The following is a 54577-nucleotide window of genomic DNA, read 5'->3' as shown; positions in this document are numbered from 1 at the left end:
ATGTCGCCATGTCATGCCGGCACTTTATCGCAAGCACCTGAACGAATGAGCCTTGTCGCCATCGGCCTCAACCACCAGACCGCGCCCGTCGAACTGCGCGAACGGGTGGCCTTTGCCGACGATCGGCTGGGCCACGCGCTGGCGGACCTGCGCGCCCTGCCCGGCGTGCGCGAGGTCGCGCTGCTGTCGACCTGCAATCGCACCGAACTCTATGCCGTGGCCGACGATGACGGCCGCGCGCTGGTGAACTGGCTGGCCACCCACCCCGAGGACCCGATGGGCGATGCCGGTTCGCTGGAGGCCTATCTGTACCGGCACGCCGACGCCGATGCCGCGCGCCATCTGTTCCGCGTCGCCACGGGCCTTGATTCGATGGTGTTGGGCGAGCCGCAGATCCTGGGCCAGGTGAAGCAGGCCTGGTCCATGGCGCGCGGCGCGGGCACGCTTGGCGGCCAGCTCGACCGCCTGTTCCAGCACGCCTTCGTCACTGCCAAGCGCGCGCGCACCGAGACCCGCATCGGCACCAGTCCGGTATCGATGGCGTCGATGGCGGTGCGCCTGGCGCAGGACAGCTTCGCCCGGCCGGAGGATTCGGCCGTCCTGCTGGTCGGCGCCGGAGAAACCATCGAACTCGCGGCGCGCCACCTGGCCGCGGCCAGGGTCAAGCGACTGATGGTGGCCAACCGCACCTATCGCCACGCCGAGGAGCTGGCGCAGCGGCATGGCGGCGTCGCCCTGCCACTGGAAGAGCTCGAGCACCACCTGCACCTCGCCGACATCGTGTTTTCCGCCACGGCCAGCCGCGAACCGGTCATCGACCGCGCCGCCGTGGAGTCGGCCATGCTCGCGCGGCGCCATCGCCCGATGCTGCTGCTCGATCTTGCCGTGCCGCGCGACATCGATCCGGATGTCGGCGGCCTGCGCGATGTCTACCTGTATACCGTCGACGATCTCGAGCGGGCGGTCGAGGACAACCGCCGCAACCGCCGCGAGGCCGCCGACGCCGCTGAATCGATCATCGACCTGCAGGTGGCGAGCTACGCGCAGATGCAGGCCGCCGGCGCGCGCAGCGGTCCTATACGCCGCCTGCGGGCCCACGGCGAAGCGGCACGCACCGAGGTCCTGGAGCGCGCGCGCCAGCAGCTGGCCGCCGGCCAGTCACCGGAGGCGACGCTGGAATTCCTCGCGCATACGCTCACCAACCGCCTGCTGCACCCGCCGACAGCGGCGCTGCGCGAGGCCGCCGCTGCCGGCGATACCGCCATGCTGGACGCGGTCGAACGCATGCTCCCGCCGGCCCCTGCGGGACCCGGGCACACCGCCAGCACCGGCAACGACGATGCTGCCGACCCTGCGCCGTAAGCTCGAGGCCCTGGCCGAACGTCGCGACGAACTCGAGCGGCTGCTCGCCGAGCCCTCGGTCGCTGCCGACCAGTCGAAATTCCGCGCCCTGTCGCGCGAATTCGCCGGCCTCGACCCGCTCGCTGCCGCGCTCGCCGACGAAGGCCGCGCGCGCGCCGACCTCGAGGCCGCCGAGGCGATGCGCGCCGATCCGGAGCTGCGCGAGCTGGCCGAAGACGAAATCGAGGCGGCGAGCGCGCGTCTGGCCCAACTCGACGACGTGCTGATGGCCCTGCTGGTGCCGCGCGACAGTCGCGACGACGGTGGCATCTACCTCGAAGTCCGCGCCGGCACTGGCGGCGACGAGGCCGCGATCTTCGCCGGCGACCTGCTGCGCATGTACACCCGCTATGCCGAACGCCAGGGGTGGCGGGTCGAGATCGAATCCGCCAGCAGCGGCGAGCACGGCGGCTTCCGCGAGGTCGTGGCCCGCGTCGAAGGCGCCGGCGCGTACGCGCGCCTGAAATTCGAATCAGGGACCCATCGCGTGCAGCGGGTGCCGGAAACCGAGTCCCAGGGCCGCATCCACACCTCGGCGGCGACGGTCGCGATCATCCCGGTCGAGGAAGACGGCGAGCCGATCGAGATCAACCCCGCCGACCTGCGCGTCGATACCTTCCGCTCGTCGGGCGCCGGCGGCCAGCACGTCAACAAGACCGACTCCGCGATCCGCATCACCCACCTGCCCTCCGGCGTGGTGGTGGAGTCACAGACCGAGCGCTCGCAGCACGCCAACCGCGACAAGGCGATGAAGCGCCTGCGCGCGATGCTGGCCGAGGCCGAGGCGGAGCGCCGCGCCGCCGCCACTGCCGCCAGCCGCAAGCTGCAGGTCGGCAGCGGCGACCGCAGCCAGCGCATCCGCACCTACAGCTACCCACAGGGCCGGATCACCGACCACCGCGTCGAGGGCCTGACCCTCTACGACCTGCCCAACGTGATGGACGGCGCGCTCGATGCGCTGGTGGACCGCCTCACCCGCGAGCACCAGGTGGACGAACTGGCGCGCCTGTCGGAGCAGGCCTCGTGAACCCCGGGGTTCCCGCATGAACGCGATGCGGGACCCCCGCGACGAAGCGCGACGCGCAGTGGCGGCCGCCCCCGGCAATCCCATCGCCTGGGTCGTGCTGGCCGACGCCGAACTGGACGCCGGCGATGGCGCCAGCGGCGAGGCCGCCGCCCGGCGCGCGCTGGCGCTGGCACCAGGGCATCCCGAAGCGCTTGCACGCCTGGGCCGCGCGCAGTGGCTGCGCGGCCAGCACCGCGCGGCCGCGGACAGCCTCGGCCAGGCCGCCCGCGCGGCTCCCCGACACCCCGGCATCGCGCTGTGGCTGGGCCATGTGCTCGAAGATATCGGCGAGGCGGAAGCTGCGGCAGACGCCTATGCCCGCGCCCATGCCCTTGCGCCAGGCTCGGCACAGATCGCGGCCTATCTCCTTGCCTGGCGCAGGCGGCTCTGCGACTGGCGCGGTCTGGACGCGCTGTCGGCCCAGGTGCGCGCTGCGGTGGCCCAGGGCGAGGCGGCGGTGGAGCCGTTCGCTTTCCTCAGCGAAGACGGCGACGCCCTGGAGCAGCTCCGCTGCGCGCGCCTCAACGCCATCGGCGTCGCGCGCGCGGTCCGCCCGCTGCCGCCACGCGGGCCCGCCGGCGACGGTCCGCTGCGCATCGGCCTGCTGTCCAACGGCTTCGGCGCCCACCCCACCGGCCTGCTCACGGTCGCCTTCCTGGAAGCGCTGCGCACCGAGCCCGGACTCGAGGTCCATCTGTTCGCGCTCAATGCCGGCGACGGCAGCCTGGTCCGCCAGCGACTCGAAGCCGCCACCACGCTGCATGACGTGTCCGCCCACCCGCACGCGGCGGTGGCCATGCGCATCCGCGAGACCGGCATCGACGTCCTCCACGACCTGCGCGGCTGGGGCGGCGGCGGCACCCCCGCGGTGCTCGCGATGCGGCCCGCACCCGTGCAGGTCAACTGGCTGGCCTACCCCGGCACGTCGGGCGCGCCCTGGATCGACTACGTGCTGGCCGACGGCTTCGTGCTGCCGCAGGCCCTCGAGGCGGGGTTTTCCGAAGCCGTCGCGCGGCTGCCGCGCTGCTTCCAGCCCTCCGATACGCGTCGCGCACCGGCAGCGCCGCCTGCGCGCGCCGAATGCGGGCTTCCCGACACCGGCGTGGTGTTCTGCTGCTTCAACAACAGCTACAAGACCAATCCGGCCAGCTTCATGCGTGCGATGGCCGTACTGCGCGGCGTACCCGGCAGCACGCTGTGGCTGCTCTCCGGTCCCGGAGGTGGCGACGAGCGCCTGCGCGCCGCCGCGACCTCGGCTGGCGTCGACCCGGCGCGCCTGGTCTTCATGGCCAAGCAGCCCCACGCGGCCTACCTGGCGCGGCTGCAGCTCGCCGACCTCTTCCTCGACAGCAATCCCTACAACGCCCACACCACCGCCTCCGACGCGCTCTGGGCCGGCTGCCCGGTGCTGACGCGCCCCGGGCGCACCTTCGCCGCGCGCGTGGCCGGCAGCCTCAACCACCACCTCGGTCTTGGTGAACTCAACGTCGCCGACGACCGCGCCTTCGTCGAGCTCGCCATCGCACTGGGCAGTGACCCGGCCCGGCTCCACGATGTCCGCCTCCGCCTGCAGCAGCTTCGCGCCTCGTCGGGACTGTTCGACATGCCCGGCTTCGCGCGCGACTTCGCGGCCATGGCCAGGGCCATGGCCGACCGCCACCGCAGCGGCCTGATGCCGGCCCCCATCCAACTGCAGGAGGCGTCTTCGTGACCCGTGAATTCCGTGGCAAGGATTACAAGCGCGAGATCAAGGCGCTGCAGCTCGAGCTCGTGGCGATGGCACGCTGGGCGCGCCATCACGGCGAGCGCATCGTGGTCCTGCTCGAGGGTCGCGACACCGCGGGCAAGGGGGGCACGGTCAGGGCCATCACCGAGCACCTGGACACTCGCCAGTACCGCGTGGTCGCGCTGCCCAAGCCGAGCGAACGCGAGCAGGGAGAGTGGTACTTCCAGCGCTACGTCCCGCACCTGCCGAGCGCCGGCGAGATCGTGCTGTTCGACCGCAGCTGGTACAACCGTGCCGGCGTCGAACAGGTGATGGGCTTCGCCAGCAAGGACCAGGTCGACGCCTTCCTGCTGCAGGCGCCGGTATTCGAGAAGCTGCTCGTCGACGACGGCATCCGCCTTTTCAAGTACTGGCTGTGCTGCGACCAGGAGCAGCAGGAGGAGCGCTTCGCCGAACGCCGCGAGGATCCGCTCAAGGCCTGGAAGCTGTCACCCATCGATCTCGAGGCGCGGCTGCGCTACGACGACTACACCCGGGCGCGTGAAGCGATGCTGGTCGCCACGCACACCCCGCACGCGCCATGGAGCCTGGTCGACTTCAACCACCAGAAGTCGGGGCGGCTGGCCCTGATCCGCAACCTGCTCGACCGCCTGCCCGACGTGACCGTGCCCGAGGTCCATCCCGAGTTCCCGCCGCTGCCGCAGCAGCCGCTCGAAGAGTGCTACGGCATGCTGGAACCGATCCCGCCCTACGCCGTCGACGGCGACTGAAGACCCTGCGGACGACTGGATACCCGGGTCGGAGGGGAGCGCGGGTCAGCTGGCCTGGCCGGGTGCCGGGCCGCCGGCGGCTTCGATCGCCTGCTCCAGGTCCGCGGCCGTCACCGGGCCGAGGAATGTCTTCACCAGGCGCCCGTCGGGCGCGACCAGGCAGGTGAGCGGCAGGCCGCGCGGAGTCGGGAAGTCGCGTGGCGGGTCATAGGTGTCGATGATCGCCACCGGATACACCACCGGACGCTTCTGCAGGAACGCGCGCAGGGTCTCCGGGTCGGTGTCCTCGTAGGCCAGGCCGATGACCTCGACGTGCTCGCGCATGGCGTCCAGCGCGGACAGTTCCGGCATTTCCTTGATGCAGGGCGCGCACCAGGTGGCCCAGAAATTCACCACCACCCAGCGCCCGCGGCGCTCGGAAAGGTCGTAGCTGGCGCCATCGAGGGTGGCCACGACCAGGGACGGATACTCGGCGCCACCGGCATCCGGGACCGGGTCCGTCCCTTCAGCCGTGAGTCCGGGCGCAGCGTCCGCGTCGTCGTGTGCCCCGCTGCGCACATCGCCCTGCCCCGCATCGGGCGCCGTGGCCGGAGCTGCCTTCTCCAGGGCGCCCGGCCCCGGCGCATCGTCGCGCTGGCAGGCGACAAGGAGTGCAAGGGCGAGGCCGGCGGCAAGGGCGTGGCGCAGTGGCATGTCGGTCATCCGGGCGGTTGGTCGAGGCAGTCGCCGACGCGGCGACGGAGCAGGTCGCGCAGCGGCAGCCGCAGCTGGTCGATGGTGGCGATCACCGCGGCGCCGCGGGCGTCATCGGCACCGGGAAGGTGCGCCTCGGCGATCGGGATGCGCAGCTGGCCGGCTTCGTAAAGTTCGGCCAGGCTGAGGTCGTCGAGGTCGCGGGCCAGGAGCCATTCGCCACCTTCCGCCCGGCGCACCACGCGGATCGATTCCAGCTGTCCCAGCGTCTCCTGCACCAGTGCGTCGGTGAGCACCGGCTCGCAGTCGAGGATCCCGTCGCTGTGCAGCCCCCTGCCCTCCGCGCGCGCCTCGCGCAGGCGGGCGAGCAGGCGCAGCATGGCGTAGATCTCGTAGCCCTGCGGCAAGCGCATGTGCGCCGGCTGGTAGCGGAACGCCGAGACCGACGACGCGAACGAGGCGCCCAGCAGCACGCTCACCCAGCCGAAGTACAGCCACAGCAGGAAGATCGGCACGAAGGCCACCGCGCCATAGATGTTCTGGTAGCCGTTGAAGCTTCCAAGGTAGATGCCGATCAGGCGACGGCCGGCCTCGAGCAGCAGCACCGCCACCACCGCGCCTGCGAAGGCGTGCCGCCACTGCACGGTGCGGTGCGGCACCACGCGATAGATCATGGCAAACGCCAGCAGTTCGATGACCACCGGCGCGGCGCCCAGCAGGGTGGCCTGCAGCCATTGCCCGGCGCCGGTGCTGAACACCTCCAGCGCGAAGATCCGGCCCAGCACCGACAGGCTGGCCGCGGCCACCAGCGCGCCCAGGGTCAGCACCGTCCAGTACACCAGGAAGCGGGAGAATTTCGGCCGCGCGGAGTGCACGCGCCAGATCCGGTTGAAGGCCGACTCGATCCCGAACAGCGTCACCAGCACCGAGACCACCAGGGCGATCACGCCCACGGCGGTGAGCTTGCCGGTGTTCCCGGAGAACGACAGCAGCCAGTCGCGGATGCCCTCGGCCGAGCTGGGTACGAAGTTGGCGAAGATGAAGCCGGTCAACAGATCGCGCCATTCCTCGAACACCGGGAACGCCGACAGCACGCCGAACACCACCATCGACAGCGGCACCAGGGCGAAGGTGGTGGTGAACGACAGCGCACCCGCAGCCTCGAACAGGCGATCGTCGAGGAACCGCCGCCAGAGGAAACGGGCGAAGGTCGTGGCGCGCGCGCGGTCGCGCAGGCGCTCGCCCCAGCGGTTGAGCGAATCCAGTGGCTCCATCGCCGCGAGGTTAACCGATCGCGCGGCAAGCGGCGCCGCGCGCCCGCCTGCGGCTATGCTTGCCGGCCCCGGAGGAGAACCCATGGCCGAGATCCTGGTCCTGTACTACAGCCGCGGCGGCTCGGTGGCCGCGCTCGCACGCCAGGTGGCGCGCGGCATCGGCGAGGTCGAGGGCATGTCCGCGCGCCTGCGCACCGTGCCGCCGGTGGCCCCGGTCACCGTGGTCGCGACCGCGCCGGTGCCCGAGGAGGGCGCACCCTATGTCGAAAGCAGCGATCTCGACGCGTGCGCCGGGCTGCTGCTCGGCAGCCCCACCCGCTTCGGCAACATGGCCGCGCCGATGAAGCATTTCATCGACAGCCTCGGCAGCGAGTGGGCCAGCGGCACCCTGGTCGGCAAACCGGCAGCGGTGTTCACCTCCACCGCCACCATGCACGGCGGCCAGGAGTCGACCCTGCTGACGATGATGCTGCCGCTGCTGCACCACGGCTGCGTGATCGCGGGCATCCCGTTCACCGAGCCCGGGCTGTCAGCGACGCGCACCGGCGGCACGCCCTACGGCGCCAGCCACGTCGCCGGCGGCGACAACGATCCCACGCCCAGCGACGAAGAGGCGCGACTGGCACGTGCGCTGGGGCGGCGGATCGCCAGTCTCGCGGCGAGGCTTTCCTGATGGCGTTGCCGCTATCCCGGGTCACCCTTTCGATCCTGCTGCTGGCCCTGTCTGCGCTGTTTGCCGCCTGGTTCGCGGATGACACACGCTATCTGCAGGCGCTCGTGGTGTTCACGCTGCCGCCCCTGCTGCTCGGCATCGGCGTGCTGGCACGCCGGCGCACGGCCCCGTTCTGGGCCGGGGTGCTGGCGCTGGGCTGGTTCTGCCACGGCGTGATGCTGGCCTGGGAGCGGTCCGTCGACCGCGCCTGGGCGCTGGGCGAAGTGCTGCTTGCACTCGGCATCGTGTTTGCCGCGAACTGGCCCGGGCTGCGCGCGCGCTTCGGCGGGCCGGGCCGGGGGAAAGGAACAGCAGCCGAAGGCTCCGGTAGCGGGCGGCCCGACGCGAACGACTAGAATGCGCAGCCCGCCGGTCGGCCGGCGCGCTGCGCCAGCCACGGCCGCATGCCTTTGAGGAACACGCGATGGAAGAACTGCTGATCGTCACCACCGGCGGCACGATCGACAAGGTCTATTTCGACGACAAGTCGGACTTCCAGGTCGGCGAGCCGCAGATCGGGCGGATCCTCGAAGAGCTTGGCGTGGCGTTCCGCTTCCGGGTGATCCCGATCATCCGCAAGGACTCGCTGCACATCGACGACGCCGACCGCGAGCTGCTGCGCGCCACCATCGCGGCGCAACAGGCGCGCCACGTGCTGGTCACCCACGGTACCGACACCATGGTCGAGACCGCGAAGGCGCTGTCCCCGCTCGAGGACAGGACCATCGTCCTCACCGGCGCGCTGAACCCGGCGCGCTTCCGCGGCTCGGACGCGGAGTTCAACATCGGCACCGCCGTGGGCGCCGTGCAATCGCTGCAGGCCGGCGTCTACATCGCCATGAACGGACGCATCTGGGATCCGCTCACCGTGCGCAAGAACGTCGCCGCCAACCGCTTCGAGGCCGCCTGACCCGGCCGATCAGGGTCGCGGCGGCATGGGCCGGGTGCGCGGCGGCCCATCGGACGGTGGCCGGCCCGGCGGCTGTGGCGTCCACCGCACCCGCGTCTGCAGGCCCAGCTCACCCATGAAGGCCAGGCCCAGGCGGGCGATGATAGTGGCATGCACCGCATCGCCGCCAAGGTTCTCGAGGGTGTCGTCCGGCGTGTGCAGGAGCGGGAAGAACGGGCCCTCGTCATACATCGCCGCGGGGAACCCGGCCTGCGTCCATGACGCGTGGTCGGAGCAGGCATAGCCGCAGCTCGAGTCGCTGCGGGTATGGCCCAGCGGCGCGAGGTAAACGTCGAACAGGTCTTTGAGGAACTGCACCAGCTGCGGGTGCGAGTTGTCCGTCATGACCCGGATGTCGCTGGTCGAGCCGGGTGCGCGGTAGTTGGTCATGTCCATCTGCAGCACGCCGACCACGTTGCGACCCTCGGCCGCGAAGCGCTGGGCAATGGCACGCGAACCGCGCAGCCCGACTTCCTCCGCCGAGTAGCCCATGAACATCACCGTGCGCCGGGGCCGGTAGCCCTCGGCCATGGCAATGCGCAGCACCTCGGTGAGGGTGGCGATTCCCGAGGCGTCGTCGTCGGCGCCCGGCGCATCCATGCCGTTGCCCGAGCCGACGTAGGAAATCGAGTCCAGGTGGCCGCCCAGGACCACGATCTCGTCGGCGAGGTCGGTGCCCCGGATGGTGAGGATGACCGAAGGCTGGCCCGCGCAGTTGCTGCAGCCGGTGAACAGCTCGGCGCTGACATCGCTGCGTCCGGCAGCCAGTGCCAGCCACTGGTCGCGGATCCACAGCGGGGCGGCATGGCCGTGCGCGCTGGCGTAGTAGCGATTGGGCCAGGCTGTGGACAGGTGCTGGATGGTGGCCCTGATCGCCGGCTCCGACACCTGCGGCAGCCAGCCTTCAACCATGCGCTGCTGGTCGATCGTGTACTCCGGCAGCGCCGCCCGGAGGCCGCGCAACGCGGTGTCCGACGCCACGAAGGCCTCGGCTTCGGCACGCGTCGCAAACGCGAAGAAACCGCCGCAGCGGCGCTCGACCTCGTGCACGTGCCGGCTCAGGTCGGCGACCTGGTGCTCGCGCAGCGTGGCCAACACCAGCGGCCGCCCAAGGGCATCACGCCGCGCGGCGACCTGCCCGCTGAAGTCGCGCAGCGCGGCCTCGAAGGTGCCGCGCTCGGCAACCACGTGCACCGGCGTCATCGGATCGAAGGCCGACGCTCCATGCTCGTGCGCCAGCGCAGCACTGCCCGCAAGCAGCATGCCGGCGATCGCGGTCGCCTTTGCCAGAATCCCCGTCTTCATGGTCCTTCCCCGGCCCGTTTCCGTGGCCGCGATCATTGCACGTCGAGCGCTGCGCTCGCGGCCGCCGGCAATGGCGGCGGAAAAAAGGCGGACGGGATCAACCCGTCCGCCACCACTCGGACCCGCTCTGCTCAGTACGTGCCGACCACCGACACGCCCGAATACGCGCTGTAGCCGCGCACCAGCACGTGCCACGTGCCTGCCGCCGGACTGTTGAAGGTGCAGGTCTCGGCATTGCCCGCCCGGTACGGCCTGCAGCTGTAGGTCGATGTGGTCGGCGCCGAACCCTGGCGCACGTACAGGTCGACGTCACCGCTGCCGCCAGACGTCTGCACCCGCAGTTGGCTGCGGCCCGCCGGCACCTCGATCGTGTAGCGGCGCTCGCTGTTCGCCGCGCCCGACAGGCCGGTCACCGGCACGCCGTTCTGCAGCTGGCTGCCACCGCCACCGCCGCCACCGGCGCTGTAGCTGCCGCTGAGGGTGACGCCCGAGAACGCCGAATACCCGCGCAGCATCACGTGGTAGGTGCCGGCCTGCGGCGCGGCGAAACTGCAGCTCTCGGCGTTGCCGGACCGATAGGGACGGCAGTCATAGGTCGACGTGGTCGGCTGCGAACCCCGGCGCACGTAGAGGTCAAGGTCTCCGCTGCCGCCGCTGGTGGCGATGTTGAGGTTGGTGGCGCCGGCGGGAACGGTGATCGTCCAGTATTGCGTGCTGCCGGAGCCGCCGGAAATACCGGTCACCGGCGTGCCGTTTGCAAGCTCGTTGCCGCCCGGATCGCCAGGGTCGCCCGGGTCTCCACCGCCGCCACCACCGGCCGCATCCACCGCCGCCTTGGCGTTGACGATGCCGGCGCCGATCGGCTGCGACGGCGTCGACGGGAACGCCCGCGCCGTGCTCTTGATCAGGGCCTCGACCTGGGCCGGGGTCTTGGCCGGGTTGGAGACCGACTGGATGAGGGCGACCACGCCGGCCACGTGCGGAGCCGCCATCGAGGTGCCGTTGTAGCTTGCATAGCTCTCGCTGCCCGGGCCCTGGCTGCCGGTATTGAGCGTGGAATAGATGTTGGAGCCCGGCGCCGCGATGTCGACGGTCGCCCCGTAGTTGGAGAAGCTCGAGCGCGCACCCGTGCTGGTGATCGAACCCACCGCGATGACGTTGCTGCAGTTGGCCGGCGAGAAACCCGAGGTATTGGCGTTGCTGTTGCCCGCCGCGATCACGATGGTCGAGCCGCGGCCGACGGCACCGTTGATTGCGCTCTGCATGGCGCTGCCGCAGCTGCCCGAGCCGCCCAGGCTCAGGTTGATGGCTTCCGCCGGATTGGCATTGGCGGGCACGCCGCTGACCGAGCCACCCGAGGCCCAGATCACCGCATCGGCGATGTCGGAGTCGTAGCCGCCGCCGCGGCCGAGCACGCGCACCGGCACGATCTTCGCACCGTACGCGGTGCCGGCCACGCCCTTGGCGTTGTTTGTCACCGCCGCAACCGTGCCGGCGACGTGGGTGCCGTGCCAGCTGGAGGCGTAGCCGCCGGAGTAGTCGCCGGGGTCGCTGGCGTCGGCGTCGCGCCCGTTGCCATCGCCGCCGACCGAGGCCGTGGAGATGAAGTCGTAGCCGGGCAGCACGTTGGCGTTGAGGTCGCTGTGGTTGGTGATGCCGGTGTCGAGCACAGCGACCACTGTGCCGGCGCCGCTGGTCGTGTCCCAGGCCTGGGTGGCGCGGATGCCGCCGGAGCCGGTGCCGTAGCCCCACTGCTGGCTGAAGTTGGTGTCGTTGGGGGTCATGACCAGTTTGTTGAGCTTGTCGACCTCGACGTATTCGACGTTGGGATTGGCCGCGACCTGGCGCATCAGGGTCTCGGCCTCGACGCGGTCGAGCTTGCGGCTGGTGGTGATGACCTCGGCGCCCACGGCCATGCGGCGCTCGTGGCGCAGCACAAGCGGCTGGCCCCGTGCGCCGGCGGGCAGGGTGCCGGCAGCAGACCTGAGTGCGGCATCGCGTTGCTTCGCGCTGGCCTGCTCGGGGCTGCCGTCGACATACTTGATGATGAAGCGGTCGTGCTGTTCCGAAGCCTGCAGGCCACTGAGATTGATGCGCTCTGCTGCAATCGCAGGCGCGGCGGCCAGAGAGGCCAGGGCCACGGTGGTTGCAAGCGCGAGGGCGTGCAAGCGCGCGCGGCGGAGCTTTTCGTCGGTCATGAGTGGGTTTTCCCGGAGCGGAAGCCGTGCCGCACTTGGCGGCGTGGAGGCCGGCGGCACCGTTCCGGGAATCCCCTCCCCGTTTCTGGCAGCCGCCGGACGCGAAGCGGACTGACACTTTTCGTCCGCAAAGTGACGCTAAGCGACACCCCACTGCCGCGCAAGGGGCAACACGACGCACTTGGCAGCGCCATGCGGGCTACACGTCACAGTTCAGGCATTCCGTTGTGGAAACAGGAAAGACGGGCCTTGCGCCCGCCGTCCGGATCAGAACATTCCGGTTTCCAGGCGCGCGGCCTCGGACATCATGTGCCGGGTCCACGGCGGGTCGAACACCAGCTCGACGTCGGCCTCGACCACGGTCGGGATCATTTCCAGCTTGCTGCGGACGTCGTCCACGAGGATGTCGCCCATGCCGCATCCGGGGGCGGTCAGGGTCATGCTCACCTCGACCAGGCGCTGGCCGTCGTCGCGATGGGTGACCCTGGCCTCGTAGACCAGGCCGAGATCGACGATGTTGATCGGGATCTCCGGATCGAAGCAGGTGCGCATCTGCGACCACACCAGACGCTCGACCTCGGCATCGTCGGCGCCTTCTTCCAGCTCCAGCGGCTGCGGCGGCTCCTTGCCGATGGCGTCTGCGTCCTCGCCGGCGATGCGGAACAGGTTGCCCTCGACGAAGATCGTGAAACTGCCGCCGAGTGCCTGGGTGATGTAGCCCACGCTGCCGGCGGGCAGAGTGACCTCGTCGCCCTGGGGAACGAGCACTGCGGCGCAGTCGCGCTCCAGGCGGACGGGTTCACTGTTGCGGGAATACATGTGGGTGCTCGCGACGTTCCGGTGCGGGTCCACCATTCTACCGCTGCGCGGAGCGCTATCCTGTACCGCCCTGCAAGGCGCTCTGTTCCATGCCCCCATCCCGATCCCGGCCCGCAACGGCGCTGGCACTGGCGCTGGCCGGAAGCATCGGCATCGCAGCCGCCTGGATCCTCGTTGCCCAGGCCACTGGACGCCAATGCAGCTGGATGGCGGTGGTCGCGGCGGTGGACGCCGCGCTGCTGCTGCGGATGGGCCGGCACCGCCCCGGCCTTGCCCGCGCGCTCTCGGGCGTGCTGGCCACAACGCTGGCGATCGCCCTGGCGAACTGGGGGATCATCGCCACCGAGGTCGGGCGCATGCTCGGCCTGGCGCCCTGGGCATCAATGGGCAAGCTCGGCGTCGAGCACGCCTGGCTGCTGGCACGAATGGCCAACGATGCGGTCGCGCTGGCCTGGCTGGCGGCGGGGCTGGTGGTGGCCGCAGTCGCAAGCCGCTGACCGGGCTTACAGGCCGCAGCGTGCACGGTCCACGCTCGCCGCTGCGTTCCCGGGCCCGGTGCCGATCCCGGGCCCCCATCGACGCCGGACTTCGGGTCGCCGCTTCCTCAGTGGCCGCCGTCGAGCGCCTTGAGCTCGCTGACCAGGGCGCTGGCCATCTCCGAACCGTCGCCGTAAAGCATGCGCGCGTTATCCGCATAGAACAGCGCGTTTTCGATGCCCGCGAAGCCCCTGCCCTTGCCGCGCTTGATCACGATGGTGTTCTTGGAATCGACCACGTCGAGGATCGGCATGCCGTAGATCGGGCTGGCCGGATCGGTCTTCGCCACCGGATTGACCACGTCGTTGGCGCCGATCACCAGGCTGACGTCCGTGTTCTTGAACTCGGGATTGATGTCGTCCATGTCCGTGATCAGGTCATACGGCACGCCGGCCTCGGCCAGCAGCACGTTCATGTGGCCCGGCATGCGCCCCGCGACCGGGTGGATGGCGAACTTCACCTTCACCCCGCGTTCGATCAGGCGCTGGCTCAGCTCCCAGATCTTGTGCTGCGCCTGGGCCACGGCCATGCCGTAGCCGGGCACGATCACCACGCGTTCGGCGTAGGCCATCATCGCGGCCACGTCGGCGGCCTCGATCGGCTTCTGGCTGCCGCTGATCTCCGCCGCCTCGCCGGTGGCACCGAAGTTCGAGAACAGCACGCTGCCGATCGAGCGGTTCATGGCCTTGGCCATCAGCCGCGTCAGCAGCATGCCGGCGGCACCGACCATGGTGCCGGCGATGATCAGCGCCTCGTTGCCGAGCACATAGCCCTCGAAGGCCACCGCCAGTCCGGTCAGCGCGTTGTACAGCGAAATCACCACCGGCATGTCGGCGCCGCCGATGGGCAGCGTCATCAGCACGCCCAGCGCCAGCGCGGCGACGAAGAACGCCACCACCAGCGGCACGCCCAGCGAATGCACCAGCATGCCGCCAAGCACCAGCGCGGCGACGAACACCGCGGCGTTGAACAGCTGCATGCCCGGGAAGCTGTAGCGCTTGTCCATGCGCCCGTCGAGCTTGGCCCAGGCGATGATCGAACCCGTCAGCGCCACCGAGCCGATCAGCGCGCCCAGCACCGCCAGCACCGGCACGACCACCCCGGGCGCCTGGCCCGCGTCCGTCCAGCGCAGGAGCTCGACCGCGCCGATCGCCGCCGCCGAGCCACCGCCGAGGCCGTTGTACATGGCGACCATCTGCGGCATGTCGGTGATCGCGACCTTCTTGCCCGAGACCCAGGCCAGCACCGTGCCCAGCAGCAGGGCCACCACGATCAGCGCCACGTTCTGCAGCCCGGGGATGAAGAAGGTGACCAGGGTCGCAAGCACCATGCCGACGCCGGCCCACTGGATGCCGCTGCGCGCGGTGCGCGGCGAGGCCATGCGCTGCATTCCCAGCAGGAACAGCGTGGCGGCAGCCAGGTAGCTGGCCTTGATCACCAGCAGCAGGATCTCCTGGCTGCTCATGCGCCGCCCCCCTTGTCGCCGGCCTTGGCTTTTCCGCTGGGCTTGAACATCTCAAGCATGCGCTCGGTGACGACGTAGCCACCGGCGGCGTTGCCGGCGCCCATCACCACGGCGACGAATCCGATCGCCTTTTCCAGCGTGGTGTCGGCGTGTCCCAGCACTACCATCGCGCCGATCAGCACGATGCCGTGGATGAAGTTGGAACCCGACATCAGCGGCGTGTGCAGGATCACCGGCACGCGCGAAATGATCACATGCCCGGCAATCGCCGCCAGCATGAAGATGTACAGCGCCACGAATCCATCGGCCACGCGTGCTCTCCCCGGAACTGCCCGTGCCGATCATAACCGCCCGGGACGCCGCCGCCACCGCCGCTGTCAACCAGGGGCCGCGACGTGCGTTGTCAATGCCGATCCCATTGGATGCAGGTGGATGGACGGCAGCGTGCAAGCACATCGCAGCGGCACCGGGGTGGCTATGCTGGACGGCATGCCTGCCGATGCCGCCGCCACGGCCGTCGTGCCGCCCGTCGGGGCGGCCGGCGATGCCGAGACCCTCGAGGGCTTCCTCGACGGCATCGCCGCGCGCGCCTTCCGCTTTGCCGAAGCCGGCCTGCGCCACCGCGAGGACGCGATGGACGCGCTGCAGGACGCCATGATCAGGATGCTGGGCTACCGCGACCGCCCGGCGCAGGAATGGACGCCGCTGTTCTGGACCATCCTGCGCAGCCGGATCGTCGACACCCAGCGCCGGCGCACGCTGCGCCTGGGCTGGATGACCTCGGCCGACGAGCGCCAGGAGGCGGGCGTGGAATGGGCCGGCGACGAGCCGGATCCTTCCCGCAGCCACGACGGCCAGGAGGCCTACGGAGAACTGGTCGCGGCGCTGCGCGACCTGCCCCGGCGCCAGCGCGAGGCTTTCACCCTGCGCGTGCTGGAGGAACTCGACGTGGCGACGACCGCCCGCGTCATGGGCTGCAGCGAAGGCTCGGTCAAGACACACCTGTCACGCGCACGCATCGCGCTGCAGAAGCGATTGGAGGATTTCCGATGAACGACCAGCACCACGGCGATTTCGACCGCAGGATGCGTGCGCTGCACGCGCACGCCGTCGAACAGGTGCCTTCGCGCACCACGTACCAGCTGCGCATCCGCCGCGAGGCCGCAGCGCGGGCGCCGGCCGCCCGCCGCAGCGGCGGCTGGTGGCTGGCCGCGACCGCCACCGCGACCGCCGTATTCGCGCTGGCCATCGGCTTGCGCCAGCCGGACCCGTCGTCCCTGCCCGGGGGCAGTGACATCCCGGCACTGGCCACGGCTACCGAGGCGGTGCAGGCGGCGGACTACGACGAAAGCTTCGCCGCACTCGACGAAGACCCCGATCTGTACCTGTGGCTCGCAGCCCAGGACAGCCTGATCCTGGCCATGGAGTGATGACCGTGCCGAACTTCCGCACCCGATCGATCGCAGCGGCCCTGCTGGCCCTGGCCCTGGCCGCCGCCCTGCCCGCGGCGGCGCAGCCGACGAAGGACGCCGCGGCGCTGCCCGCCTGGGACGACCTGACCGCCGCCCAGCGCGACGCCCTGGTCGCGCCCGTGCGCCAGCGCTGGAACGACCGTCCCGAAAAGCGCGCGCACATGCTGTCCCATGCCGAGCGCTGGCAGGAAATGGACCCCGCGCAGCGCGAGCGCGCACGCCGCGGCGCCCACCGCTGGCAGCAGATGGAGCCAGAAAAGCGCGAAGCGATGCGCGCGCTCTACTCGCGCATGAAGGCCCTGCCAGAGGGCGAGCGCGAGGCGCTCCGCACGCAGTGGAAGGAGATGAGCCCGGAGCAGCGCCGGGCTTGGGTCAAGGTCAATCCGGCACCGCCGGAGCGGCCGCGGGAGCGCTGAAAATCAGGGTCGCTGCACGCGGGATGGAGTCGCGGCCATGGCCGGCCCCCGGACGCGAATGGCGGCGCATGCAAGCCGCTTGTTCAGGCGTCGCGGGGTGGCCAGACGGTCCTTGCCAGCAGTTCGTCGTCCCAGTCGAACGCCAGGGCACCCTCGCCCACCAGCAGCCTGGCGAAGTTGTACACATTGCGCGAGAACATCTCGCTGGCATGCAGCGCACCGCTGCTGGCCAGGTTGAGCGGCCCGGCCACGGTGACGCCACCGGCGTCCACTGTTTCTCCGGGACGAGTCAGCTCGCAGTTGCCGCCGGTCTCGGCGGCCAGGTCCACGATCACGCTGCCCGGGGCCATGCCCGCGACCATGTCCGCGGTGACGATCCGCGGCGCCGGACGCCCGGGCACCGCGGCGGTGCAGACAATGGCATCGATGGTGCGCAGGTGTTCACCCAGGCGGCGCTGCTGCTCGGTGCGCTCCTCGTCGGTCAGCGCGCGCGCGTATCCGCCCTCGCCCGCCGCGCTCACGCCCAGGTCGAGGAAGCGGCCGCCCAGCGATTCGATCTGCTCGCGCGTCTCGGGGCGCACGTCGAAGCATTCCACCTGCGCGCCCAGCCGGCGCGCCGTTGCGACCGCCTGCAGGCCGGCGACACCGGCGCCGATGATCAGCACCTTGGACGGACGGATGGTGCCGGCCGCGGTGGTGAGCATCGGGAAGAAGCGCGGCGCCAACTGGGCGGCGATCAACACCGCCTTGTAGCCGGCCATGCCGGCCTGCGAGCTGAGGATATCCATGGCCTGCGCGCGCGTGGTGCGCGGCAGCCGCTCCAGCGGGAAAGCGACCAGGCCGCGCGCGCGGATGGCGTCGGCGCGCGCCTGGTCGGCGTCGGGCTGCAGCTGGCCGATGATGGTCGCGCCCTCGCGCAGCGTCGCCAATACGTCCGATGGCGGCGCCTGCACGCAGAGCACCAGCTCGGCAGCGGACAGGGCGGCCGCGGTGTCGTCGACCAGGGTGGCGCCGGCGGCGGCATAGGCGGCATCGGGAAAGTGCGCCAGCGCGCCGAGGCCACGCTCGACGGTGACGGTTGCGCCGGCTGTGACCAGCTTCCTGCAGGTTTCCGGGGTCAGGGCGACCCTTCGCTCGCCGGGCGCGGTTTCGCGCGCGACTCCAATGTTCACTGCCATGCCCGCTCCCCGGTGTCCGCTCCGGACCATCCTAGCGAATGTCCCGAGCGTGCGCGATGCGCCGCCTTCAATCCAACCGGGCGCCGGTCGCCAGTTCGCGCAGCACGGCTTCCACCGGCCCCTCCACCGGCCTCGGCAGCAGGGTCCCGGCAGCTACGGCCGCGTCCAGTTCGTCCGCGGACATCAGGGCATGGCGCACACCCTGGCGAGTGGCCAGCATGTGGTTCCCGCTGACCGGACTGGTCCAGGCCAGGCGCAGCCAGACCAGGGCCTGGCCTCCATCCTGGCGCGAAATGAACACCTGCCCAGGCGGAGGAGGGTCGCCGCGATCGGCACCCGGCTTGCGGTCCCCGACCTGCTCCGACGTCATGGCGGCGTGCACGATGCTGCGCGGCGCATCGGGCCGGACGAACTCAGCCACCAGCCGCGCCAGTGCGTCTTCGGACTCGGCCTCGCCGGCACCGCCGGCGGCGATACAGGACTTCAGCCGGGGAACAATCGCGAGCAGCCCGTCGGCGACCTCGCCGCCGCGCGCCGCCGCCGCGGCCGCGTCGATTCGGAGCAGGTCATCGCCCAGTGCCACGATCCCGGCATGGCGCTCTGAACCGGGGCCGTCGCGCAGCCGCAGCAGGACCAGGGCCTGGTGCCAGGCGCCGGAGAGGAACTCCGAGACCGCCGGGAGCATGCTGCGACCGTCCAGGCGCGCCGCCACCAGGGCATCGGCTTCGCGGCGCGCGGCCTGCAGCCGCTCCTTGCCGTGGATGGCCTGCCAGGCCCGGCGCTCGCTGATCGCGGCACGCCGCTGCAGCGGCTCCAGCCCCGCAGTCAGCGCTGCCAGGGCACGCACGAAGACCATGGCCTCGCCGTGGTAGCCGTTGGCCACCGAATCCGCGATGGCGTCGGCCAGTGCGTGCAGCGCCGACTCGTCGTCCGCCGCCGCGGCGTTGGCGTCCCAGCACTGCACGAGGCCGGAGAGCAGTTCCATTGCCGGATGCCCGGCGTCATCGAACAGCTGCTCGTCATCCAGTGCCAGGCGCAGCCAGGGCCAGGCCAGGCGCGCGATCCGCGCCCGCGCGCCTGCAGTCAGCACCGCGCCCGCGCACAGGCCGTCGAACAGGCCACCGACGACGCTGATGGCGTCATCCTGGTGCTGCGAGGCATGCGCGAGGTCGCGCGGGATCCCGAGGCCCTCCGCAGCCGACAGCAGGCTGCCCCGAAGATGGGCTGCGATGCTGCCCGGCACGGCGAGGGCTTGGTCCGGAGTTTCGCTGCCCTGCACCAGCGACAGCATCGAAATGAATTCCTGGTGGCCATAGGCGCGCGGCCGATCGCCGTCGCCGGCCCGGGCCAGCGGCCGTCCCATGCGCCGGCGCAGGACCTGGCCGCGCCCGGCGCCGGGCGCCGCGTCGCTGCCTTCGCCCCGACGCCACGAGGACGCCACCGGCTCCAGCGCATCGTCTCCGAGCCAGGCCGGGGCGCCGGCCATGTCCACCCCCTGTGCGAGCAGGGCCGCACCGGCGCTGGCGCCGTCCATCGCGTGTCCGCCCTCGGCGAGTGCGGCGTTGAGCCAGGCGTAGGCCTCGGTGAGCGGCGCGATGCACAGGCGTTCGTATTGCTGCAGCAGCGTTCTCCGCGCGAGCGGATCGCAGTCGACAGCGCTGAAGGTGTCCAGGTAGGCATCGACCACCGCGCGCGGCGCGAAGGGGTTGGTCGGCCGGCCCTCGCCGCCCATGGCCGAGGCCAGCGAACACAGGCGGCCGTCGATGATCTCCAGCACGCTGGCGAAGCGCCGCCCCAGCGCGTCGATCGTCGGCTGGCCGATCAGCTGCGCGTGCAGCTCGCCGTCGGAAACCAGGGCCAGCGTCGAGGCTGCCGCGGCATCGGCGAACGGCTTCGGCCAGCCTTCAAAGCCGCGGCCCAGATGACCCTGCCAGCTGCGCTCACTGCGCGGTTTCTCGTGTCCCAGGACGAGTACGTTGGCCAGCGCCTCGACCAGCTCCTCGTCCCGAGATCCGGCAAGCGTCTGCCGCAGCGCTGCTTCGGCGGCGTCACGCGCGGCGGCCAGCAGCGGTTGCAGGCGTGCGCGGAATCCCAGGTGCAATGCCTCCAGCAGGCGGTCGGCTGCCCCGCTCTGGCGCGTGGCCTGGACCCGGCCGGAGCCGCCGCTACGATCAGGGTGCTGCATTCTGGAGGTGCCGACGCATGTGGACGTGGCACCACGATAGCCGAAGAGCCGTGACCGGGGACACACTTGCGTGCTGCGCCGCGTGGATGCGCTGCGGTTGCGGCTCCGGCAGTCAGTGGCCGCCGACGGTCTGCTTTTTCGGGTTGAGGCGCTGCCAGACCTGTCGCATGGCTTCGTCGAAGGGCGCATCGGTCGAACGCATCACCACCCGGCCCGCGGCGACCAGCGCCGTGAGTTCCTCGGGTGACACCACCATCCTGCGCGCACCTCGACGGTTGACGATCAGGAAACGCCCGGTCAGCGGGCTGATCCACGCGATCCGGCCTGCGGTTTCATGGCCGTCCTCGTCCACCAGCCGCAGGCCCTGCCCCACCCGGAGCCGGCGCATGCGGGCAGCAACCTCGGGATCGAATTCAAGGGTATCGGTGCCGCCCGCAAGCTGCAGGCCGGCCAGTGCCGGTTCGTCGGCGCCCGGATCGACATCGTCCACTGCGGCGTCGGGATGGTGGACCCGGCGCGGCGCGTCGGGCAGGCCCAGCGCCGAGATGATCCTCGCCATCGCATCGCGGGCCCCGGTGGCGTCCATGCCGCAGTTGGAATAGCACTCACCCAAGGGCACCTGAAGCGCCAGCAGCTGCTCGGCGACCACGCGCCCGCGGGCGTGGAAGGCGTCGGCATCCACCTGCACCATGGCGTCGCCAAGGGCGATGGCCTGGTGGTGGCGCGCGGTGCCTGCGCCGTCGCGCAGCCAGGACTGGGTGAGGTGGTGGCGCCAGTGGCGGTCGAGGAACTGCGCCACCGACGCGGTCAGCGCGCGGTCCGACAGCCGCGACGCGACCAGGTCGGCGGCGTGCGCGCGCGCCTGCTGCAGCCGTTCGCGGCCGTGGATGGCCTCGCCCGCGCGCTTCTCGGCCAGGTCGGTGCGCCGGCGCTGCTGCTCGAGCTGGTCGCGCAGCTCACTGGCGGCGAGTTCGAAGATCGCCTGGTCATCGTCGTATTCGTCGACCACCCGGTCAACCGCACGCTCTGCATGGTCCAGGGTCTCGCGGTCCTGCGGCGTTTCGCCGACGTTGCCGTCGCAGGCCTCGGTCAGCACGTCGAGCAGGCGCCGCGCGGGATGGCTGCGGCGGTTGAACATCGAATCGTCGGTGAGCGCGACCTTGAGATAGGGCACCACGAGGCGCCCGAAGAAATCGCGCGCCCGGTCTTCGAGGTCGTTGGCATCGTTGATCGAGCTGAAGAGCATGCCGACCAGGTCGATCGCGTCCTCTTCGTCGACGCTGAAGTGGGTGGCGTCGGCGTCGAATCCCAGCTGGCGAACGCCGCCGAGGATCGCTTCGCGCATGACCCGGGTCAGTTCGCGGGCGTCGCTGGCCGCCAGCGCCCTGGCGTAGGGCGCGGTGTCATCGCCCTGCAGGATCTGGGCCACGTTCAGCAGGTCCTCGGTGCGCAGCACCTCGACGCCGTCGTCCAGGGCCTGATCCGACCGCGACCCGCCGGCGTCCCCGGCCCCTTCGATCTCCGCGGCGCCTGCAGCCCGCCAGCTGGCCAACTGTTCGCGGACGACGTCGCGATAGCGCGGAGGGCGACCTTCGGCGGTTGCCGCATGTGCCGCGGCCGCGATCGAAGAGCCGACGCCACCGTTGCCGTTTCCGCCATTGCCCGCGCCGCCGGCCACACCATCGCTGCCGTAGCCGTGGCCGCCGTGTCTGTAGCCGCCGCCACCGCCGCCCGGGGCGCCGTCCAGGTGTTCCACGGTGCCGCCATCGGGCATCCACTCTTCCCCCGCGTCGCCCGCGCGCGACCTTGCCCCCGCCTGCCCGGCGACGGCAGCGCGCGAAGCTCCGGAACCACCGCCGGAGCCACCGCCGGACCCGGCCTCCGCTCGGCCGCGGACGGCGCTGCCGGCACTGCCGCGGGACTGGAAGCCGAAGCCGGCATCCTCGAGCAGCTCATTGAGCTTTTCATAAAGCTCGCCGAGCACCTCGGGAAGGCGTTTGTCGAAATGATTGAACACCAGCGGACGCAGGCCACGGGTGAGGTCTTCGGCACCGAACAGGCTGACGAAAGCGGCCACGGCCGCTGTTGGCCGCACCGGGTTGGCGCGCTTGCCCTCGACGCCCAGCGCCGCGGCCAGGGCCTGCAGGCGCTCGTCGAGCTGTTCCAGCGGATGCAGGAACTGGTGGTCCAGAAGCTCGGTGGTGTGCTGGCCGGCAAGGTGGATCTCGAGTTCGCCTTCCGACATCAGGCTGAGCGACTTGTCCTCGCCCTGCTCGACCGGCGGCTTGCGCCAGGCGTCGAACTCGCGCTCCAGCGACTCCCGGTAGCGCGTGGCGAGGTCGAGCGCGCGGTGTCCGAGCGCCATGACCGCCATGCGGTCGTCCTGCGCACCGCTGTAGTCATGGCCGGCCAGCGCCTCGAGCCGCACCTGCTCTTCGATCGTGCCCCAGAAGCCCGACAGCACGCCGCCCAGGGCGGTAACCGACTCGCGCCTGAGCGCGTCGAACAGGCGCACGGGGTCGCGCAGCGAGCCGTGGCGCGTCTTGGACAGGTAGGCGGAAGGTTCTTCTGCGATCATCAGGGGATGCGGCCGGTGCTGGGGGATGCACCCACGCCTACCATCCCTGAATGGAGCCTTCCAAGTCTGTGACTGCAATCTCAAATAGCCCGACCCCTCCCGTCCTGCAGGCCCTGGACGCACGACGTTCGGTGCCGGCCAGGCAACTCGCCGAGCCCGGCCCGGATGCCGCCACGCTGCAGCGCATGCTCGCCTCGGCCGTTCGCGTGCCCGATCACGGCAAGCGCGTGCCCTTCCGCTTCCTGTCGATCACCGGCGACGCCCGCCGTGCCCTGGGGGACGCGGTCGCGAACCGTGGCCTGCGCCTGCGTCCCGATGCCGGCGACGCCGCGGCCGCCAAGGATCGCGCCCGTTTTTCGCACGCGCCGCTGGTGCTCGTGGTGGTGGCGGTGCTGGACCCCGGCGACGACGCCATACCGGAGCAGGAACGCCTGCTCACCGCTGGCTGCACCTGCTTCGCGCTGCTGCAGGCGGCGCAGGGGCTGGGCTTCGGCGCCACCTGGCTCACCGGCTGGCCGGCCTACGACCCGGACGTGCGTGGCCTCCTCGGGCTGGGCGCGGACGAACGCATCGCCGGCTTCATCCACGTCGGCACTCCGCAGTCCGAAGCGCGCGAGCGCGAGCGGCCGGACCCGGCCGCGCTGCTGCGTGAATGGACTCCGCCGGCGTGAGCGCAGCGGCGCCCCCGCTGTACCTGGTCGACGCCAGCCTGTACGTGTTCCGGGCCTGGCACTCGATGCCGGCCGACGGCTTCCACGACGCCGACGGCTGGCCGACCAACGCGGTGCACGGGTTCGCCCGCTTCCTGCTCGACCTGCTGGAGCGCGAACGCCCGCGGCACATCGCCATCGCCTTCGACGAGGCCCTGGACTCCTGCTTCCGCAACGCGCTGTACCCGGCCTACAAGGCCAATCGCGCCCCGGCACCGGCCGAACTCAAGCGCCAGTTCGCCTACTGCAAGTCGCTGTGCGCGGCGCTTGGCCTGTCGATCCTTGCGCATCGCGAATACGAAGCCGACGACCTCATCGGCAGCGCCCTGGTGCTGGCCCGCGGAGAGGGCTACCGCGGCGTGATCGTGTCGGCGGACAAGGACCTGTCGCAGCTGCTCGAGGATGGCGACGAACAGTGGGACTATGCCCGCGACCAGCGCTGGGGCGCGGCCGGAGTCAAGGCGCGGCAGGGCGTGCACGCCCACCAGGTCGCCGATTTCCTCGCGCTGTGCGGCGATGCGGTAGACAACATCCCGGGCGTTCCTGGCATCGGCGGCAAGACCGCAGCGGTGCTGCTGGCGCACTTCGGCAGCCTGGACATCCTCCTGGAACGCATCGACGAAGTCGCATTCCTGCGCCTGCGCGGCGCAGCGCAGGTGGCCGCGCGGCTGCGCGAGCATCGTGGGCAGGCCCTGCTCTGCCGGCAGCTGTCGACGATCTCCTGCGATGCACCCCTTGTCGACGCCGTGCCGCCCTTCGCACGCGCACTGCCCGATCCAGGCGCCGTGTCCGCCTTCGCCGACGCCCTCGGCTTCGGTCCGATGACGCGGCGGCGGCTGGATGCGGTCGGCGACTCCACCACCACCGCCACCCCACGGGGTTAGGATCGGGCCATGGACAACGACAGCCGCCAGGCGACCACGGACGAACCCGAGATCCTCTACAAGGGCGAATGGCTGCGCATGGTCAAGCGCGGCCACTGGGAATCCTGCGAGCGCACGCACGGCAAGGACGGCCTGGCGGTGCTGGTGATCGCGGTGACGCCGGACGACGACGTGCTGTTCGTCGAGCAGTACCGGGTGCCGCTCGGCGCACGCACCATCGAGATGCCGGCGGGCCTTGTCGGGGACGACGACGACGGCGACACGCTTGAATCGGCAGCCCGGCGTGAGCTGATCGAGGAAACCGGCTGGGACGCGGGGCGCATCGACGTGCTGCTGGTCGGCCCGACCTCATCGGGCATGAGCAATGAACGCATCGCGTTTGCGCGCGCGCTCGAGCTGCGCAAGGTCGGCGATGGCGGCGGTGTCGACGACGAGCAGATCACCGTCCACGCCATTCCGCGCGCCACCGCGCCCGCGTGGCTGATGCAGAAGTACGCCGAAGGCTACGAACTCGACCTCAAGCTCTGGGCCGGGCTGTGGATGATCGAGCACAACCCGGACGGCTCGAAGGCCTGAGCGAGCGACCGGGAGAGAGCGTCGCCGCTGCGCGGGCGCTTCCCCCCGCAAGCGGCGGAAGAGCGCGGGTCAGGCGAAGCGGTCGGTGGCCTGGACCAGGGCGTCGACGGTTTCGGGCTCGAACGCCGAGTGCCCCGACGCCGGCGTAACCACCAGCTCGGCCTTGGGCCACACCTGGTGCAGGTCCCAGGCGTTCTGGATCGGGCAGACCACGTCGTAGCGGCCGTGCACGATCACGCCGGGAATGTCGACCATGCGATAGGCATCACGCAGCAGCTGGTCGTCGCATTCGAAGAAGCCGGCGTTGGTGAAATAGTGGTTCTCGATCCGGGCGAAGGCCAGCGCGAACTGCGGGTCCTCGTGGTCGGACATGAAACCGGGATCGATGTGCAGGAAGCTGGTCGCCGCCTCCCACACGCTCCAGGCGCGCGCGGCGGCCAGGCGGGTGGCTTCGTCGTCGGACGTCAGCCGGCGGTGGAAGGCCGCGATCAGGTCGCCGCGCTCGCTTTCGGGGATGGCGCCGACGTACTGCTGCCAGGCTTCCGGGAACAGGCGCGAGGCGCCTTCCTGGTAGAACCACTCCAGCTCCCAGCGACGCAGCATGAAGATGCCGCGCAGCACGAGTTCGGTGACATGTTTCGGATGGCTCTGCGCGTAGGCCAGCGCAAGCGTCGAGCCCCAGGAGCCGCCGAACACCTGCCAGCGGTCGATGCCGAGCTGCGTGCGCAGCAGTTCGATATCGGCCACGAGGTGCCAGGTGGTGTTGTCGACGAGGTCGGCATGCGGAGTGGAACGCCCGGAGCCGCGCTGGTCGAACAGGACGATGCGGTACTTCGCCGGGTCGTGGAAGCGGCGCATCTTGTCGGAACAGCCACCGCCCGGGCCGCCGTGCAGCAGCACCACCGGCTTGCCATCGGGATTGCCGCACTGCTCGTAATAGAGGACGTGGCGGTCATCGACGCGGAGGGTGCCGGTGTCGAAGGGTTCGATCTCGGGATACAGCGTGCGCATGCGAATGCGGCCTCGTGCGGGATAACCGGGCCAGTCTACCAGCCGGGCCCGCTCAGCCCGCCGCCCAGCGCCCCACGCCGACCCGGTCGCGCCCTTCGAGGTCGGCCACCGTCGCGACCTGTTCGAAGCCCGCCGCGCCCAGCAGCGCGCGCACTGCGGCACCCTGGTCATGGCCATGCTCGAGCAGCAGCCAGCCGCCGGCAGCGAGGTGCCTGGGCGCTGTCGCGGCGAGGATCCGGATCGCGTCCAGGCCATCTGCACCGGACGCCAGCGCCAGGGGCGGCTCGTAGCGCAGGTCACCCTGTTCCAGATGCGGATCGCGTTCGGCGATATACGGCGGGTTGCTGGCGATCAGGTCGAATCGCTCGCCGGCCAAGGGGCCGAACCAGTCACCACTGCGGAATTCGACCCGGCGGCCCAGGTCGTTGCCGTCCGCGTTGGCGCGCGCCACCGCCAGCGCCGCCTCACTGTGGTCGGTGGCGATCACGCGGGCCCGCGGGCGCTCGCTGGCGATCGAAAGCGCGATCGCGCCGCTGCCCGTGCCCAGGTCGGCCACGCGCAGGGGCAACGCGGGGTCCAGCCGCGCCAGGGCCTCCTCGACCAGCAGTTCGGTCTCGGGCCGTGGGATCAGGGTGTCCGGCGTCACGGCAAGGTCGAGGGTCCAGAATCCGCGCCTGCCCACCAGGTACGCCACCGGCTCGCCGGCCTCGCGGCGCGCTACCAGCGCCTGGAAGCGCGCAGCCTGGCCCGGCGCCACGGTGGCTTCACCGTGGGCGTAGAGCCAGGCCGCGCCGCGCTCCAGCACATGCTGCAAAAGCAGTGCCGCTTCGTCCGGGTCCACTCGCGCACGCGCCGCCCCGAGGCATTCTGAAACACTGCGTCCGATTTCCATAGACGTTACCTATCGATTGAATCATTATAATCAACTTCACGAATTGATAGGCCACGCCTAACATGTCCGTTGTCCGGCAGCTGCCGGTGTCTTCCCCACCACCGCGAGGATTCCATGTCCGTCATCAATACCGAAATCAAGCCGTTCCAGGCCACCGCTTACCACAACGGCGAATTCGTCGAAGTCGACAGCGCCCAGCTGAAGGGCAAGTGGTCCGTGTTCGTGTTCTACCCGGCCGACTTCACCTTCGTCTGCCCGACCGAGCTCGAGGACCTGGCGATCAACCATGACGAGTTCAAGAAGCTCGGCGTCGAAATCTACAGCGTGTCGACCGACACCCACTTCTCGCACAAGGCCTGGCACGACACCTCGGACGCGATCGGCAAGATCCAGTATCCGATGATCGGCGACCCGACCCACGAGATCTCGAAGAACTTCGAGATCCTGCGCCCGTCCGGCCTGGCCGACCGCGGCACGTTCATCGTCGACCCCGATGGCGTGATCCAGTCGATCGAGATCACCGCCGAGGGCATCGGCCGTGACGCGCTGGAGCTCCTGCGCAAGGTCAAGGCCGCCCAGTACGTCGCCGCCCACCCGGGCGAGGTCTGCCCCGCCAAGTGGAAGGAAGGCGAGAAGACCCTGAAGCCGTCGCTGGACCTGGTCGGCAAGATCTAAGCACGCCGCTCGTTGGACCGCCGGCGGGCTTCGAACCGCCGGCGTTCGTGGGACCCGCTATAGCGGCGATGGCTACAGGATCGCCACAGCAATCGCGGCCCTGGCCGCTCCCACAGTCGCTACAGCCAGCCCATCCCCTTTCAGTGGGGGTGGGGCTGGACCGGAGTCCGTGCCACGGCGCGGCCTGCGGTCCATCCCCACGCCGGTGGCGACCCGTCGAACGGCGGGACGCAGGCCCCCGCCTTGCCTTTCGAAGGAGTTCCACCATGCTCGAAGACGACCTCAAGACCCAGCTCAAGGCCTATCTGGAGCGCCTGCAGCGCCCGATCGTGCTCGTGGCCAGCGTCGACGACGGCAGCAAGTCCGCGGAGATGCTCGAGCTGCTGGAAGACATCCGCGCGCTGTCGGACAAGGTGACAGTCGAGGTGTCGCGCGACGACGCCCAGCGCAAGCCCTCCTTCGCCGTGACTTCGCCCGGCCACGATATCGACCTGCGCTTCGCCGGCCTGCCGATGGGCCATGAGTTCACCTCGCTGGTGCTGGCCCTGCTGCAGGTCGGCGGCCACCCGTCCAAGGCCGCGCCGGAGCTTCTGGAGCAGGTGCGCGGGCTCGAGGGCGAGTACCGCTTCGAAACCTATTTCTCGCTCTCCTGCCAGAACTGTCCGGACGTGGTCCAGGCACTGAACCTGGCCGCGGTGCTGAACCCCGGCATCAGCCACGTCGCGATCGACGGTGCCCTGTTCCAGGACGAGGTCGAGGCGCGCGAGGTGATGTCGGTGCCGACCGTGTTCCTCAACGGCGAGGTCTTCGACCAGGGCCGCATGAGCCTGGAGCAGATCGTCGCGAAGCTCGACACCGGCGCCGCGAAGCGCGAGGCCGCGGCGATCGCGAAGAAGGACGTGTTCGACGTGCTGGTCGTCGGCGGCGGCCCCGCCGGCGCCGCGGCCGCGATCTACGCCGCGCGCAAGGGCATCCGCACCGGCGTGGTGTCGGAGCGCTTCGGCGGCCAGGTGCTGGACACGATGTCGATCGAGAACTTCATCTCGGTGCCGCATACCGAGGGCCCGCGCTTCGCCGCCCAGCTCGAGGCGCACGTGCGCGAGTACGACGTCGACATCATGAACCTGCAGCGCGGCCGGGCGCTGAGCCAGGACGCGGACGGCGTCACCTCGGTCCAGCTCGAGAGCGGCGCCACCGTGCGCAGCCGCAGCGTGGTGCTCGCCACCGGCGCGCGCTGGCGGCAGATGGGCGTGCCCGGCGAGGACCAGTACCGCAACAAGGGCGTGGCCTATTGCCCGCACTGCGACGGCCCGCTGTTCAAGGGCAAGCGCGTGGCGGTGATCGGCGGCGGCAACTCCGGCGTCGAGGCCGCGATCGACCTCGCCGGCATCGTCAGCCACGTCACCCTGGTCGAGTTCGATTCGAAGCTGCGCGCCGACGAGGTGCTCCAGCGCAAGCTGCGCAGCCTGGCGAACGTGAAGATCCTCACCTCCGCGCAGACCACCGAGGTGCTGGGCGACGGCAAGCGCGTCAACGGCCTGGTCTACCGCGACCGGACCGGTGGCGATTCCCACCGCGTGGAGTTGGAAGGCGTGTTCGTGCAGATCGGCCTGCTGCCCAATACCGAGTGGCTGAAGGGCGCGATCGAGCTCAGCCCGCGCGGCGAGATCGTGGTCGACAACGCCGGCCGCACCTCGCTGCCCGGCGTGTTCGCCGCCGGCGACGCCACCACCGTGCCGTACAAGCAGATCGTGATCGCCATGGGCGAAGGCGCCAAGGCATCGCTCAGCGCCTTCGACCACCTGATCCGCAGCAGCAGTCCGGCCGCGACGGCCGACGTCGAGGCGGCAACGGCGTAAGCCGGAGCCGTCCCGACCACAGCGAGGCACCACCATGAACCTGCGCGACCTGGGCTACTTCATCGCCCTTGCCGACCACCTGCACTTCGGTCGCGCGGCGGCGGCGAGCTTCGTCAGCCAGCCGACGCTCTCCACCCAGATCCGCAAGCTGGAGGAAGAGCTGGGCGTGGCCCTGGTCGAACGCGCGCCGCGCAACGTCATGCTCACGCCTGCCGGGCACGAGGTCGCGGCGCGTGCGCGTCGGGTCATGGCCGACGTCGAACAGATGCGCGAAGCCGCGCGCCGCAGCCAGGACCCGGAGGCCGGCAAGGTCACCCTCGGCCTATTCCCGACGCTGGGGCCCTACCTGCTGCCGCACGTGGTGCCGGGGATCCGCGCCCGCTTCCCCGAACTCGAACTGCTGCTGGTGGAGGAGAAGAGCGACGTCCTGCTCGAACGCCTGCAGCAGGGCCGACTCGACGCCGCGCTGCTCGCGCTGCCGGTCAACGACGAGCAGCTGCACGTCGAGTTCCTGTTCGAAGAGCCCTTCGTACTCGCGGTGCCGGAGGCGCATCCGCTGGCCGGCCACGGCCCGATCACGCTCGCCGACCTCGCCGACGAGCGCCTGCTGCTGCTCGCCGATGGCCACTGCCTGCGCGACCAGGCGCTGGATGTCTGCCATCTTTCCGGCGCCAGCGAAAAGGGCGAGTTCCAGGCGACCAGCCTGGAAACGCTGCGCCAGATGGTGGCCGCGAACGTCGGCGTCACCCTGCTGCCGTCGCTGGCGGTCAAACCACCGGTGGCGCGCTCGGAGAGCATCGAACTGGTCGACTTCCGCGCTCCGCCCCCCAGCCGCAGGATCGCGATGGTGTGGCGCCGGAGCACCGCGATGGCGCCCTTCCTGCAGGCGCTGGCCGCCGTGCTGCGCCAGCTGCCGCCGGATCTGCTGCTGCCGACTCTGCGCGAGTCCACCGCGACGCTGCACGTCCCCGGCGCTCCGGGGCTCTAGCGCGAAGCCTGAGTCCTTACCCCACAAAAATGGGTTCTTCTCCCAAGTGAGGGAGAGACGTACGGCCGACCCGGTGGAGTGGCTGGTTCTTGTCGAGGCTCCGGGGTGCTGACGTGACAGTTGGAGCGCGTTGTCACGTCTGCAGCTGCTCCGTTCTGGTCCGCGCTGCCGTCCCGCACACAGGGGGCGTGCTCCCCCGGCCTGTCCGCGTCCTGCTCCCAAGGCCGGCCGCCGGCCATCCATGGCCGGCTGTACGCACACCCCCTGTGCACGGGACGGGCCGTGACGCTTTCCTGCTTCGGTTCGAAGATCAAGGGCGGGCGCGCTCGCGCCCGTGCTCGTGGGCATGGGCGTAGCCGCGGCCGCGGCGGTGCCGCCTGGTCCGTTGACGATCCAACCGGTTTCGACGTCGACTCGACGTTGGCTTCGTTTCCGGCCGCGACATAGGTCCGGGTCCGCCGTGGAGGCAGGGGGGATGCCCAGAGCCGGCCATGGATGGCCGGCGGCCGGAACTGGGAGCAGGGATGCGCATATTCCGGCTGGGCATCCCCCCTGCCTCCGCGGCGGGCAGCGCACACCCTCCCGGAGCAATCAACCGGAAGCCCCCCTCAGTCGGGAGAAGAACCAAGAAGCTTCACGCGCGCCTGACAGCAGCGTCGTTGACGTGCCGATCCTCAGGCGCCGACGCCGACCTGGCAGCTGACGCCGGTGCCGCCGATCCCGCAATAGCCGCCCGGATTCTTCGACAGGTACTGCTGGTGCTCTTCTTCCGCGTAGTGGAAGGGCGGCGCGGGGAACACGATTTCGGTGGTGATGTCGCCATGCCCGGCCGCTGCGAGGCGCTCCTGGTAGGCATCGCGGCTGGCCAGGGCCGCCTCGTATTGCGCCTGGGTGTGGCAATGGATCACCGAGCGGTACTGGCTGCCGACATCGTTGCCCTGGCGCATGCCCTGGGTCGGGTCATGGCCCTCCCAGAAGCGCGTGAGCAGCTCATCGAAGGCGATGCGGGCGGGGTCGTACACGACCAGCACCACCTCGGCGTGGCCGGTATCGCCACCGCAGACCTGGCGGTAGGTCGGCGCGGACGCGTGGCCGCCGGCATAGCCCGCGGCGGTGGTCTCCACGCCCGGCAGCGACCAGAACAGGCGCTCCACGCCCCAGAAGCAGCCCATCCCGAACACCACCCGCGACAGGCCGCTGAATTCGCCGCGCAGAGGGCGACCGTGTACGTGGTGGGTGTTGGACAGGTTCATGGCGGTGTTGCTCCGGGGCAGGCAAACCATGATCATCCGCCGGGCAGCGGTCGCTATCAAGCCGCCGCTGCGTGGCTCCGCTACACTGCCCGGTCCACGGCGCAGGCCCGCGCCGGCATCCTCCCCGTGACCCCATGACCGAGCCCAACGACACTGCGGCAGGCGCCGCGCCGGCGCCCGCCGTGAAGCAGGATTTCATCCGCCAGATCGTCCGCCAGGACCTTGCCAGCGGCAAGCACGACGCCATCCGCACGCGCTTCCCGCCGGAGCCCAACGGCTACCTGCACATCGGGCACGCCAAGGCGATCTGCCTGGACTTCGGCATCGCCGAGGAGTTCAACGGCCGCTGCAACCTGCGCTTCGACGACACCAATCCGGCGAAGGAGGATCCCGAGTTCGTCACCGCGATCCAGGACGACGTGCGCTGGCTGGGCTTCGAGTGGAACAGCCTGCGCCATGCCTCGGACTACTTCGAGGTCTTCCATCTCGCCGCCGAGAAGCTGGTCCGCCAGGGAGACGCCTTCGTCTGCGACCTGAGCGCGGACGAAGTGCGGGCCTATCGCGGCAGCCTGACCGAACCCGGACGCGAGTCGCCGTACCGGAACCGCAGCGTCGAGGAGAACCTGGACCTGTTCCGGCGCATGCGCGCGGGCGAATTCGATGACGGCGCGCGCACCCTGCGCGCGAAGATCGACATGGGGAGCGGCAACATCAACCTGCGCGACCCGGCCATCTACCGGATCAAGAAGGTGCCGCACCAGAACACCGGCGACGCCTGGCCGATCTATCCGATGTACGACTTCGCACATGCGCTGGGCGACGCGGTGGAAGGCATCACGCATTCGCTGTGCACGCTGGAGTTCGAGGACCACCGGCCGCTGTACGACTGGTGCGTGGACCGGGTGGACCTGGCCGGCAACCCGGAGCTGCTGGCGCCGCTGGCGGAAAAAGGCCTCCCGATCGAGGCCGCCAAGCCGCGCCAGATCGAGTTCTCGCGCCTCAACATCAACTACACGGTGATGAGCAAGCGCAAGCTGACCCAGTTGGTCGCCGAAGGCCTGGTGGACGGCTGGGACGACCCGCGCATGTACACGCTGCAGGGCCTGCGCCGCCGCGGCTACACGCCGGCCGCGCTGCGCCTGTTCGTGGACCGCATCGGCATCAGCAAGCAGAACTCGATGATCGACTTCTCGGTGCTGGAAGGCGCGCTGCGCGAGGACCTGGACGCACGCGCGCCGCGGCGCATGGCCGTGGTCGCACCGCTGAAGATGGTGCTCACCAACCTGGCCGAAGACCACGAGGAAACCCTGCGCTTCCCGAACCATCCGAAGGACGAATCCTTCGGCGAGCGCGAGGTGCCCTTCTCGCGTGAACTCTGGATCGAGCGCGACGACTTCGCCGAAATTCCGCCCAAGGGCTGGAAGCGGCTGGTGCCCGGCGGCGAGGTCCGCCTGCGTGGCGCCGGCATCGTGCGCTGTGACGAGGTGGTCAGGAACGGGGCGGGGGACATCATCGAGCTGCACGCAACCCTCGACCCGGAGTCGCGGCCCGGCATGGAAGGCGCCAACCGCAAGGTCAAGGGCACCATCCACTGGGTCGGCGCCGCGCGCGCGATCGAAGCCGAGGTCCGGCTCTACGACCGCCTGTTCTCGGTGCCCGACCCGGACGACGAAAGCGACGGCCGCACCTATCGCGACCACATCAATCCGGAATCGCGGACGTCCGTGCGCGGATACATCGAGCCCGCCGCGGCCGAAGCCGCGCCGGAGGATGCCTGGCAGTTCGAACGCCTCGGCTACTTCGTCGCCGACCGCCGCGACCACCGCGCCGGGGCGCCGGTCTTCAACCGCAGCGTGACCCTGCGCGACACCTGGGCCGCGAAGGCCTGAGCCGACACCCGCGCCGGCATCGGCGCTGCCCTGCGGCCCGGGCTGCGGCAGCGCTACCATGCCTGCGTCGCCAACGACACGGAGACCCTTCATGCGCCGGATGATCCAGTCCGCATCCATCCTGCTGTTCGTGCTGGCCCTCGCTGCGTGTGCGGCCGCACAGCCCGACGGCGGCACCAGGCCTCCGCCGATGAGCGAGCCGCTGCCGGCAACGCCCGTCGCCCGCCCCGCACCCACGCCGCCTTCCGCGCCCACCGGGGTGCCCGACCTCGACCGCAGCTGCCGCGTCGACAGCGACTGTGAGGTGAAGAACGTCGGCAACTGCTGCGGCTACTTTCCCTCCTGCGTGAACAAGGACGCCGAACCCGATCCGGCGGCGGCCCAGGCCGCCTGTGCCGCGTCGGGAATGGCCGGCGTCTGCGGCTTCCGCGACATCCAGGCCTGCGCCTGCGTGTCCAACAGCTGCGAGCCGGCCGCGTCCGGCGGGCTGATCCGATGAGCCTGCCCGCGCGCGTCAACCTGCGCCTGCCGGACTGGGTCCACGACGCCGCCGGCCGCGACCGCGCCTACGCCGGCGACGCCGACAAAGTGGCGCTGGCGATCGGCCTCGCCGCCCGCAACATCGCCGAAGGCACCGGCGGGCCCTTTGGCGCCGTGCTGTTCGGCCCGGACGATCGCATCGTCGCCGCCGCGGTCAACGTGGTGGTGCCGCAGGCGACCTCGCTGGCGCACGCCGAGAACATGGCGTACATGCTGGCCCAGCAGTCGCTTGGCCGCGCCCGCATCAACCTCGATGCCGACGGCCGCGCCTGCGGCCCGTACACCCTCGCCACTTCGGCCCAGCCCTGCTGCCAGTGCTTCGGCGCCACCGTCTGGGCAGGCGTCGACCGCCTGCTCATCGGCGCCCGCGCCGAGGACGTGCACGAGCTCACCGAGTTCGACGAGGGCCCGCTTCCGGAGGACTGGCCCGGCGAGCTCGCCCGCCGCGGCATCGAGGTCGTCCGCGACATCGCCCGCGACGCCGCGCGCGCGGTGCTGGCCACGTATGGCAGCGGCGGCGGCGCGCGCTACTGATGCACGCGACCCGGGCCCGTCAGGCACGCGCCGCGGCATGAGTGGCCTGCTCTGTTACTGCCGCAGCGGCTTCGAGCCCGAGCTTGCGGCGGAGCTTGGCGAGCGCGCGGCCAATGCCGGCCAGCACGGCTATGCGGCCACCGAGCGCGGCAGCGGCTTCGTTCGCTTCATTGCGCCCGGCGGCGATGCCGGCGCGCTGTCTCAGGCCCTGCCCTGGCGCTCGCTGGTGTTCGCGCGCCAGAAGCTGGTGCTGCTCGGGGAACTCGATGCCCTGGACACGACCGACCGCGTGACGCCGGTGCTCGCGGCCCTGCAGCGGCACGTGGACGCAGCCGGCGGCGGCCTGCGCGCGGCATTCGGCACGATGGTGGTCGAACATCCCGACAGCGACGAGGCCCGGCCGCTCGCCGGCCTGGCACGCGCGCTCGGCAACGCCCTGCGGCCCGCGCTGCGCAAGGCCGGGCTGCTCGCCGCCAAGGACGATGCGCGCCGACCCGCGCTGCACGTCTGCCTGCTGGCAGGCAACCACCTGCTGCTCGCCACCGCCGACCCGGGCGACGCATCGCCATGGCCGATGGGCGTGCCGCGCCTGCGCCTGCATCGCGACGCGCCCTCGCGCTCGGCGCTGAAGCTGGAGGAGGCCTTCCTCACCCTGCTCGACGAGGGCGAGCGCGACAGGCTGCTGCGCAGGGGCATGACCGCAGCCGACCTCGGCGCCGCCCCCGGCGGCTGGACCTGGGTGCTGCAGCGCGCGGGGCTGCAGGTGTCGGCGGTCGACAACGGGCCGCTGCGCCAGCACGTCATCGATGGCGGCGGCGTCGAACACCTGCGCGAGGACGGCTTTCGCTGGCAGCCCCCGCGGCCGCTGGACTGGATGGTCTGCGACATGGTCGAGCAGCCGCGGCGCGTGGCCTCGCGCATGGCCACCTGGTTCCGCGAAGGCTGGTGCCGCCAGGCCGTGTTCAACCTCAAGCTGCCGATGAAGAAGCGCTGGCTGGAGACCTCGCTGTGCCTGGAGCTGTTCAGCAGCGAGGCGCAGCGGCCGCTGCAACTGCGGGCGCGCCAGCTCTACCATGACCGCGAAGAGATCACCGTCCTTGCCATGCCCAAGGGCGGTTGAACCCGGCGTCGGGCGTTCAGCCCGCGTGCGGCCAATGATGACCCTGGATTCATGTCGACGGGACTAGCGTGGCTGCCGTTCCCACCGGAGGCCGTGCCATGAACCCGTACAAGCCGATGCATTCCCTCGCCATTGCCCTGTTCGCCAGTGGCCTGGTCGCCAGCGGCCCGCTGCTGGCGCAGTCCTCCGAAAGCGTCGGCGTGCAGGCGCGCACCGAAGTCAATTCCCGGGCGGCCTACGACGACGCGCGCGCCGCCAGCCAGGAGGCGGCGGCCGCACGCACCGCGGCCCAGGCCGCCGCCACCGAACGCCGGGCCGGGGCGATCACCCCGCGCGGCCAGGCCCAGGCCGAATACAGTGCCTGGGAAGCCGACCAGGCGTCGCGACGTGCCGAACTCGCTGCGATCGAGGCGCGGCGCGCGGCCGACCATGCCGGCGCGGCAACGTCAGCCGCCGAAGGAGGGGCCGTGCGTCCCGCTGAGATCGTCGCGCAGTCGCAAGCCGCCGCGCGCGAAGCCAATGCCGCCACCGGGACGGCACGGCAGGCCGCGCTTGAAGCCACGACAGCGGCAGAGACCGCGCGTGTGGCAGCCAGCGCCCAGCCCGCTCCGCCCGCGCCCGCGCGGGTGGACGCCACCTATCCGAGCGAGCCGCTGGTCACGTTCACCTCCAGCCCCCCGGACTCGGTGGTCGGCGACTACCGGATCGACATGGCGACCCTGGACGGCAATGGCGACGGCCGCCTGAGCCGCGCCGAAGCACGCGCCAACGCCACGCTCAGCGCCGAGTTCGCGGCGGTGGACAACAACAATGACGGCGTGCTCGATGCCGGCGAGCTGAAGGGCTGGATGCGCTGACGGCAACGCGCCATGCGCTCTGGCGTCACGCGCCGGCCGCGCGACGCCAGAGCGCACCCGCCACGCCCGGCAGCCTCCCGGCGAGACCCAGCGCGTGCCCGCGCAGCATCACCGCGGCGGGCGATTCGCTGGTATAAATCCGGTTGATGCCATCGAATGCGCGCGCCGCGAGTGCCGACTCGCTGCGCCGCGCCCGCGCCCAGCGCTCGATCCGCTGCGGCGTATCCCAGGGCTGGCGCCGTGACAGCGCCCCTGACACGGAATCGCGCAGCGCCGCCACGTCCCGCAGTCCGACGTTGACGCCCTGCCCCGCCAGCGGATGCATTACATGCGCCGCATCCCCCACCAGCAGCACGCGCCCGGCGGCGTGGCTGCGTGCGAGCTGCAAGCGCAGGGGGAACGCCGCACGGGCCGAGCACGGCACGACCTGCCCGAGGCGACGGTCGAACGCCCGCCCCAAGGCGTCGCCAAACGCGGTGTCGTCCATGGCCAGCGCCTCCTCCGCCGCAGCGGTCGGCAGCGACCACACGATCGAACAGCTGCCGTCGGCGAAGGGCAGGAATGCCAGCGGCCCCCCGGGCAGGAAGCGCTGCCAGGCGGTCGCCTCGTGTTCCTGCTCCGTGCGCACGAAGCCGACCACGCCCGACTGTCCGTAGCCGTGGCCCTTGACCTCCACCCCGGCCAGCCGGCGCAGGGTGGAGCCGGCGCCATCAGCGGCCAGCGCGATGCGCGCCGCCACCCTTCGGCCGTCGTCAAGACGCAGGCGCACGCCGCGGTCATCCTGTTCAAGCGCTTCCACCCGAGCCGGGCAGCGAATCTCGACGCCGGCCTGAGGAAGACAGGCCCACAGACGGTCGACCAGCAGGACGTTCTCGACGATCCAGCCGAGTTCGCGACGCCCCAGGCGGTCGGCGTCGAATGCCAGTTCGCCGCCACCCGCCGCGTCCCAGACCCGCATCCGGCGATACGGCTGCAGGCGCGTGGGCGCGCCGTCCCGGCCGTCGATCCCGGCCCAGGCGCCGATGTCGTCGAGCAGGGCGGCATTGTCGTGCGCGAAGGCGAACACGCGCAGGTCGGGCTTCGTCTCCGACCAGGCAGGCGGCGCACGCCCCTCCACCAGCACAACCGACAGGCCGAGCCGTGCCAGCGCCAGCGCCGCCGAGGCCCCGACCACGCCGCCGCCAACGACGGCCACGTCAAGCATCGCGCGGCTCATCGCAGCGCTGCCGGACGGCAGGCGGCGGGCACGTCGCCGCGGTAGCCCATGGCGCCGCCGGCCAGACCGGCCTGCAGTCCGGGCGAGGCCGCCAGCGCCAGCAATCCGGCGCTGCGCAGCAGCGAAGCGCCAGGCGTCGGGTTGGCGGTGAAGCGCGCCAGGCCATCGGAGAATTCCAGGGTGCGCGAGCGATCCTCGTCGCGGCGGGCGGCATGGGCGACAAGCAGCTCCTCGTCGCCCGGATCACCGCCAGCGCCGGCGCAGGCGCGCAGCAGTCCGGCCAATGTCATCGCATCGCGCAGGCCCAGGTTGAAGCCCTGCGCACCCACCGGATGCATGCTCTGCGCGGCGTTCCCGACCAGCACGGCGCGCGCGGTCACGAGCGCCCGGGCGCGCACCGCCAGCGCCGGATAGGCGCTGCGTGGACCCACGGAGAGCAGGCGGCCGATGCGCCATCCGAATGCGTCCTGGACCCGCGCCAGGAAGCCGGCCCCGTCCAGCGCCTGCACCGCCCCGGCATCTTCGCTGGCAACCCCGTGTACCAGGCCCCAGGCGCGGTCGCCGCGCGGCAGCAGCGCGGTCGGGCCGTCGTCGCCCAGGCGTTCATAGGCGGTGCCGTCCGGCGCGCTCGCGGCGCGCAGCCTGGCCACCATCAGAACCTGGCCGTAATCGTGGCGGGCGGCGCTGATGCCCAGCGCCTCGCGCACGCCGCTGTGCATGCCGTCGGCCGCCACCACCAGGCGTGCGCGCATGCGCGCCGGGCCATCGCCCGCCAGTTCCAGGACGCGGTGCCCGCCTTCAGCGGCGGCGAAGCCGGTGAAGCGCGTCGCACGATGGCGCACCAGCCCGGCCAAGCCGGCAAGCCGCGCCTCCAGCGCATCGCCGAAGTCGCGCGCCACCACCACCTGGCCGAATGCGCTGCGGCCATGGTCGGCGGCGTCCAGCACCACGCGTCCGAAATCACCGCGGCGACTTGCGTGGATGCGGGTGATCGCACCGGTGGGTGCGCGCAGCAGCTGCATCACGCCCAGCGCCGTGAGCGCGTTGACCGTGGCCTCGGCGAAGCTCAGGTTGCGCTCGTCGAACACCGCCGGCATCGCTGCCGCGGGAGTGGCCTCGACCATCGCCACGTCCAGCCCGCTGCCTTCCAGCGCGATCGCCAGGCTGGCGCCGACCAGCCCGCCGCCGATGATCACCACGTCATGCGTCGTCGTCATGGCGGCATGATACGGCCGCTGTGCCCGCAGTTCGCTAGAATGGCGCGAATCCAGTCATCAGCCGTCGGAGCCGAGAGCGCCATGAACACTACCCTGCAACGCGCCATCGTCTTGTCGCTGCTCGTGCTTTTGATGGCGGCCACGCGTAGCCACGTCTTCACCCATTTCACCCCGGTGCCCGACGCGACCTGGGCGGCGTTCCTGATCGGTGGCTTCTACCTGCGCGCCTGGGCGCGCTGGGCGTTCCCGGCGCTGATGGCGCTGGCGGTACTGATCGACTACCTCGTGATCAGCAGCCAGGGCATCAACTTCTTCTCCCACTACTGCGTCTCGCCGGGCTACTGGATGCTGGTGCCCGCGCACGCGGCGATGTGGGCCGGCGGCGACTGGCTGCGCCGCCACCACTCGGGCGCGAGCCCGGCCGCGCTGGCGCGCCTTGCCGCAGTCGTGGTGCTGTCCACCGCGGTCTGCCACCTGTTCGCGCAGGGCGGTTTCTACTGGCTGTCGCCGGCGGTCGCCGAGCCGACCCTGGCCGGCTGGGCCGCCAACTACGGCCACTGGTTCATGCCCTACCTTGCCGCCACCGCGATGTTCGTGGCCGTGGCCGCGCTCGCCCAGGTGGTGTCCGAGGCCCTTGCCCGCAGCGCCGGCGCAGCGCGGCGCCACGGCCAGCGCTGAGGCATGGGCAACCGGCTCTCGAAAATCTATACGCGCACCGGCGATGACGGCAGTACCGGCCTCGGCGACGGCAGCCGCACCGGCAAGGATTCGCTGCGGGTGGAGGCCTACGGCACCGTGGACGAGGCCAACTCGACCATCGGCGTGGTGCTCGCGGCCGACGTTCCGGACTCCGTGCGCACCCTGCTGACCGCGGTCCAGCACCAGCTGTTCGATCTCGGCGGCGAGCTCTGCATCCCGGGGCACGCGGCGATCGACGACCAGGACATCACCCGGCTCGAGCAGCACCTGGACCACTACAACGCCGACCTCCCGGCGCTCAAGGAGTTCATCCTCCCCGGTGGCGGCGAAGCCTCGGCGCGCTGCCACGTCGCGCGCACCGTGGTCCGCCGCGCCGAACGCTGCGCGGTGGCGCTGGCCCGCCAGGAAGAAGTGCGGCCGCAGGCGGTGCGCTACCTCAACCGCCTCTCCGACCTGCTGTTCGTCCTCTGCCGCGTGCTGGCCCGCGAGGGCGGCCACGGCGAGGTCATCTGGCAGCACGAGCGCCGCCGGACCTGAGCATGGACGCGAAGCGGCTGCCGGTCTTCACCCACGCAGCGTGTTTCGCGCACGACACCGGTCCCGGGCACGTGGAAACCCCTGCGCGTCTTGGCGCCGTGGTGACCGCGCTTCGCGACCACGTCCCCGGCATCGAATGGCTGGAGGCGCCGCGTGCGACCCGCGGCCAGCTGCTGCGCGTGCATGAACCCCTGCTGCTGCACGCGGTGCTTGAAGCCATGCCCGGCGAAGGGCTGCTGCAGCTCGATCCCGACACCGTGCTCTCGCCCGGTTCCGCGGAAGCGGCGCTGCGCGCGGCGGGCGCGGTGGTCGCGGCGGTGGACCTGGTCCTGGGCGGCGAGTCGGATGCGGCCTTCTGCGCGGTACGGCCACCGGGCCACCACGCCATGCCGGCACACGCGATGGGCTTCTGCCTGTTCAACAACATCGCCGTGGGTGCAGCACATGCGCTTGACCGCCACGGCCTGGCGCGGGTGGCGATCGTGGATTTCGACGTCCACCACGGCAACGGCACCCAGGCGATCTTCGCCGACGAGACGCGGGTGCTTTACGCCAGTGCCCACGAAATGCCCCTGTTTCCGGACTCCGGCCATCCGCGTGACCGCGGCGCGGGCAACCTCCACAACGCCGCCCTGCAGGCTGGAAGCGGCAGCCATCGCTTCCGCGAAGCCTGGCGCGAACGCCTGCTGCCGGCGATCGACGGCTTCGAGCCGCAGCTGCTGATGATCTCGGCCGGCTTCGATGGCCATCGCGCCGATCCGGTAGCCCACCTTGAACTCGAGGCCGATGATTTCGCCTGGCTGACCGCGGAGCTCGCCGATATCGCGGCGCGCCACGCCGGGGGCCGCATGGTGTCCGTGCTCGAGGGGGGCTACGACCTGGCGTCGCTGGCCGAGTGCAGCGTCGCCCACGTCCGTGCACTGGCCACGGGAACGCAGGAGGCCTGAGCGCCCGCCGTTCACGGGCCGCGCATTGCCGCTGCCGGGGCGATGCGGCAAGCTAGCCGCCGCCCTTCTTTTCCGCCGGAATCCTGCGTGCGCCCAGCCCCCCGCCTGCTCCCGCTGTCGCTGTGCATCGCTTTCGCGCTGGCGGCACCCCATCCGGCCGCCATGGCCGACGATGACATCGAGCCGGACTGGAGCCTGTGCCCCATCGTGTCGTCCGTGCCCGAGTTCCCCGATGCGCAGCCGGCCGCAGGCGGCCCCGGCGACCGGGCCTCGCAGCCCACCGATATCGCCGGTGACAACCTGGCCGGTACCGACGGCGAGAACCTGGAGTATTCCGGCAACGTGACCCTGCGTCGCGGCGACCAGTTCCTCGGCGCCGACAACATCGAGTACCGCAGCGAGAGCTCGACCTACGTCGCCACCGGCAGCGTCCGCTACCAGGACTCGGCGATGCGCCTGATGGCCGAACGGCTCGAAGGCGACCAGGAAGCGGACACGCACCGCGTCGACAACGTGTCCTACCAGCTCACCGAGCGCCGCGGCAACGGCGGCGCCGAGCGCATCGAGATGAAGGGTTCGCAGGGCGCGCTCTATGGCTCGACCTATTCCACCTGCCCGCCCGACGACCGCTGGTGGGAGCTGCGCGCCGAGCGCATCGACATCGACGATGACAAGGGCCAGGGCATCGCCCGCAACGCCACCCTGCGCCTGGGCAAGGTGCCGGTGCTGTACGTGCCGATCTTCGCCTTCCCGACCGACAACCGGCGCAAGACCGGCCTGCTCTACCCGGGCATTTCCTATTCCAGCCGCAACGGTTTCGATTGGCGCCAGCCGATCTATCTCAACCTGGCGCCGAATTACGACATGACGCTCGAGCCGCGGCTGATGACCAACCGCGGCTTCCTGCTGGGCACCGAGTTCCGCTACCGCACCGACGGCGGACGCGGCGTGCTCGAGCTCGAGATGCTGCCGTCTGACCAGCTGACGCGCGACGGCCGCCAGGAGGAGATCGACGAGAATATCCTCGACGAGAACCGGCGCAAGAAGGACCGCGGTTTGTTCCGGTTCCATGGCCAGCAGAATCTCAACCGGCATTGGCAGGCACGCACCAACCTGTCCTGGGCCAGCGACCCGCGCTATATCGAGGACTCGAGCAGCAACCTCAACGGCCGCACGAACTTTTCGATCAAGAGCGACCTCGGCGTCTACGGCCGCGCACGCACCTGGGACGCCGGCCTGATGGCCGATTACTGGCAGCTCGGCGACTACACCCAGCCCGAGAGGATCCTGCCCTACCACCGCCTGCCCCGCGCCTACGCCAACTGGGAAGACGACTTCGGACGCTGGTTCGTGGCCGGCGCCTCGGCCGACATCACCCGTTTCGCGCACGCCGACAGCCGGCAAAAGCCCGGCGGCAGCCGGGTGGACATCAAGCCCTGGGTCTCGATGCCGCTTGAAGGCTCAGCCTGGTTCATCACCCCGACGCTGGCCTGGCGCTACACCGGCTACGAGCTGGAGGACGAACTGGCGCAAGCCATCGCCGTCAGCAGCGGCGAGGCGCCTGATACCGCGCCTTCGCGCAGCCTGCCCATCACCACGGTCGACGCCGGCGTGTACTTCGATCGCACCACGCTGTTTCGCGGCGAATCCCACCTGCAGACCCTGGAGCCGCGGCTGTTCTACGTGAACACGCCATACCGCGACCAGTCCGCGCTGCCGCTGTTCGACACCCAGGCGATGTCATACAGCTGGGGCCAGCTGTTCCGCGACAACCGCTTCACCGGCGCCGACCGCCAGGCCGACGCGAACCAGCTGACGCTGGCCCTGACCACGCGCCTGGTCAACCAGGAAAGCGGCCGCGAGAAGCTGTCCGCCAGCATCGGCCAGATCCGCTACTTCGAGGATTCCCGCGTCGGCCTTGGCGCCGGCTCTCCGGTGATCCGCAAGGGCAAGTCGGCGTGGATCGCCGACGCCAGCTATGAAATCAACGACCGCTGGAGCGTGGGTGGCACGTACCACTGGAATCCCGCCACCAAGCAGGAAGACCTGGCCAGCGCCCGCGCGCGCTATCTGATCGGTGACGACGGCGTGGTCAACCTGGCCTACCGCTACCGGCGCCGCACCGACAACCAGGACGACCTGCTGGAGCAGGTCGACTTCTCGTTCCTGTACCCGCTCAGTCCCTCGTGGAGCCTGGTCGGGCGCTATTACTATTCGCTGCTCGACAACCAGCTGCTTGAAAGCATCGCTGGCGTCCAGTGGGACAGCTGCTGCATGGCCGCGCGCCTGGTGGCCCGGCGCTACGTGCGGAATTTCCAGGGCGAGATGAACGACGCGATCCAGCTCGAGATCGAATTCAAGGGCCTGGGATCCGCCGGGCCCGAAACAACCAGCCGCCTGCGCCGTGCTATTCTCGGTTACCACCGCGAGGACCTGTACCTGGTGCCTCCGCCGAATGTCCGCAACGACGACGGCGACGTGCCCTCGGCCGACGTTTCCCCATGAAAAAGCTCTTCCTCTCCCTCGCTTTTGCCCTGGCGGCCTTCGCCCCGCCCGCTTTCGCCCAGCAGGTGCAGCCGATCGACGGCATCGCCGCCATCGTCGACGAAGACGTGATCCTGCAGAGCGAGCTCGAACGCGCCTTGCGCAACATCAAGGCGCAGTACGGCAACCGCGCCGACCAGCTGCCGCCGGAAACCGTGCTGCGTCGCCAGGTGCTCGAGCGCCTGATCCTGGTCCAGCTGCAGACCGCACGCGCCCAGTCCACCGGCGTGCGCGTGGCCGATGAAGAGCTTGACGCCGCGGCCGCTGCAATCGCCCGGCAGAACAACATGACGCCCGACCAGCTCCGCCAGCAGCTGGCCGGCGACGGCATCTCGTACGACGAGTTCCGCGGCTCGCTGCGCGACGAGCTCGCCATCCAGCGCCTGCGCCAGCGATTCGCGCAGAGCACGATCATGGTCACCGACGCCGAGGTCGACGCCGCACTGGCCAGCCAGGCCAGCGGCACCCAGTACCGGCTCGCCAACATCCTGGTCGCACTGCCCAACGGCGCCACGCCACAGCAGATCGCAATGGCCGAAGAGAAGATCGAAGGGGTCCAGGGCCTGCTTGAACGCGGCGAGATGGATTTCGCGGCGGCGGCAGTGCGCTACTCCGACGGCCCCAACGCGCTCGAGGGCGGCGATCTCGGCTGGCGCGGCATCGACGAGATCCCGACCGCGTTCAGCTCGGTCGTCGGCGGCCTCCAGCCCGGCCAGATGTTCGGTCCCGCGCGCGGTCCCAGCGGCTTCCAGCTGCTGCAGCTTGTCGACATCCGCGACAGCACGCAGGCCACCTCCGGCCAGTCCGTCACCCAGTACCAGGCAAGCCACATCCTGATCCGGGGCGATGACGCCGCCGCCAAGGCCCGCATCGACAGCCTTCATGCCGCAGTGACCGGGGGCAGCTCGTTCGCCTCGGTCGCGAGCGAGTCTTCCGACGACACCGTCACCCGCGAGGCCGGCGGCGACCTTGGCTGGTTCACCCACGACGAGTTCGGCCCGCAGTTCGGCGAGCAGGTCGCGGCGCTGCAGGACGGCGAAGTCTCCGCACCGTTCCGCAGCCAGGCCGGCTGGCACATCGTCCAGCGCGTCGGCAGCCGCCAGGCCAGCGTCGACGATGAAAACCGTCGCAACCAGGCCCGTGAAACCATCGGCCAGCGCAAGCTCGAGGACGAATGGAACCGGTTCCTGCGTGAAATGCGCGGCGAAGCCTATATCGATATCCGCCCCGCCTCCGGCGCCGTCGGCGACAGCTGAAATGCAGCGCCTTCGGCTCGCGCTGGTCCCGGGTGAACCGGCCGGCGTCGGGCCGGAGCTGTGCGCACGCGCACTGCAGAAGCACTGGGGCGCCCGACTCGAGGTTTTTGGCGACGGCGATGCGCTGGTTGCCGCGGCGCGGCGCATCGGACTGCCCCTGGCACGCATCGCGCCCGAACGCCTGCAGGCGCCAGGCGGCGAGTTCACGCTGCACCACCACCCTGCCAGCGTCGCTGCCACGCCCGGCGTGCCGGAAGCGGCCAACGCGGCTTCGACCGTGGCAGCCCTGCTCGCCGCAGCCGACGCATGTCTGTCCGGCCGCTGCCAGGGCATGGTGACCGGGCCGGTGCACAAGGCCTCGATCAACGACGGCGGCATCGCCTACACCGGCACCACCGGCCTGCTGGCGGCCCACGCCGGCCGCGAGGTGGTGATGATGCTGGCCAACCCGACCATGCGCGTGGCCCTCGCCACGGTCCACATGCCGCTGCGCGAGGTGCCGGATGCACTGACCGCAACGCGGCTGGAAGGCTGCCTGCGCATCCTGCATGCCGCGCTGCGCGATGACTTCGGCATCGCCGATCCGGTGGTGGCCGTGCTCGGGCTGAATCCGCACGCCGGCGAAGACGGCCATCTCGGGCGTGAAGAGCTCGATACCATCATCCCGCTGCTGGAGCGCCTGCGCGCTGCGGGGATGCGCCTGGAAGGCCCGCTGCCGGCCGATTCCGCCTTCCTGCCCGCGAAGCTGGAGGGCTTCGACGCGATCCTGGCCATGTACCACGACCAGGGCCTGCCGGTACTGAAGCACAGCGGTTTCGAGCAGGCGGTCAACATCACCCTCGGACTGCCCTGGCCGCGCGTGGCGGTCGACCATGGGACCGCGCTGGACCTCGCCGGCAGCGGGCGTGCCGATCCCTCCAGCCTGTTCGCCGCCATCGGGACCTGCACCCGTCTGGCCGAAGTGCATGCCGCCAGGAGCACCGCATGACGGGCCAGCACGACGGTCACGACGGCCGCTTCCGGCAGCCCGCCAAGAAGGCGCTGGGCCAGCACTTCCTTCACGATCGCGGGGTCGTCGACCGCATCATCCTCGCCGTCGACCCGCGCCCGGGCGAGCGCATCGTCGAGATCGGCCCCGGACAGGGCGCGATGACCTTTCCGCTGCTCGACCGCCACGGCAGCCTGACTGCCATCGAGTTCGACCGCGACCTGCTGGCGCCGCTGACGGTGCGCGCGCGCGAACACGGTGCGCTGGAACTCATCCACGCCAACGTCCTCGACGTCGACTTCACCGCGCTCGCCGCCGGCACGCCGCTGCGCCTGGTTGGCAACCTGCCCTACAACCTGTCCTCACCGATCCTGTTCCACGCCCTAGACCACGCCGCGGCCGTGCGCGACATGCACTTCATGCTGCAGAAAGAAGTGGTCGACCGCATGGCCGCCGGACCCGGCAGCAAGGTGTACGGGCGACTGAGCGTGATGCTGCAGGCCTGGTGCCACGTCACCGCGCTGTTCGCCGTCGGGCCCGGCGCATTCAGACCACCGCCAAAGGTCGATTCGGCCGTGGTCCGCCTGGTGCCGCGCGACCCGGCGACCATCGGCATCGACGACCCGGCGCGCTTCGCGGCAATCGTCCGCGCAGCCTTCGGGCAGCGTCGCAAGACCCTGCGCAACTCGCTGCAGACGCAGTGCGAGAGCTCGGAGATCGTGGCCGCCGGCATCGATCCGTCGCTGCGCGCCGAGCAGTTGGACGTCGCGGACTTCGTGCGCCTCGCCAACGCCGCGCCCGCTGCGTAGTCCAAGTATTCACGCCGAGCGCTTACACTCGTCTGATGGACGACACCCCCGACTACACCCTGGAGATCCAGATCGCGACGCGCTTCCTTGCCGAGGAATCCGCGCCCGAAGACGATCGCTATGTCTTCGCCTACACGATTCGCATCCGCAACCTCGGCCGTCGCGCCGCGCAGCTGCTTGATCGGCACTGGGTGATCACCGACGGCAACGGCCACGTGGAAGAGGTCCGCGGCGATGGCGTGGTGGGCGAGCAGCCGCTGATCGAGCCCGGCGACCAGTTCACCTACACCTCGGGCGCCGTGCTTGAAACCGCGGTCGGCAGCATGGAAGGCAGCTACGGCATGGTCGGCGACGACGGTACCCGTTTCGACGCGCCGATTCCGCCGTTCACCCTCGCCGTTCCGCGCACCCTGCACTGACATGGCCGTCTGGGCGATCGGCGACCTCCAGGGATGCCTGGGGCCCACGGAAAGGCTGCTCGAACGCATCGCCTTTGATCCGGCGCGTGATCGCCTGTGGTTCTGCGGCGACCTCGTCAACCGCGGCGGCGAGTCGCTTGAGACCCTGCGCCTGGTGCATTCGCTGCGCGAAAGCGCGGTCACCGTGCTCGGCAACCACGACCTGTCGCTGCTGGCGATCGCCGAGCGCCGCGAGGCCGACCAGCGCAAGGTCAACCCCGACCTGCAGCGCGTGCTGTTCGCACCCGATCGCGACGAGCTGCTGGACTGGCTGCGCACGCAGCCGCTGGTGCACGCCGACCGCGAACTCGGCTGGATGATGGTCCACGCCGGCCTGGCGCCGAAGTGGACCGCCGACGACGCACTGGCGATGTCCGCCGAAGTCGAGCAGGTGCTGCAGGGCCGCAACCGCCTGGGCCTGCTGCGCAATATGTACGGCGACCGCCCGGCCTGGTCGTCGGGCCTGCGCGGCACCGACCGCCAGCGCGCGATCATCAACATTTTCACCCGCATGCGTTACTGCAGCCCGCGCGGCCGCATCGCGTTCGAGGAAAAGGGTGCTCCGGGCACGCAGCCGCCGGGGCTCTATCCCTGGTACGCGGTGCCGGGGCGCGTGGAGCGCGGGCTCAAGCTCGCCTGTGGCCACTGGTCGTCGCTGGGCCTGTTCATCGGCCACGGCGTGCACGCGATCGACACCGGCGCGGTCTGGGGTGGCACGCTCACCGCGCTGCGCCTGGATTGCGATGAACTGCAGGTGGTCCAGGTCCCGGGCAGGCCCTCGCCCCGGCCCTGACGCGGTGCGCGCCGCCAGGCGGCGGACCATGTTCGGCTGCGGCTCACGTCATTTCAGCGTCGCCGGTATTCAACGAACCGGAATGCGAAGGCGTGGCGCGCATCGGCCTGGCGCAGCTCGCTCGAAACCACGCCCCAGCCGTCCGCGTCGAATGCCGGGAAGAACGCGTCGGCGCCTTCAATCTCCGTATCGACGTGGGTCAGCTTCAGCGCCGACGCCTTCGGCAGCGCGAGCGCATAGACCTCACCGCCGCCGATGACACACAGCTCGGCGGCGCCGTCGCCGGCAGCCAGTGCGCAGGCCTGCTCCAGCGAGGCCACCGCCTCCATGCCGGCGAAGGGCACGCGGCCGCTGCGCGTCAGCACCAGGTTGCGGCGCCCGGGCAGCGCGCGACCCAGCGACTCGGCCGTCTTCCGGCCCATCAGCAGCGGCTTGCCGAGGGTCAGCGACTTGAAGTGGCGAAAATCGTCCGGCAGATGCCAGGGCATCGCGTTGTCGCGGCCGATGGCGAGCCGGCGATCGACGGCGGCCACGAGCACGATCGCCGGGATCTCCCCACCCTGCCGTGTCATCACCTCCGCTCCGCTCCCTTTCGCCCTCAGACCGCCACCGGCGCCTTGATCGCCGGCGCGGGGTCGTAGCCCTCGATGGCGATGTCCTCGTAACTGAAGTCGAAGACGTCGCGGATGGCCGGGTCCAATACCAGCCGCGGCAAAGCGCGCGGCTCGCGAGAGAGCTGCTCGCGGGCCTGGTCGTAATGGTTCGAATACAGGTGCGCATCGCCCAGCGTGTGCACGAAGTCGCCCACGCCCAGCCCGCAGGCCTGCGCCACCATGTGCGTCAACAGCGCATAGCTCGCGATGTTGAAGGGCACGCCGAGGAAGATGTCGCCGCTGCGCTGGTAGAGCTGGCAGCTGAGCTTGCCGTCCACCACATAGAACTGGAACAGCGCGTGGCAGGGCTGCAGCTTCATCGCCGGCAGGTCGGCCACGTTCCAGGCGCTGACCACCAGGCGGCGGGAGTCGGGGTTGCGGCGGATCTCGTCGATCACCCAGCGGATCTGGTCGATCTCGCCGCCGCGCCCGTCGGCCCAGCGTCGCCACTGCTTGCCGTAGACCGGACCAAGCTCGCCGTCGGAATCCGCCCATTCGTCCCAGATCGTGACCTTGTTGTCGCGCAGGTAGGCAGTGCTGGTTTCACCCCTCAGGAACCACAGCAGCTCGTGGATGATCGAGCGCAGGTGGAGCTTCTTGGTGGTGACCAGCGGAAAGCCTTCGCCGAGGTCGAAGCGCATCTGCCAGCCGAACACGCTGCGGGTGCCGGTGCCGGTGCGGTCGGACTTTTCGGTGCCGTGTTCGAGGACGTGGCGGAGGAGGTCGAGGTACTGGCGCATGGCTGTTGCTCCGTGCTGTGTCGGGTGGCGCTGGTCGCAGCTGTGGCTGCTCCTACAGCGGAGCGCTGGGCTGGGCTGCGGGTGCAGGCCGCAGCGTCGGGCTGCGTCGGGAGAGCCACAGCCAGTACAGGCCGATCAGCACCAGCGGCGTGCTCAACACCTGGCCCATCGTCAGCCAGCCGAATGCAAGGTAGCCGATGTGGGCGTCGGGTTCGCGCACGAACTCGACCAGGAAGCGGAAGCTGCCGTAGAGCAGCGCGAACAGGCCCGACACCGCATAGCGCGGCCGCGGCCGGCGCGAGAACCACCACAGCACGGCGAACATCACCACGCCCTCCAGGAAGGCCTGGTAAAGCTGCGAGGGGTGGCGCGCGTAAGGCTCCAGCTGGCCCGCCTGGTGCAGCGCCCGCAGCGCGGCATCATCCAGGAAGGCCAGGTCCGGCGGCAGCGCGTTGCGGAACACCGTGCCCCAGGCAAGATCGGTGGGCTTGCCCCAGAGCTCGCCGCCGATCCAGTTGCCGATGCGGCCGAAGCCCAGGCCAAGCGGCACCAGCGGCGCCACGAAATCCATGCTGTCGAAGAAGTGCAGGCGGCGCGCGCGCGACCACAGCCAGCTTGCCAGAAGCACTCCCAGCAGGCCGCCGTGGAAGCTCATGCCGCCTTCCCACACCCGTAGCAGCATCAGCGGATTGGCGAGGAAGTCGCCGAAGGAATAGAACAGCACGTAGCCGATGCGCCCGCCCAGCACCACGCCCAGCATGCCGTAGAACATCAGGTCGCCGAAGCCCGCCTCGTCGACGCCCGGCAGGCGCCCGGCGCGGATCCGCGAGCGCCCCAGCAGCCAGGCGCTGAGGAAGGCCAGCGCATACATCAGCCCGTACCAGTGCACCCCCGGCGCAAAGCTCCTGCCAAACAGTTCGAAAGCCGGCGACTGCAGCGCGACCGGGTCGACCAGATGCAGGAGGCTCATGCCCGGCTACTCGCGCGCGACGCCGGCCAGCGCCCGGCGCTTGGCCCAGAGGTTCAGCCCCTCGACGAAGGCCGAGAACGCCATCGAACCATAGATGTAGCCGCGCGGGATGTGCAGGCCGAAGCCCTCGCCAACCAGATAAACGCCGATCAGCACGATGAAGGCCAAGGCCAGCATCTTCACCGTCGGGTTGTTGTCGATGAACTTGCCCATCGGCTGTGCCGCCAGCAGCATCACGCCGACCGCGATCAGGATCGCCGCCACCATCACCGGCACGTAGTCGCCGGCCATGCCGACCGCCGCGATCACCGAGTCGAGCGAGAACACGATGTCGATCACCGCGATCTGCCCGATCACCATGCCGAACGAGGTCGCGGCCTTGCCCGCCGAATCCAGCTCCTCGTGCTCGCCCACGACCAGCGAGCGGATTTCCATCGCGCCCTTGACCACCAGGAACAGGCCACCCAGCACCAGCACCAGGTCGCGCACCGAGATGCCCTGGCCGAACAGCGTGAACAGGTCGCTGGTCAAACCCGCAAGCCAGGCCAGCGTCAGCAGCAGGCCGAGGCGGCTGACACAGGCCACCGCGATGCCGAACTTGCGCGCGAATTCGCGACGTTCGACGGGCAGCCTGCTGACCGCGATCGAGATGAACACCAGGTTGTCGATGCCGAGCACGATCTCGATCGTGGACAGCGTCAGCAGCAGGATCCAGACCTGGGGGTCGGAGAGGAATTCGATTATTGCTTGCATTGCGTGCTGATCCTTCGGGAATCTCTTGTCGTGCGTCGCACGGGCGTCATGGCAGCCGGGGCCAAAGCAACGCGCCCCATACCAGCAGCACGTTGAGCATCATCAGGAATACCGCGGCCGAGCCCATGTCCTTGGCACGGCCGGCGAGCTCGTGGTGTTCGTCGCCGTAACGGCCGATCACGGCCTCGATCGCGGAATTCAGCAACTCCACCGCCAATACCAGCACCAGGCAGCCCACCAGCAGCGCGCGTTCCACGCCGTCGTTGCCCAGCCACCAGCCCAGGGGCGCAAGCACGACGAACAGGTAGACCTCGAGCCTGAACGATGACTCGTACAGCCAGGCCGCGCGAAGGCCCTGCAGCGACCATACGGCCGCCTTGAACATGCGCGCCGGGCCGCGCGGCAGGTGTCCGGTCTCGTCAGCCATCGCGTTGCACGTGCTCAGCGGGCGCCACCGGGGTGCGACTGCGCCACGGACCGGGCGCTCGCACCGCCGGCGGCTTGGGAGCGGCTGCCGCGAAGGCGCCGCCGGAATGGGAACTGCATGCGAATTCGCTGCCGAGTCCGACCAGAAGCGGGCAATTTTGCCACAAGCAGCCGCCCGGGGCCCGGATTCACTCCAAACGCAGGTCCCGGCTGGCAGGATGCAGCCATCACGCATCGGAACCCGGGGTCCACGCATGCACCGAGCCGCTGTTATCCTCGGACCGATCGCCGCACTGGCCATGGGAGCCGTCATGAATACTTCATTTGCACAGGCCGCGCCCCAGGCCATGCAGCCGGGCGACCCCGGTTACGAAGTCATCCTGAATGCCGCCACCGCCCCCCTGCGCGAAGCGCTGGACGGGCGCGTGGAGCTCGAGGTCGAACGCATGGACCGTATCGGCGCCTGGGCCTTCGTCCTCGGCAGCATGCGCGCGCCCGGGGGCGGCCGCCCGGATCTCGCAGGCACGCGCTTCGCCGAGGCGGCGGAACAGGGCGCCATGTCCGATGTCTATGTCGCCCTCCTCAAGCATGAAGGCGCGGCTGATGGCAGCGTCGATGCCGGCGATTCGAGGACCGGGGATGCTCATGACCCGACCGTCGCCGAAGAGTCCTCAGCCGTTCTCTCCGATGGCCACTGGACCCTGCTTGAACACGCGATCGGACCTGGCGACGTCGCCTGGCTCGACTGGCCCCAGCGACACGCCGCGCCGCGGGCGCTGTTCGGCTTCTGACGCGCAACGGCCCCGATCGGGCCTGCCATGCGCATGAACAAAGGCCGGGCAATGCCCGGCCTTTGTCATCCAGCGCGCGCAGTGATTCAGCGCGGCGGAGTGATGATTTCGTAGTTGCCCGAAGCACCGCCCCAGCTGATTCGCTGCGAGCCGTCGCTGTTGACGTTGTTGGAGCCGATGAACTTCGGCTGCCCGCCCTCCATCCCGGCGAACAGCACCACGTGCGACTGGCCATTGCGCTGCATCAGCACCACGTCGCCGGGCCGGGCATTCGCCAGCGAGGTGGTCTGCCAGCCATCGCCCTTGAGATTGCCGGCCAGGTTGTCGACCGACGCGCTGGCCTGTCCTGCATCGATCAGCCCGGCCTTCTGCAGGCAGGCGGAGACGAAGTTGGCGCAGTTGACGTTGTTCGGAACCCAGGACTCCATCGGCAGTTCGTCGCTGAATTTGAGCTCTCCAGCGTTGCGGCCGATGAACTGCTCGGCGATCGCGGCGGCGTTGTTGCCACTGACCTTCGTGCCGCCCGACACGCCTTCAGTCCCGGACACACCACCCGATCCCTCCGCACCGCCGCCGCGCAAGCCACCACCGATGTTCAGGGTGTCGCCGGCATAGATCACATCGGCGTTCTTGATCTGCGAATTGGCATCCATCAGCGCGTCGATGCTGGTGCCCAGGCGCTGCGCGATCTGCGAAAGCGTGTCGCCAAAGGCGATGTTGTGGATGGCGGTCATGTCGCGTCTCCGGTCCGCTGCGTGCGGTGCGTGGCAATGGACGCAGTCTCCGCCGCGGCCCGCGGAGCGCCAACCCGGGGCCTGCCCTTATAGGGTCGACCCGAGGATCGCATGCCGAAGTCCTGCCGCGGCGCAGCGAATCCCGACGCCAGCGCCCGCCTACTGCCGCAGGGCTTCGATCGGGTCGAGCTGGGACGCCTTGCGCGCAGGGTAGTAGCCGAAGAACAGTCCCGTGGCGACTGAGAAGCCGGCGGCCATGGCGACCACCTGGCCGTTGAGCACCACCGGCAGGTCGCCAAAGCGCCCCACCAGCAGCGCTCCGGCAATGCCGATCACGATCCCCAGCGCACCGCCGACCAGGGACAGCAGCATCGCCTCGGCGAGGAACTGCCGGCGCACGTCCGACGGCCCCGCACCCACCGCCATCCGCAGGCCGATCTCGCGGATGCGCTCGGTCACCGAGACCAGCATGATGTTCATGATGCCGATGCCGCCCACGATCAGCGAGATCGTCGCAACCGCGCCCAGCAGCAGCGACATCAGGCGCGTGGTCGCCGTGCGGGTGGCCACGATCTCGGAGATGTTGCGCACGGTGAAGTCGTCGTCGGCGCCCGGGCCGATGCGGTGGCGCTGGCGCAGCAGCGATTCCACCTCGCCCTGCACGTAGCCGAGGTCGTCGGCATCGGTCACCGTCAGCGCGACCTGCATCACCGCGCCCGGCGGCAGGCCCATCGAGCCCAGCAAGCGGCGCCGCGCGGTCTGCATCGGCACCATCAGCACGTCGTCCTGGTCCTGGCCCCAGCCGCCCTGGCCCTTGGGCGCAAGGACGCCCACGACCACGAACGGCACCCGTCCCAGGCGCACCGTCTGCCCGATCGCGGGCTCGTCGCCGAACAGCTCGCGGCGCACGGTCTCGCCCGCGATCACTTCCTTCGCCGCGCCGCCGTAGTCCTGGGCGTCGAAGGCCTCGCCCTCGACCAGGGTCCAGGCATTGATGTCGAAATAGTCGGGCTGCACGCCCTGCCAGCGGCTGGACCAGTTGTTCTCGGCATACACCACCTGGGTGCTGCCGCTGAGCGAACCGGACACGTACTGCACCTCGGGGATGTCGTTGCGGATCGCCTCGACGTCGCCCTCGGTGAGCGTGTAGTAGCTCGACGAGCTCTGGCGCACGCCGCCGGGGCCGCGCCGCGAACCGGGCGAGATGTCCAGCCTCTGCGACCCGAGGCCGGAGACCATCTTGTCGATCTCCGACTGCGTGCCCTGGCCCACCGAGACCATCACGATCACCGCGGCGATGCCGATGATCACGCCCAGCGAGGTGAGCACGCTGCGCATCCAGTTCCCGCGCAGGGCGTGGATCGCGGTGCGGATGACGTCGCTGAATTTCATGCCGCGGCCTCCGGATGCTCGGGGTGCAGCTCGCCGTCGCGCATCACGTAGGTGCGGTCGGCGTGGGCCGCGACTTCGGCGTCATGGGTGATCAGGACCACGGTGTGGCCCTCGTCGCGCAG

Annotated in this window: 55 protein-coding genes and 1 pseudogene (1 of these 56 running past the window's edge); 32 read left to right on the top strand and 24 right to left on the bottom strand. The window is 70.4% G+C overall.

What is annotated here, in order from left to right; genetic code table 11:
* The first annotated feature begins 45 nt into the window (after positions 1-45).
* The 4 genes from hemA to ppk2 are packed head-to-tail and all read left to right on the top strand — an operon-like array spanning position 46 to position 4963.
* Positions 46-1362, top strand: coding sequence for a glutamyl-tRNA reductase (gene hemA / locus WCE37_RS14145; RefSeq protein WP_343279921.1), 1317 nt, complete (start codon positions 46-48; stop codon positions 1360-1362).
* A complete protein-coding gene (gene prfA / locus WCE37_RS14140) occupies positions 1340-2428 on the top strand; it encodes a peptide chain release factor 1 (protein WP_343279920.1) in 1089 nt (362 codons plus the stop codon). The genes hemA and prfA overlap by 23 nt, the downstream gene beginning before the upstream one ends.
* Positions 2429-2444: 16 nt before the next feature.
* Positions 2445-4178 (top strand): UDP-N-acetylglucosamine-peptide N-acetylglucosaminyltransferase, encoded by a 1734-nt coding sequence (locus WCE37_RS14135; RefSeq protein WP_343279919.1) that lies wholly within the window; start codon positions 2445-2447, stop codon positions 4176-4178.
* Entirely contained in the window at positions 4175-4963 is a 789-nt protein-coding gene (ppk2, locus tag WCE37_RS14130; RefSeq protein WP_343279918.1) for a polyphosphate kinase 2, read from the top strand. The genes WCE37_RS14135 and ppk2 overlap by 4 nt, the downstream gene beginning before the upstream one ends.
* Before the next feature lie 45 nt (positions 4964-5008).
* Here ppk2 and WCE37_RS14125 read toward each other — a convergent pair whose 3' ends face one another.
* Positions 5009-5665 (bottom strand): TlpA disulfide reductase family protein, encoded by a 657-nt coding sequence (locus tag WCE37_RS14125; protein WP_343279917.1) that lies wholly within the window; start codon positions 5663-5665, stop codon positions 5009-5011.
* The gene (locus WCE37_RS14120) at positions 5662-6930 is read right to left on the bottom strand and encodes a YihY family inner membrane protein (RefSeq protein ID WP_343279916.1); all 1269 of its coding nucleotides are present in this window, start codon (positions 6928-6930) and stop codon (positions 5662-5664) included. The genes WCE37_RS14125 and WCE37_RS14120 overlap by 4 nt, the downstream gene beginning before the upstream one ends.
* 82 nt (positions 6931-7012) lie before the next feature.
* On the opposite strand from WCE37_RS14120, the gene wrbA reads away from it, so the two are divergent.
* From wrbA to WCE37_RS14105, 3 genes are all read left to right on the top strand, one after another.
* Complete coding sequence (gene wrbA / locus WCE37_RS14115; protein ID WP_343279915.1) at positions 7013-7603, top strand: NAD(P)H:quinone oxidoreductase; 591 nt, start codon at positions 7013-7015, stop codon at positions 7601-7603.
* Positions 7603-7998, top strand: coding sequence for a DUF2069 domain-containing protein (locus WCE37_RS14110; RefSeq protein WP_343279914.1), 396 nt, complete (start codon positions 7603-7605; stop codon positions 7996-7998). Before wrbA ends, WCE37_RS14110 begins: the two co-directional genes overlap by 1 nt.
* A gap of 68 nt (positions 7999-8066) precedes the next feature.
* Positions 8067-8552 carry an asparaginase domain-containing protein gene (locus WCE37_RS14105; RefSeq protein WP_343279913.1) on the top strand — a complete coding sequence of 162 codons (486 nt, stop codon included), beginning with the start codon at positions 8067-8069 and terminating at the stop codon, positions 8550-8552.
* A gap of 9 nt (positions 8553-8561) precedes the next feature.
* Here WCE37_RS14105 and WCE37_RS14100 read toward each other — a convergent pair whose 3' ends face one another.
* The 4 genes and pseudogenes from WCE37_RS14100 to sufT all read right to left on the bottom strand — a co-directional run bounded on the left by WCE37_RS14100 (position 8562) and on the right by sufT (position 12913).
* Positions 8562-9896 (bottom strand): M20/M25/M40 family metallo-hydrolase, encoded by a 1335-nt coding sequence (locus WCE37_RS14100; protein WP_343279912.1) that lies wholly within the window; start codon positions 9894-9896, stop codon positions 8562-8564.
* A gap of 131 nt (positions 9897-10027) precedes the next feature.
* The gene (locus WCE37_RS14095) at positions 10028-10309 is read right to left on the bottom strand and encodes a PPC domain-containing protein (RefSeq protein ID WP_343279934.1); all 282 of its coding nucleotides are present in this window, start codon (positions 10307-10309) and stop codon (positions 10028-10030) included.
* Positions 10310-10360: 51 nt separating this feature from the next.
* Positions 10361-12094 (bottom strand): annotated as a pseudogene (locus WCE37_RS14090) (S8 family peptidase); the annotation flags it as partial.
* Between the two features lie 267 nt (positions 12095-12361).
* Positions 12362-12913, bottom strand: coding sequence for a putative Fe-S cluster assembly protein SufT (gene sufT / locus WCE37_RS14085; protein ID WP_343279911.1), 552 nt, complete (start codon positions 12911-12913; stop codon positions 12362-12364).
* 89 nt (positions 12914-13002) lie between these two features.
* Between sufT and WCE37_RS14080 the strand changes: the two genes are divergently transcribed.
* Entirely contained in the window at positions 13003-13410 is a 408-nt protein-coding gene (locus WCE37_RS14080) for a hypothetical protein (RefSeq protein WP_343279910.1), read from the top strand.
* Between the two features lie 107 nt (positions 13411-13517).
* Here the strand turns inward: WCE37_RS14080 and WCE37_RS14075 are convergent, their stop codons facing one another.
* Both WCE37_RS14075 and WCE37_RS14070 read right to left on the bottom strand, forming a co-directional pair.
* The gene (locus WCE37_RS14075; protein WP_343279909.1) at positions 13518-14915 is read right to left on the bottom strand and encodes an NAD(P)(+) transhydrogenase (Re/Si-specific) subunit beta; all 1398 of its coding nucleotides are present in this window, start codon (positions 14913-14915) and stop codon (positions 13518-13520) included.
* Positions 14912-15226: an NAD(P) transhydrogenase subunit alpha gene (locus WCE37_RS14070; RefSeq protein ID WP_343279908.1), complete on the bottom strand. Its 315-nt coding sequence runs from the start codon at positions 15224-15226 to the stop codon at positions 14912-14914. The genes WCE37_RS14075 and WCE37_RS14070 overlap by 4 nt, the downstream gene beginning before the upstream one ends.
* Positions 15227-15392: 166 nt before the next feature.
* Here WCE37_RS14070 and WCE37_RS14065 point away from each other — a divergent pair, with 166 nt between their 5' ends.
* Genes WCE37_RS14065 through WCE37_RS14055 form a run of 3 tightly spaced genes read left to right on the top strand, consistent with a single transcriptional unit; the run spans position 15393 to position 16803 of the window.
* Positions 15393-15968 (top strand): RNA polymerase sigma factor, encoded by a 576-nt coding sequence (locus WCE37_RS14065; RefSeq protein ID WP_343279933.1) that lies wholly within the window; start codon positions 15393-15395, stop codon positions 15966-15968.
* Positions 15965-16345: a hypothetical protein gene (locus WCE37_RS14060; RefSeq protein WP_343279907.1), complete on the top strand. Its 381-nt coding sequence runs from the start codon at positions 15965-15967 to the stop codon at positions 16343-16345. Before WCE37_RS14065 ends, WCE37_RS14060 begins: the two co-directional genes overlap by 4 nt.
* Positions 16346-16350: 5 nt before the next feature.
* Entirely contained in the window at positions 16351-16803 is a 453-nt protein-coding gene (locus WCE37_RS14055; protein ID WP_343279906.1) for a DUF3106 domain-containing protein, read from the top strand.
* 83 nt (positions 16804-16886) lie between these two features.
* Here WCE37_RS14055 and WCE37_RS14050 read toward each other — a convergent pair whose 3' ends face one another.
* From WCE37_RS14050 to WCE37_RS14040, 3 genes are all read right to left on the bottom strand, one after another.
* Positions 16887-17981 (bottom strand): NAD(P) transhydrogenase subunit alpha, encoded by a 1095-nt coding sequence (locus WCE37_RS14050; protein WP_343279905.1) that lies wholly within the window; start codon positions 17979-17981, stop codon positions 16887-16889.
* Between the two features lie 67 nt (positions 17982-18048).
* Positions 18049-20166 carry a DUF1631 family protein gene (locus tag WCE37_RS14045; RefSeq protein ID WP_343279904.1) on the bottom strand — a complete coding sequence of 706 codons (2118 nt, stop codon included), beginning with the start codon at positions 20164-20166 and terminating at the stop codon, positions 18049-18051.
* A 112-nt stretch (positions 20167-20278) separates the two neighbouring features.
* The gene (locus tag WCE37_RS14040) at positions 20279-22744 is read right to left on the bottom strand and encodes a DUF1631 family protein (RefSeq protein ID WP_343279903.1); all 2466 of its coding nucleotides are present in this window, start codon (positions 22742-22744) and stop codon (positions 20279-20281) included.
* 50 nt (positions 22745-22794) lie between these two features.
* Between WCE37_RS14040 and WCE37_RS14035 the strand changes: the two genes are divergently transcribed.
* From WCE37_RS14035 to WCE37_RS14025, 3 genes are read left to right on the top strand one after another with little or no spacing between them, the layout of a single operon-like run.
* Positions 22795-23415, top strand: coding sequence for a nitroreductase (locus WCE37_RS14035; protein ID WP_343279902.1), 621 nt, complete (start codon positions 22795-22797; stop codon positions 23413-23415).
* Positions 23397-24338 carry a 5'-3' exonuclease H3TH domain-containing protein gene (locus WCE37_RS14030; RefSeq protein WP_343279901.1) on the top strand — a complete coding sequence of 314 codons (942 nt, stop codon included), beginning with the start codon at positions 23397-23399 and terminating at the stop codon, positions 24336-24338. Before WCE37_RS14035 ends, WCE37_RS14030 begins: the two co-directional genes overlap by 19 nt.
* A gap of 9 nt (positions 24339-24347) precedes the next feature.
* Positions 24348-24914 (top strand): NUDIX hydrolase, encoded by a 567-nt coding sequence (locus tag WCE37_RS14025; RefSeq protein ID WP_343279900.1) that lies wholly within the window; start codon positions 24348-24350, stop codon positions 24912-24914.
* A 69-nt stretch (positions 24915-24983) separates the two neighbouring features.
* On the opposite strand, the gene pip is transcribed toward WCE37_RS14025, so the two are convergent.
* Together pip and prmC are read right to left on the bottom strand one after the other, a co-directional pair.
* Positions 24984-25925, bottom strand: coding sequence for a prolyl aminopeptidase (gene pip, locus WCE37_RS14020; protein WP_343279899.1), 942 nt, complete (start codon positions 25923-25925; stop codon positions 24984-24986).
* Positions 25926-25977: 52 nt separating this feature from the next.
* Entirely contained in the window at positions 25978-26817 is an 840-nt protein-coding gene (prmC, locus tag WCE37_RS14015; RefSeq protein ID WP_343279898.1) for a peptide chain release factor N(5)-glutamine methyltransferase, read from the bottom strand.
* Between the two features lie 114 nt (positions 26818-26931).
* Here prmC and ahpC point away from each other — a divergent pair, with 114 nt between their 5' ends.
* The 3 genes from ahpC to WCE37_RS14000 all read left to right on the top strand — a co-directional run bounded on the left by ahpC (position 26932) and on the right by WCE37_RS14000 (position 30339).
* Positions 26932-27492 (top strand): alkyl hydroperoxide reductase subunit C, encoded by a 561-nt coding sequence (gene ahpC, locus WCE37_RS14010; RefSeq protein ID WP_343279897.1) that lies wholly within the window; start codon positions 26932-26934, stop codon positions 27490-27492.
* Between the two features lie 266 nt (positions 27493-27758).
* Complete coding sequence (gene ahpF / locus WCE37_RS14005; RefSeq protein WP_343279896.1) at positions 27759-29351, top strand: alkyl hydroperoxide reductase subunit F; 1593 nt, start codon at positions 27759-27761, stop codon at positions 29349-29351.
* Positions 29352-29385: 34 nt separating this feature from the next.
* Positions 29386-30339, top strand: coding sequence for a LysR substrate-binding domain-containing protein (locus WCE37_RS14000; protein ID WP_343279895.1), 954 nt, complete (start codon positions 29386-29388; stop codon positions 30337-30339).
* A gap of 674 nt (positions 30340-31013) precedes the next feature.
* Here WCE37_RS14000 and msrA read toward each other — a convergent pair.
* Positions 31014-31628 (bottom strand): peptide-methionine (S)-S-oxide reductase MsrA, encoded by a 615-nt coding sequence (msrA, locus tag WCE37_RS13995; RefSeq protein ID WP_343279894.1) that lies wholly within the window; start codon positions 31626-31628, stop codon positions 31014-31016.
* Positions 31629-31726: 98 nt separating this feature from the next.
* On the opposite strand from msrA, the gene WCE37_RS13990 reads away from it, so the two are divergent.
* The 5 genes from WCE37_RS13990 to WCE37_RS13970 all read left to right on the top strand — a co-directional run bounded on the left by WCE37_RS13990 (position 31727) and on the right by WCE37_RS13970 (position 36532).
* Positions 31727-33481 (top strand): glutamine--tRNA ligase/YqeY domain fusion protein, encoded by a 1755-nt coding sequence (locus WCE37_RS13990; protein ID WP_343279893.1) that lies wholly within the window; start codon positions 31727-31729, stop codon positions 33479-33481.
* Between the two features lie 91 nt (positions 33482-33572).
* On the top strand, positions 33573-33980 hold the full coding sequence (locus WCE37_RS13985; RefSeq protein WP_343279892.1) for a hypothetical protein: 408 nt from the start codon (positions 33573-33575) through the stop codon (positions 33978-33980).
* Positions 33977-34555 carry a nucleoside deaminase gene (locus WCE37_RS13980; RefSeq protein ID WP_343279891.1) on the top strand — a complete coding sequence of 193 codons (579 nt, stop codon included), beginning with the start codon at positions 33977-33979 and terminating at the stop codon, positions 34553-34555. The genes WCE37_RS13985 and WCE37_RS13980 overlap by 4 nt, the downstream gene beginning before the upstream one ends.
* Before the next feature lie 37 nt (positions 34556-34592).
* Positions 34593-35675, top strand: a complete 1083-nt coding sequence (gene rlmM, locus WCE37_RS13975; RefSeq protein ID WP_343279890.1) for a 23S rRNA (cytidine(2498)-2'-O)-methyltransferase RlmM — start codon at positions 34593-34595, stop codon at positions 35673-35675.
* 98 nt (positions 35676-35773) lie between these two features.
* Positions 35774-36532 (top strand): hypothetical protein, encoded by a 759-nt coding sequence (locus WCE37_RS13970; RefSeq protein WP_343279889.1) that lies wholly within the window; start codon positions 35774-35776, stop codon positions 36530-36532.
* A gap of 25 nt (positions 36533-36557) precedes the next feature.
* Here the strand turns inward: WCE37_RS13970 and WCE37_RS13965 are convergent, their stop codons facing one another.
* Both WCE37_RS13965 and ubiH read right to left on the bottom strand, forming a co-directional pair.
* Positions 36558-37748, bottom strand: coding sequence for an FAD-dependent oxidoreductase (locus WCE37_RS13965; RefSeq protein WP_343279888.1), 1191 nt, complete (start codon positions 37746-37748; stop codon positions 36558-36560).
* Positions 37745-38965: a 2-octaprenyl-6-methoxyphenyl hydroxylase gene (gene ubiH, locus WCE37_RS13960; protein WP_343279887.1), complete on the bottom strand. Its 1221-nt coding sequence runs from the start codon at positions 38963-38965 to the stop codon at positions 37745-37747. Before ubiH ends, WCE37_RS13965 begins: the two co-directional genes overlap by 4 nt.
* Before the next feature lie 81 nt (positions 38966-39046).
* On the opposite strand from ubiH, the gene WCE37_RS13955 reads away from it, so the two are divergent.
* The 9 genes from WCE37_RS13955 to WCE37_RS13915 all read left to right on the top strand — a co-directional run bounded on the left by WCE37_RS13955 (position 39047) and on the right by WCE37_RS13915 (position 47996).
* Positions 39047-39643: a hypothetical protein gene (locus WCE37_RS13955; protein ID WP_343255493.1), complete on the top strand. Its 597-nt coding sequence runs from the start codon at positions 39047-39049 to the stop codon at positions 39641-39643.
* A gap of 3 nt (positions 39644-39646) precedes the next feature.
* Positions 39647-40201: a cob(I)yrinic acid a,c-diamide adenosyltransferase gene (locus tag WCE37_RS13950; protein ID WP_343255492.1), complete on the top strand. Its 555-nt coding sequence runs from the start codon at positions 39647-39649 to the stop codon at positions 40199-40201.
* A gap of 17 nt (positions 40202-40218) precedes the next feature.
* On the top strand, positions 40219-41148 hold the full coding sequence (locus tag WCE37_RS13945; protein WP_343279932.1) for a histone deacetylase family protein: 930 nt from the start codon (positions 40219-40221) through the stop codon (positions 41146-41148).
* Between the two features lie 87 nt (positions 41149-41235).
* Positions 41236-43653, top strand: coding sequence for an LPS-assembly protein LptD (lptD, locus tag WCE37_RS13940; RefSeq protein WP_343279886.1), 2418 nt, complete (start codon positions 41236-41238; stop codon positions 43651-43653).
* Complete coding sequence (locus WCE37_RS13935; RefSeq protein WP_343279885.1) at positions 43650-44948, top strand: peptidylprolyl isomerase; 1299 nt, start codon at positions 43650-43652, stop codon at positions 44946-44948. The genes lptD and WCE37_RS13935 overlap by 4 nt, the downstream gene beginning before the upstream one ends.
* 1 nt (position 44949) lies before the next feature.
* Entirely contained in the window at positions 44950-45936 is a 987-nt protein-coding gene (pdxA, locus tag WCE37_RS13930) for a 4-hydroxythreonine-4-phosphate dehydrogenase PdxA (protein WP_343279884.1), read from the top strand.
* Complete coding sequence (gene rsmA / locus WCE37_RS13925) at positions 45933-46745, top strand: 16S rRNA (adenine(1518)-N(6)/adenine(1519)-N(6))-dimethyltransferase RsmA (RefSeq protein ID WP_343279883.1); 813 nt, start codon at positions 45933-45935, stop codon at positions 46743-46745. Before pdxA ends, rsmA begins: the two co-directional genes overlap by 4 nt.
* Positions 46746-46780: 35 nt before the next feature.
* Entirely contained in the window at positions 46781-47164 is a 384-nt protein-coding gene (apaG, locus tag WCE37_RS13920; protein ID WP_343255487.1) for a Co2+/Mg2+ efflux protein ApaG, read from the top strand.
* Between the two features lies 1 nt (position 47165).
* Positions 47166-47996, top strand: a complete 831-nt coding sequence (locus WCE37_RS13915) for a symmetrical bis(5'-nucleosyl)-tetraphosphatase (protein ID WP_343255486.1) — start codon at positions 47166-47168, stop codon at positions 47994-47996.
* Between the two features lie 53 nt (positions 47997-48049).
* Here WCE37_RS13915 and WCE37_RS13910 read toward each other — a convergent pair whose 3' ends face one another.
* Genes WCE37_RS13910 through WCE37_RS13890 form a run of 5 tightly spaced genes read right to left on the bottom strand, consistent with a single transcriptional unit; the run spans position 48050 to position 51539 of the window.
* The gene (locus WCE37_RS13910) at positions 48050-48568 is read right to left on the bottom strand and encodes a dihydrofolate reductase (protein ID WP_343279882.1); all 519 of its coding nucleotides are present in this window, start codon (positions 48566-48568) and stop codon (positions 48050-48052) included.
* A gap of 26 nt (positions 48569-48594) precedes the next feature.
* Entirely contained in the window at positions 48595-49389 is a 795-nt protein-coding gene (locus tag WCE37_RS13905) for a thymidylate synthase (RefSeq protein ID WP_343279881.1), read from the bottom strand.
* A gap of 52 nt (positions 49390-49441) precedes the next feature.
* The gene (gene lgt, locus WCE37_RS13900) at positions 49442-50359 is read right to left on the bottom strand and encodes a prolipoprotein diacylglyceryl transferase (RefSeq protein WP_343279880.1); all 918 of its coding nucleotides are present in this window, start codon (positions 50357-50359) and stop codon (positions 49442-49444) included.
* A gap of 6 nt (positions 50360-50365) precedes the next feature.
* Positions 50366-51112 (bottom strand): TerC family protein, encoded by a 747-nt coding sequence (locus WCE37_RS13895; RefSeq protein WP_343279879.1) that lies wholly within the window; start codon positions 51110-51112, stop codon positions 50366-50368.
* Between the two features lie 46 nt (positions 51113-51158).
* Positions 51159-51539, bottom strand: a complete 381-nt coding sequence (locus tag WCE37_RS13890) for a diacylglycerol kinase (protein ID WP_343279878.1) — start codon at positions 51537-51539, stop codon at positions 51159-51161.
* A gap of 310 nt (positions 51540-51849) precedes the next feature.
* Here WCE37_RS13890 and WCE37_RS13885 point away from each other — a divergent pair, with 310 nt between their 5' ends.
* The gene (locus tag WCE37_RS13885; protein WP_343279877.1) at positions 51850-52329 is read left to right on the top strand and encodes a hypothetical protein; all 480 of its coding nucleotides are present in this window, start codon (positions 51850-51852) and stop codon (positions 52327-52329) included.
* Between the two features lie 86 nt (positions 52330-52415).
* Here WCE37_RS13885 and WCE37_RS13880 read toward each other — a convergent pair whose 3' ends face one another.
* From WCE37_RS13880 to WCE37_RS13870, 3 genes are all read right to left on the bottom strand, one after another.
* A complete protein-coding gene (locus WCE37_RS13880; protein ID WP_343279876.1) occupies positions 52416-53063 on the bottom strand; it encodes a LysM peptidoglycan-binding domain-containing protein in 648 nt (215 codons plus the stop codon).
* Between the two features lie 159 nt (positions 53064-53222).
* Positions 53223-54455, bottom strand: coding sequence for an ABC transporter permease (locus WCE37_RS13875; RefSeq protein ID WP_343279875.1), 1233 nt, complete (start codon positions 54453-54455; stop codon positions 53223-53225).
* Positions 54452-54577 carry the 3' portion of an ABC transporter ATP-binding protein gene (locus tag WCE37_RS13870; protein ID WP_343255477.1) on the bottom strand. 579 nt of this gene lie beyond the right edge of the window, so the window shows 126 of its 705 coding nt (coding positions 580-705); its start codon lies off the right edge, out of view; the stop codon is at positions 54452-54454. Before WCE37_RS13870 ends, WCE37_RS13875 begins: the two co-directional genes overlap by 4 nt.

Origin of the sequence: Luteimonas sp. MJ250 (assembly GCF_039548455.1) — a bacterium.
Taxonomy (GTDB): Bacteria; Pseudomonadota; Gammaproteobacteria; order Xanthomonadales; family Xanthomonadaceae; genus Luteimonas.
This window is presented reverse-complemented; position numbering and strand designations above follow the sequence as displayed.

Excerpts from the sequence above, each read along its gene's own strand:
- hemA (WP_343279921.1), top strand. The coding sequence starts at position 46 with ATGAGCCTTGTCGCCATCGGCCTCAACCACCAGACCGCGCCCGTCGAA.
- WCE37_RS13880 (WP_343279876.1), bottom strand. The coding sequence starts at position 53,063 with ATGACCGCCATCCACAACATCGCCTTTGGCGACACGCTTTCGCAGATC.
- wrbA (WP_343279915.1), top strand. The coding sequence starts at position 7,013 with ATGGCCGAGATCCTGGTCCTGTACTACAGCCGCGGCGGCTCGGTGGCC.
- WCE37_RS14110 (WP_343279914.1), top strand. The coding sequence starts at position 7,603 with ATGGCGTTGCCGCTATCCCGGGTCACCCTTTCGATCCTGCTGCTGGCC.
- WCE37_RS13910 (WP_343279882.1), bottom strand. The coding sequence starts at position 48,568 with ATGACACGGCAGGGTGGGGAGATCCCGGCGATCGTGCTCGTGGCCGCC.
- WCE37_RS14105 (WP_343279913.1), top strand. The coding sequence starts at position 8,067 with ATGGAAGAACTGCTGATCGTCACCACCGGCGGCACGATCGACAAGGTC.
- WCE37_RS13885 (WP_343279877.1), top strand. The coding sequence starts at position 51,850 with ATGAATACTTCATTTGCACAGGCCGCGCCCCAGGCCATGCAGCCGGGC.
- WCE37_RS14000 (WP_343279895.1), top strand. The coding sequence starts at position 29,386 with ATGAACCTGCGCGACCTGGGCTACTTCATCGCCCTTGCCGACCACCTG.
- WCE37_RS14030 (WP_343279901.1), top strand. The coding sequence starts at position 23,397 with ATGGACTCCGCCGGCGTGAGCGCAGCGGCGCCCCCGCTGTACCTGGTC.
- msrA (WP_343279894.1), bottom strand. The coding sequence starts at position 31,628 with ATGATCATGGTTTGCCTGCCCCGGAGCAACACCGCCATGAACCTGTCC.
- lgt (WP_343279880.1), bottom strand. The coding sequence starts at position 50,359 with ATGAGCCTCCTGCATCTGGTCGACCCGGTCGCGCTGCAGTCGCCGGCT.
- WCE37_RS14025 (WP_343279900.1), top strand. The coding sequence starts at position 24,348 with ATGGACAACGACAGCCGCCAGGCGACCACGGACGAACCCGAGATCCTC.
- ahpF (WP_343279896.1), top strand. The coding sequence starts at position 27,759 with ATGCTCGAAGACGACCTCAAGACCCAGCTCAAGGCCTATCTGGAGCGC.
- WCE37_RS13965 (WP_343279888.1), bottom strand. The coding sequence starts at position 37,748 with ATGAGCCGCGCGATGCTTGACGTGGCCGTCGTTGGCGGCGGCGTGGTC.
- prmC (WP_343279898.1), bottom strand. The coding sequence starts at position 26,817 with ATGGAAATCGGACGCAGTGTTTCAGAATGCCTCGGGGCGGCGCGTGCG.
- WCE37_RS14125 (WP_343279917.1), bottom strand. The coding sequence starts at position 5,665 with ATGACCGACATGCCACTGCGCCACGCCCTTGCCGCCGGCCTCGCCCTT.
- WCE37_RS13990 (WP_343279893.1), top strand. The coding sequence starts at position 31,727 with ATGACCGAGCCCAACGACACTGCGGCAGGCGCCGCGCCGGCGCCCGCC.
- WCE37_RS14065 (WP_343279933.1), top strand. The coding sequence starts at position 15,393 with ATGCTGGACGGCATGCCTGCCGATGCCGCCGCCACGGCCGTCGTGCCG.
- WCE37_RS13875 (WP_343279875.1), bottom strand. The coding sequence starts at position 54,455 with ATGAAATTCAGCGACGTCATCCGCACCGCGATCCACGCCCTGCGCGGG.
- WCE37_RS14135 (WP_343279919.1), top strand. The coding sequence starts at position 2,445 with ATGAACGCGATGCGGGACCCCCGCGACGAAGCGCGACGCGCAGTGGCG.
- WCE37_RS14050 (WP_343279905.1), bottom strand. The coding sequence starts at position 17,981 with ATGGCAGTGAACATTGGAGTCGCGCGCGAAACCGCGCCCGGCGAGCGA.
- pdxA (WP_343279884.1), top strand. The coding sequence starts at position 44,950 with ATGCAGCGCCTTCGGCTCGCGCTGGTCCCGGGTGAACCGGCCGGCGTC.
- WCE37_RS14075 (WP_343279909.1), bottom strand. The coding sequence starts at position 14,915 with ATGAGCAGCCAGGAGATCCTGCTGCTGGTGATCAAGGCCAGCTACCTG.
- pip (WP_343279899.1), bottom strand. The coding sequence starts at position 25,925 with ATGCGCACGCTGTATCCCGAGATCGAACCCTTCGACACCGGCACCCTC.
- apaG (WP_343255487.1), top strand. The coding sequence starts at position 46,781 with ATGGACGACACCCCCGACTACACCCTGGAGATCCAGATCGCGACGCGC.
- WCE37_RS13980 (WP_343279891.1), top strand. The coding sequence starts at position 33,977 with ATGAGCCTGCCCGCGCGCGTCAACCTGCGCCTGCCGGACTGGGTCCAC.
- WCE37_RS13950 (WP_343255492.1), top strand. The coding sequence starts at position 39,647 with ATGGGCAACCGGCTCTCGAAAATCTATACGCGCACCGGCGATGACGGC.
- WCE37_RS13915 (WP_343255486.1), top strand. The coding sequence starts at position 47,166 with ATGGCCGTCTGGGCGATCGGCGACCTCCAGGGATGCCTGGGGCCCACG.
- WCE37_RS13895 (WP_343279879.1), bottom strand. The coding sequence starts at position 51,112 with ATGCAAGCAATAATCGAATTCCTCTCCGACCCCCAGGTCTGGATCCTG.
- WCE37_RS14035 (WP_343279902.1), top strand. The coding sequence starts at position 22,795 with ATGGAGCCTTCCAAGTCTGTGACTGCAATCTCAAATAGCCCGACCCCT.
- rlmM (WP_343279890.1), top strand. The coding sequence starts at position 34,593 with ATGAGTGGCCTGCTCTGTTACTGCCGCAGCGGCTTCGAGCCCGAGCTT.
- WCE37_RS13905 (WP_343279881.1), bottom strand. The coding sequence starts at position 49,389 with ATGCGCCAGTACCTCGACCTCCTCCGCCACGTCCTCGAACACGGCACC.
- WCE37_RS14060 (WP_343279907.1), top strand. The coding sequence starts at position 15,965 with ATGAACGACCAGCACCACGGCGATTTCGACCGCAGGATGCGTGCGCTG.
- WCE37_RS13890 (WP_343279878.1), bottom strand. The coding sequence starts at position 51,539 with ATGGCTGACGAGACCGGACACCTGCCGCGCGGCCCGGCGCGCATGTTC.
- ubiH (WP_343279887.1), bottom strand. The coding sequence starts at position 38,965 with ATGACGACGACGCATGACGTGGTGATCATCGGCGGCGGGCTGGTCGGC.
- sufT (WP_343279911.1), bottom strand. The coding sequence starts at position 12,913 with ATGTATTCCCGCAACAGTGAACCCGTCCGCCTGGAGCGCGACTGCGCC.
- WCE37_RS13985 (WP_343279892.1), top strand. The coding sequence starts at position 33,573 with ATGCGCCGGATGATCCAGTCCGCATCCATCCTGCTGTTCGTGCTGGCC.
- WCE37_RS13955 (WP_343255493.1), top strand. The coding sequence starts at position 39,047 with ATGAACACTACCCTGCAACGCGCCATCGTCTTGTCGCTGCTCGTGCTT.
- WCE37_RS13935 (WP_343279885.1), top strand. The coding sequence starts at position 43,650 with ATGAAAAAGCTCTTCCTCTCCCTCGCTTTTGCCCTGGCGGCCTTCGCC.
- WCE37_RS14080 (WP_343279910.1), top strand. The coding sequence starts at position 13,003 with ATGCCCCCATCCCGATCCCGGCCCGCAACGGCGCTGGCACTGGCGCTG.
- prfA (WP_343279920.1), top strand. The coding sequence starts at position 1,340 with ATGCTGCCGACCCTGCGCCGTAAGCTCGAGGCCCTGGCCGAACGTCGC.
- ahpC (WP_343279897.1), top strand. The coding sequence starts at position 26,932 with ATGTCCGTCATCAATACCGAAATCAAGCCGTTCCAGGCCACCGCTTAC.
- WCE37_RS14040 (WP_343279903.1), bottom strand. The coding sequence starts at position 22,744 with ATGATCGCAGAAGAACCTTCCGCCTACCTGTCCAAGACGCGCCACGGC.
- WCE37_RS13970 (WP_343279889.1), top strand. The coding sequence starts at position 35,774 with ATGAACCCGTACAAGCCGATGCATTCCCTCGCCATTGCCCTGTTCGCC.
- WCE37_RS14100 (WP_343279912.1), bottom strand. The coding sequence starts at position 9,896 with ATGAAGACGGGGATTCTGGCAAAGGCGACCGCGATCGCCGGCATGCTG.
- WCE37_RS14120 (WP_343279916.1), bottom strand. The coding sequence starts at position 6,930 with ATGGAGCCACTGGATTCGCTCAACCGCTGGGGCGAGCGCCTGCGCGAC.
- rsmA (WP_343279883.1), top strand. The coding sequence starts at position 45,933 with ATGACGGGCCAGCACGACGGTCACGACGGCCGCTTCCGGCAGCCCGCC.
- WCE37_RS14045 (WP_343279904.1), bottom strand. The coding sequence starts at position 20,166 with ATGCAGCACCCTGATCGTAGCGGCGGCTCCGGCCGGGTCCAGGCCACG.